Origin of the sequence: Embleya sp. NPDC050493 (assembly GCF_044458105.1) — a bacterium.
Lineage (GTDB): Bacteria > Actinomycetota > Actinomycetes > Streptomycetales > Streptomycetaceae > Embleya.
Window position 1 is genome coordinate 159,969 of record NZ_JBITHP010000014.1, and the last position, 54,987, is coordinate 214,955.

Consider the following 54,987-nt stretch of genomic DNA (forward strand, 5'->3'; position numbering starts at 1 on the left):
CGGCGCTGGAGGCCGAGTGCGCGCGGCTGGTGGCGCTGGGGGCGACGCGGGTGCATCGCGAGGAGCCCGCTCCGCCGTTGGGTACGGGCCACATCGTGATGGCCGACCCCGAGGGCAACGAGTTCTGCCTGGACTGACGGGACCGATCGGACTGACCGGACTCTTCGAGCCGAGCGGACTGGTCGGAATCCAACCGGACCCGACCGGGACTGCCGTGGGGACGGCCCCGACTCGGGACGCGGATCCCGGTGGCCCCGGCCCGGCGACGCTTGCCGGGCCGAGGGCTTCCGGGAACGACGGCCCCGGCAAGCTGTGCGGGGATGTCGAACTCGTCCGGTTGCCCGACGTGTTCGTGCCGCGCGGGGTGCCGGGCGACGATGCCCGGCCACCGTTGTCGGGGCCACGCTCGTCGGCCGGAGCTGTGCCTCGCGCCGTCGCGGGGATGGGCGTCTCCTACCGGGGGTTCGCCCCGGGGGCGTCGTCGGTGCGGGTGGGTGAGTTGCGGGCCAGTTCGGTGCGGTTGGCCACGCCGAGCTTGGCGTAGGCGTGTGCGAGGTGGGTCTTGACGGTGCCGCGTCCGATGAAGAGTTCCGCCGCGATCTGCGGGTTGCTGAGTCCGCGGATGGCGAGTTCGGCCACCGAGCGTTCGGCCGGGGTGAGGCCGGCCCAGCCCGTCGCCGGCCGGGTGCCGCGGCGGCGTTCCCGAAGTGCGCGCTCCGCCGCCTGGTCCAGGGTCAGGGCGCGGCCTCGGTCCAGTGCCGTGGCGAATGCGGGTCCGTCCGGCAGGGGCGGTCGGGCAGCGAGGTAGTCGGTCTCGCGGCGGGCTCGCTCCGCTGCGCCCAGGAGCAATCCGGTCTGCTCGGGTGTGCCGGCCAGGGTTGCCAGCGCCTCCAGGCTGTCGATGCAGCCGAGGACCAGGCCGTGCCGGAGGCGGATGCGCAGGGCGTCCCGATGCAAGGCGGTCGCCGCCGTCGGATCCTCGGGGGCGGTCAGCTGTGCCCGCTCCGCCAGTGCGACGGCCCCCAGTTGTGGCATCGCGGCGAGGGTGGGGGAGGACTCGGCCTGCTCCAACCGCCGCCGAGCGCCTGCCGGGTCGCCGGCGAGGCGCAACGCGGCCGCGTGGGTGAGCAGGAGATCGGGTGTGATCGCATGTCGTTCCCGCTCGCACCAGTGCAGCGCCTGCGTCGCGGCTCCCCGCCACAGCGCGACCTGGGCGCGGGTCGCGGACCAGCCGGGAACGTAGGGGGCCGTCGAAGCCTCGTCGATCACCCGCTGCAACTCGTCGAGGATCGCCTCGGCCTCGTCCGGTCGGCCGCGCAGGGCGACGATGCGCGCCAGACCCCAGGCCGCGGTGCCGATCCGGACGAAATCGTGCAGTGGGGCGGCGGCGTCCCTGGCGCGGATGGCGGTTCGCTCGGCTGCGACCAGGTCCCCGGTGTGGGTTCGGCCGACGGCGAGGGCGGCGAGCCCGGTGGTGGCGATGGCCCGGTCGCCGCGCCGGAGCAGTGCGGTTGCGGACCGTTCGAGTCGGTCGAAGGCGGCGGCGTGGTCTTCGCCGAGTTGGTCGATCAGGCCGACGAGTACGCCGGCAGCGTCGCGGCTGAAGTCGTCGCCGCCGGCCTCGGCTTCGTGATGCGTACGCAGGGCGAGTTCGCGTGCGGCGGCGAGGTCGGTGTGGAGCAGGCCGATGGCGACCAGTTGTTGCGCGAGGAGCGTGGTGCCGAGGTCGCCGGCGTCCCGGCCGAGTGCCGCGGCGCGTTCGGCGGCGGCGAACGTTTGCGGGTCGGGTTGTACGACCTCGCCGATCAGGGCGAGGGAGACCAGTACGCGGGCCTGGAGTGCGTCGTCGTTGCCCGGGTCGAGGTCGGCGGCGCGGCGGAGCAGGTGCAGCCCGGTGCGGTCGCCGGTGAGGTGCCACCACCATGCCGCCTCGACGCACAGGCGACGGCCGAGGTCGGGGTCGCCGCCGGCCAGGCACCACCGGGCCGCGGCCGGTAGATCGGACCGGAATTCCCGGACACGTTCGCGCCACCGGTCCTTGTCGGTGGCGGCCAGTGGTCGGAGGGCCCCGAGCAGGTCGAGGTGGGCCTGGGCGTGCCGTCGGCGGGCCCGGGTCTCCTCGCCGGCTTCGCGCAGTCGGGCCAGCGCGTACTCGGCGACGACCCCGAGCATGCGGTGTCGTGCGCGGGGGCCGGAGACGTCGCAGACGACCAGGGATTTGTCGATCAGGCCGCGCAGTGCGCGCAGCAGGGCGTCGACGGTGTGGTCCTCGTCGGACAGTGCCCGGACGGCGTCGATGCCGAAGTGTCGGAACGGGGCGAGTCGGCGCAGCAGGACACGTTCGTCGCCGGTGAGGAGCCGGTGACTCCAGTCCATCGAATCGGTCAGGGTGCGTTGCCGGAAGGGGGCCGAGGGTCGGCCGCCCTCCGGCAGCGGGTGGTCGGCGTCGTGGTCGAGCATGGCCGCGATCTCGTGGAGGGAGAGGGTGCCGGCCCACGAGGCCGTCAGTTCCAGGGCGAGCGGCAGTCGGTCGAGGCGATCGCAGATGCGGCGGGCCGCGGTGCGTGCGGCGGTGTCGGTGGGGTCGGCGTCGGCACGTTCCAGGAGCAGGTCGATCGCCTCGGTCAGGACCATCGGGGTCAGTCGCCGGACGCGTTCCCCGGTGATGCCGAGGGGTTCGCGGCTGGTGGCCAGAACGGTGAGGCGGGGGCATCGTCGCAGGGCGACCTCGACGAACGCGGCGGCGCCGGCGCGTACCTGTTCGCAGTTGTCGATCACGACCAGGGTCGGGCCGTCGGCCAGCGCGGCGGCCACGGCGGCCGGATCCGAACGCGGTTACGGGTACGGCGAGTGCCTCGGCCACGCGCTGGGTGACGTGGTCGTCGTGGGACGCCTCGGACAGGTCCACCCACACGGCGTCGTCACCGGCGGTCTCCCGTGCGGCTCGGATCGCCAGCCGGGTCTTGCCGCAGCCGCCCGGGCCGGCCAGCGTGAGCAGCCGGCTGCCGGTCAATGCCTGGCGGATCGACTCCAGTTCGTCGGCCCGGCCGACGAACGACGACAAGTCCGCGGGGAGGTGGATCACCATGGTCGAGGAGTCTGCCACCCGGCTTGCGCAAGGTCCGCGGGGCGGGGTGGGGAAGGTCCGCCACCGGGAGTGCGGAAGGTGGGTCGGCCGAGGTGCGAAAGGTCTGCCACCTCGGTGCGTAGGTCTGCCACCCGGGTGCCGAAGATCTGCCACCTGGCAGATGTTCCGGTTCGGCTCGGCGTCCACGATGGAACCACACCGAGCGGGAAAACCGGGATCGAGGAGAACGACCATGAGCGAGACGACGACGCGGCACACGGGTGGACGCACCGTGGTGGCGAACTTCACCATTTCGCTGGACGGATATGTGACCGGCCCGGGCGGCGAGGCCGACATGGGCTGGATCGGTCGGCATGCGGTGAGCGACCAGGCGCGGGAGATCCTGACCCGGATCGTCAACGGGGCAACCACGGCGCTGCTGGGCCGGAAGAACTACGAGGGGTTCGGTGGCTTCTGGCCGGCGGTCGGCCGGGACGAGAACGCCGATCCGCGTGACCGCGCGTACGGGCGGTGGCTGGACGAGGTGGAGAAGGTGGTGTTCTCCACGACCCTGACCGAGGTGAACTGGACCGGCGCCCGGATCGTCGACGGCGATCCGGCGGAGGTGGTGCGGCAGTTGCGCGGTCGGGACGGCGGGGACATCGTGGTCCAGAACAGCATGAGCCTGATCCGCGCGCTGCTGGCGGCGGACGAGGTGGACCGGATCTGCATGATGTTGTGCCCGGAACTCTCCGGCGGCGGCGCCGTGTTGTTCGACAAGGGCTTCCCGTCGACGTCGTGGAGCCTGACCAATGCGACCAGCACCGACACCGGGGCCGTGGTATTGACCTACGACCGGCTGCGGGCGGCGGCGCCTGCGGCGAACTCGGCCGGGGAGAACCGAGGGGCCGCGAAAGCAGCCCACATTGCCTGACACCGGCCGTCGGCACGGATGCGGATTGCGCATGCCGCCGGTAGGCCTGTTGCTACGGCCAGGTCAGACGGGTTCCGGTCAGCCACTCCAGATACCAGTCGCGGAAGTCCGGCCCGGGGATCAGGGAATGGCCACAGCCGATGTCGTCCGTCCATACTCGGCCGCGGCCCGGCCCGCTTACCACCAGACGGTGGAAGGAACCACAGCCGATCTCGGCGACGACGAGCGAGCCGGTGAACCAGCACGGTGAGAAGTCCTCCTCGCCGGGAGCGTGCTCGGCGCAGACCGACCGCTCGGGGGAGGGCCGGAACGGGCCCGTGTGCGGGAAGGGGACGCGGAGGAGGTCTGCCCAGTCGGCGCCCAGGTCGCCCTGCGCGTCCGCCCACGCTTTGCTGTCGAACTCGTACAGGCCGTAGGCCGGACCGGCGCCGCCACCGCTCACGGTGGTGAGGAACGAGCGGTAGGAGGCCGGGAATTCGACACCGTGGCGCTGCTCGAACCCGGCCACGACTGCCTCCTGGACCGGCGGAGCCAATGCCCAGCGGTGCCGGCGCGCACTGAGGTCCCGGCAGCCGGCGTCGGCCTCGGCCTTCACGCGAAGCCGCTCACGTACTTCGTCGGCGTCCCACACGTGCCGAATCGTACCCGGGCTGCCGCGAAGTCTGGGCTTTTGATCAGGAGTTCGGGGTTCCAGGCGAGGAAATCCATGCTGCGGCCGACGATGTAGGCCGGGTACGGGCGCATGGTCTCCAGGAGCGGCTTCGGATGCGGGCATACGGAACGGCTCGGTGCGGGCGGCGGGCCGGGGCGTACCGGGCGACGTGGGCGGCCAACTCGCCGGCGGCGGCGTGGGGGCCCTGTCATTACCCCGAGAGCCCCCGACGTGCGCCGGGCCTGCGCCGAGGCGTACGGTCCGCCGTCCGAGCCGACGGCGGTCTCGCTCACGGAGCTGCTGGGTGTGATCGGGGCGCATCAGTCTGGCCTGCGCACGCTGCGCCGTCGGGTCGGCTCACTTCCCGCAATCACGTCTTTCGGGTGTCGAGTCGTCGGTGAACACCCTTGCCAATAGCGAGCGTTCGGCGATTTCGAGGGATCCGGGTCACAGGTCGGCCGCGATCGGGGAGTGATTCGAATTCATCGCTGCCGGGCGGGCCGAGGGCGACCTAGGCTCGGTCCGGCTGAGGGGGATCCATGCGAGAAGCCGAGATCGCTTGTGGATGTGCCGACTTCGGGCGGATTCCCGAGGCGGTCGCCCACTGGTGGACGAACGTCCTGGCGGGGGTCGCGGTCGCGGCCGTGATTCTGCTGGTCCTGCTCGCTGCCGGGATCATGGCGATCCGGGCAGGCGGCGACACCGTGGCGGGGCTGCTCGACCGCCCGGGAGGTGTCGAGGACGAACCCCCGGACGACCGGGCCGCCGACGCCGAAGGCCGTCTGTCCTTCTTCGCCTGGTGCGACGGCCAACCCGACCCCGGAGATGACACGCCCAGAGGTGTGGCGACGCCCGACACCACGAACGACCGGCCGTAGGCGAAGCGTTCGACGCGGTCCAAGCGGTTGAAGAGTCGAAGGGGCGAAGTCATCGGCGGCTGCCGCGTCTACGTCCCCGTGACTCCGTCGATGCCTTCTCGAAGGAGATCGGCATGACCGTTGTGTCGCGCGTATTCCTCGATCATGTGCACCATGATCCAGCGCAGAGAAATCCCGGAGCCGCCCAGCGCTTCGGCGTCCTGTTGTGACAGCCGGCCGGAGTCGTCCAGCGATGCGGTGGTGATGAGTTCACGGCTTCGAGCGATTTCGCCCTGCCAGACGGCGATCACCTCGTCGAGTCGCCGGTCGGGCCGAAGGGTGAAGCCGTCGGCGCCGCTGTCGTCGAAGACCGGGGGCACATCCCGGCCCGCGAACACGCGTTGGAACCAGTTGCGTTCGACTTCCGCCATGTGTTGGACAAGGCCCAGAAGTGTCATCGACGAGGATGCCGTCGAGGCCAGACGTAATTGATCGTCCTCGAGGCCGGAGCATTTGAGAGCCAGGGTGCCTCGGTGAAAGTCGAGCCAGGCATCCAGCATGGCGCGCTCATCGGCGTATGCGGGTGGGATCACCCGTCCATCCGGTGTCGTGGTCATGGTCCAACCCTGGCATGGGCCCGGCGCGGCGGTCGCCAAGACCGTCGAGGGCGTCTCGTCGGTGCACCTCCGGGCGGTACGCGGTCACCGACGTGATCCTGGACTCGACCCCCGGAAGCAGCCGGTCCGACGCCACGCTCGTCCGACTGCGCCGGGAACCGGCCACCCAGGCGGCACGGTGTCCGTCCCGCCCGACCCCGGAGCGGCGTGCCGCGCCGTGCACGGGTTTCAACCGGCCGCCTTCCGCACGAGTTCGGCGATGCGCGCCTCGCCGGCGGCCGTGAGTTCGTTGAGGGCGTACGACGTCGCCCACATCGCGCCGTCGTCGAGGTTCGCCTGGTCGCTGAAGCCGAGGGTCGCGTACCTGGCGTTGAACTTCTCCGCGCTCTGGAAGAAGCAGACAACCTTGCCGTCCCGGGCGTACGCGGGCATGCCGTACCACAACTTCGGCGCCAGATCCGGTGCGTTCTCCTTGACGATGGCGTGCAGCCGCTCGGCCATGACCCGGTCGGAGTCCCGCATCCCCGCGATCTTCGCGACGACGGCGGCCTCCGCCTCCGCCGCCTTGGCCGCCTTCGATCCCGCGCGTGCGGACGCCTTCAGCTCCTGGGCGTGGTCCTTCATCGCGGCGCGTTCCTCGGCCGAGAACCCCTCGAACGACTTCTCGGTCGCGGTGGTGCGCGCGGCGGACTTCTTCGTGCTGCTCATGGCGGGTCCCTATCGGTAGTTCCGGATGCCGTGTGTTTGTGTCTGTATGTCGGTGTATCCGTGTGTTGCCGTATTCGGCTGTTCGTACGTCGCTGCGTCGGCCCATCGGCGGCCGGGCCCGCGTGCCGGAGCCCGGCGTGCCGCCCCCGTGACCCGCGCGCCTTCGCCCGAGCCGACCCTCACGGGCCGTTACCCGAAAAGTGTCGGCGTCGTGCCTGTCATCCCCACGCGCCGGCGACCTGGCGAGTCGTGGCGTTGAGCCGGTTGAACATGTTGGTGACGCCGATCATCAGGACGATCGCGGCCAACTGCTTCTCGTCGAAGTGGGTGGCGGCCACGTCCCAGACCTCGTCGCTCACCGCGTCGGGCCGGTCCGCCAGCCGTGTCGCGGCCTCGGCCAGTGCCAGCGCCGCGCGCTCGCCTGGGCTGAAGTACGGGGCCTCCCGCCACGCGGCGACCGCGGCCAGCCGCTCGCCGCTCACGCCGGCCTTGAGGGCCGTCTTGGCGCCGGCGTCGACACACGCGCTGCAGCCGTTGATCTGGCTGACCCGCAGGTGCACCAACTCCAGCGTCTGCCCGTCCACGCCACCTGCGTGTACGACCGCGAAGATCTCCTGAATAGGCTGCATCGCGTCGGACAGCACCATGGCGGGGTTCCGCATACGAGACCGCATCTCGGTGTGCTCCTCTTCCGGTTGTCCGGATCGGCGCCCGGTCTGCCCGGGTGATGTATCCATGACAGCCGAACCGGCGTGCCACGACGACCTCGATGGGACGCCGTGGGACAGCCGGAACGGCCGTGAACAGCGAAAACTCGACCCGGAAAGCTCTCACCGGGACGGGACAGGAAGGCAGGATCCGATGGATGTGCGCCCGCGGACCGACAAGGCCGAGCCGCAGGACGAACTGGCGGCCCGGCTGCGTCTGCTCCAGGAGCTCTCCGGCCTCGGTGTACGGGCCCTGGCGCGCGACACCGGCCTCAGCTCCTCGTCCCTCTCGCGCTACCTCAGCGGGCAAACCGTGCCGCCCTGGCCCACGGTGATCGCGCTCTGCCGGCTCGTCAAGCGCGACCCCCGCCCGCTGCGCCCCCTGTGGGAACGCTCCTCGAACCCCCTCCCCGCACCGCCCCGGACCAGCCGCCAGGCCCGGCCCACGCCCCGCAACGACCTGCCGCGCGACGTCCCGGACTTCACCGGACGCCACGACGCGCTCGCCGCGGTACTCGCCGCGGTCGACAGCCACCGGGTGGTCGCCGTGGACGGCATGGCAGGCGTCGGCAAGACCACCCTGGCGGTACACGCCGCCCACCGGCTTGCCGCCGACTACCCCGATGCCCAGCTCTACGTGGACCTGCACGGCTTCACCGAGGGCCGGGAGCCGCTCGACTCCGGCTCCGCGCTGCGCATGCTGCTCGCCGCGCTCGACGTCCCCTCCGAGCGGGTCCCCCAGGAGGGCGTCGAACAACTGGCCGCATGCTGGCGGTCGGAACTGGCCCACCGCCGCGCCGTCGTGCTCCTGGACAACGCCGTCGACGCCGACCAGGTCCGTCCGCTGCTGCCCGGCGCCGGCCCCTCCGTCGCCCTGATCACCAGCCGCAACCGACTCCTGGGCCTGGACGAGGTCCCCCCGGTGTCGCTGGACGTGCTCAGCCCGCAGGAAAGCGCCGAACTCCTGGCCCGTGCGAGCGGTGATCCCGGCGGCGCGGACGGTCGACTGGCCCGCGAACCGGAGTCCGCCGCCGAGGTGTTGCGCCTGTGCGGCCATCTGCCGCTGGCCCTGCGGCTGGCCGCGGCCCGGTTGCGCCACCGGCCGGGCTGGACCGTGGGCGTCCTGGTCGACCGGTTGTCCCAGGGGACCGGGGAGTTCGACGCCGCGTTCGCGATGTCGGTACGGCAGTTGCCCGGGTCCCAGGCCCGCCTGTTCCGCATGCTCGGCCTGCTGCCCGGATCGACCTTCGACGAGTACGTGGTCGCGGCCGTGGCGGACGTCCCGGTGAGCAGCGCCCGGGCCGTCCTCGAAGACCTGCTCGACGCGCACCTCGTCCAGCAGCCGACCGCGGACCGCTACCGGCTGCACGACCTGGTGCGCGAGCACGCGCGTCGGGCCGGTGCGCAGCAGGACTCGGCGGTCGCGCGCGAACGCGCGCTGGGTCGGATGCTCGACTACTACGTACACGCCACCGCCGCCGCCGACGAGGCGATGGCATTCCTGGCACCCGGCCGACCGGCCACCGCGGGCCGAGCCCCGGCGGAACTACCCCGATTCACCGACAAGAACGCGGCCTTCGCCTGGCTCGTCGCGGAATACGAGAACCTGATCGCCGTCTTCGAGATCGCCGACGCCATCGGGGCCGACGCGCACGTATGCGAACTGCCGCGTTTCATGCGCGCGTACTTCGCGCGGCGCTGCGGCACGACGCATCTCAACCACCTCTTCGAGCGTTCCTTGGCCGCCGCGCAGCGCCTGGACGATCCGCTGCACCTGGCCGAGGCGTACAGCGACCTGGGATTCGCGCGCTACAACGCGGGACGGATGGCCGAGGCCGACGCCGCGTACGAGGCCGCCGAACCGTCGTTGTCCCGGGCCGGGACCGTCGGGGCCCGGGCCGAACTGGCCATGCGCCGCGGCTATCTGAGGTGGGATCAGGGATACGTCCAGGAGCCGCTCGAACTCTTCCGGACGGCGGGAAAGGCGTACGAGACGGCCGGTTGCCGGGCCGGGGCTGCACATGCGGCCGCATCCGAGGCATGGGCGATGCTGCAACTGGGACACCGCGAGGAGGCGGCGCAACGCGCCCGCGACGTCCTGGACATGCCGCACACCGACCCCGCCTGGCCGCCCACCCTGACCGCCCGGATCACCCTCGGCGTGGCCATCGCCGGCGACGAACCCGACGAGGCGGCGGAACACCTGCGCCGGGCGCTGGAATCGGCCCGCGCCGACGGGCACCTGAACAACGAGGCGTGGTGCCTGAACTGCCTGGGCGTGGCGCTGCGTCGGATGGGCCGGCACGAGGAGGCACTGGCCAGTCACCGGGAGGCGTTCGCGCTGCTGGACGAACTGTTCGAGGAACACTGGAAGATCCGCTTCCTCAACGACTACGCCGAGACCTGCCGGCTCGCGGGCCTGCCCGAGGAGGCGTTGCGGCTGCACCGACAGGCGTTGGAGGTGGCGCCGGCCCTGGGCTACCGGCACGAGGAGGCCCGGGCGCACGAGGGAATCGCCGTCCTGCTCGAAGAGGCGGATCCGGCCACGGCCGCCGAACACCGCGGGGCGGGACAGGCCGTCCTGCGGGAGCCGGACGCCGTGACCCACTGATCGCTTCCGAACCGGGGCTCACGGGTCCCTCCCCGACCGGGCCACTGATTTCTTCCCGGCCGGGGCCCACCGGTCGCTCCCCGATCGGGGCTCACCGATCGCTTCCGGTCCGGGCCCACCGATTGCTTCCGGCCGGGCCCCTGATCGCATCCGAATCGGACGGGCGCAGGTCCCGCATGGACCTGCGCCCGGCTCGGCGGACTCCGCGAGTCGCCGGGCTGCCCGGGAGGGCGGCCGAGGGTGGATCAGGTGGTTGCCACCAGGAGTTCCTCCCCGCTCGACGTGCGAAGGCCGTCCGGGCGGTCGGCGAAGTATCGGTCGTTGAGGTCGGCTGCCGATACGTGCCGGGCGTTCGGGAAGCCGACCTCGCGGGCCAGTGCCAACATCTCCTCCGGGGCGAAGAAGCTGACGAACGGCGTTCCGGACTCCCTGGCACCCTTCACCGCCACCTCGAACCCGGCGCGCTTGTCCGCGTCGAGCAGTTCGGGCGGCAGCTGGAACGTCATGGCCAGCGTGGATCCCGGGGCGAGTGACGCGAGTCGGCGCAGCGTGGCGGCGTTCGCCTCCTTGGTCAGGTACAGCGCGACACCCGTGGAGACCACCACCGCCGGGCGGTCGGCGTCGAAACCGGCGGCCGTCAGCCGATCCCACCACGATCCGCCCGCCTCGAAGTCGACCGGAACCAACCGCAGCCAGTCCGGGACGCCGAAGCCGAGTTCGACCAGCCGCCGGCGCTTCCAGGCCTGTGGTTCGGCCTGGTCGACCTCGAACACCCGCAGGCGGGAGCCGATTTCCGGTCTGCGCTGCGCGAAGGTGTCCAGGCCGGCTCCGAGGATGACGTATTGGTCGACGCCCCGAGCGGCCTCTTCGACCACCAGGTCCTCGATGAAGCGGGCCCGGGCCACGATCGCCGCCCGAAACCACTCGGTCAGGGTCGGATCCATGTCCCCGCGACGGAGCCAGTCGTCGCCGGGGTCGGCCAGTTGCAGGCCGACCTCGTCCTCCAGGACGTACGGCGGCGTGTCGAGCCGGACGTGCAGGGCCCGCCACAGGGCGGTCCGTACCGCCGTACTGTCCGGGCGTGCCGCGGTGCCGTCCGGGCGTGCCGCGGTTCGTTCGTCAACCATCGCGAACTCCCTCTCCGATGTTCGGGATCACTGCTGCGCCGGAGCCTGGAGGTTCCACAGACGACCGTCGGGGTCGCGTACGACCATTTCCCTGGTTCCGTAGTGGGTGTCCTCGAACGGCGTGACCACCGCCGTGCCGTCGGCGGGGCTGAACGCATCCGCATCCGGCACCTTCAGGACGAGCCGCATTCCGGGTTCCTGGTCCTGCGGGACCTCGGCGATGAACACGTACGGGCCGTCGCCGTTGCGGAGTTGACCGGAGTTGTGATCGGTCGAGAACTCCAGCTCGTATCCCAGACCCTGGAAGAACTTGGCCGCCTTGCCCCAGTTGTGCGTCTCCAGGAACACGGCCTCGATGCCTTCGGTGGTCATGTCAACTCTCCTTCTCGGACGATGGCTCTCGTTCGGGTTGGGTGTCGTCGAGGTAGGCACGCAACGCGGCGGCGACCAGCGCCGACAGCGACAGCTCCGACTCGATGGCACGGTGCTTGACCTGCTTGATCAATCCGATCGGCAGGTAGACGTTGAATTGCTTCACATCTTCGTCGCCCACGGGTCGATGCTAGCAAACTAATAACCTAGATGCCGGCGCGTTTTCCGGAGCAGGGTCGGGTCGTGATCGCGCGCGGAAGGCGGGGCCGGTGCGGGGTCGTGTGCCGTGCAGCGCCGCCGGGTGCCGGGTCGGACGAACTGCCGACGGACATCGGGAGCATGCGCCTGTGGCCTCGACGGGCCGGACGCGATCGGCCGGCCGGCCGGCTCCCCGACCTCAGGGCCGGGAACCGGAACGTATCCGTGTCATCGCGGCCGGGGACACGCGCAGTCGGACGAGCCCCACCGAGTCCGGTCCTGCCCGTTGCCGGCCGGCTCCGGAGCCGACGCCTTGCACAGCCGTACGGTTACGAGGGCGGTGGCGGATATGCCACCCGGGATGTGGTCGTGGGTTTTTCCGGCGGGGCCGATGCTCCGGCCGGCGCAGCCGACGTCGGGATCGGCGTCGGCGCCCGCACGTTCAGGGGGACTTGCGATGCCTGCCCGGGCCCGGACCGAGCCGGGCCCGGCGCTCGGACGACTCGGATCGCCGCTCCGACGGATCGCCGTTGCCGAGTGCTCGTTCCTGCGCGCCCGGGTAGAGCAGGCGGGCGGCCTCGACGTAGTTCGCCACGACCGCGAGGGTGACCCACTGGTATCCGTCCCATTCCAGGACGACGCGCGGCGCCTCGCGGTCGACGTGCGGGGCGCGTGGTGGGCCGACGAGATGGACCGCCTTGCGCTCGCCGACCGGGCGGAGCCGCTGCGCGCGGCGCGCGGCCCACCGCTCCAGGGATTCGTCCTCGCTCACGCGCTCTCTCCATGGCTACCCGGGGCACTTTCGACCAGAACCGTATCCGGGCGGGCGGCCTCCCGAGCGCCGATCGCACGAATTGCGACCGAGAGTGGTACGCGGCGACCGGCGGCACCGCCACTGGCCCGGTCGCCCGGTCGCCCGGTCGCCCGGTCGCCCGGTCGGTCGAGAGTGCCCTGCCTAGGCGGCCGGGGGCATCAGTCGGCGGACTCGGCCTTGACGTAGTCCTCGTACTCGGGGGCCGTGAGCAGATCTGCCATCCCGTCGCCCTTGGCGAGGGTGATCTCGATCATCCATCCGTCGCCGTAGGGGTCGGTGTTGACGTCCTCCGGTGAATCGCCGAGGCCGGGGTTTACGGCGCAAATCGTGCCGGTGAGCGGCATGTAGACCTCGGTCACCGCCTTGACGGACTCCACCGAGCCGAACGGTTCACCTGCCTCGAACCGGTCGTTCACCGAAGGCAGTTCGACGAAGACGACATCGCCGAGCTGTTTCTGTGCGAATGCGGTGATGCCGACGGCCACCCGCCCGTTGCCGAGCGATCGCACCCACTCGTGGTCCTTGGTGTACTTCAGGTCTTCCGGGTTCATGAGGGCCTCCGGGAGGTCGCGGCCGAGGTGCCGTCACCGATCGGCACCATCGCCGAGCTTGCTACAAACGCCCCGAGTTCGGTGGGATGTTCACCCGATCGGGTGGGGCACGAGCCTCCGGGGCGCGCGGTGGGGGAGCGGGACGAAGTTCCCAGCGATCGTCTCCGAGCAGCATCGGCCCCCGGACGGGTGCGCCGACCCGGACCCCGAGGCAGCGGTCGGACTTCGTTGCGCCCGTCGTCAGCCGACTCCATCGTGCCCACCCCCGGACCAGGCGGGCCGGCGCGTCGGTGCCCCCGCGTACGGTCTGGAGGCATGATCGATCGGAAGCCGAGTTCCTCGCCCGCCATACACGACTTCGCGACCTGGGAGCCCGTGCTGCGGCTGCTGCGGGCCGGCCGGCCGACGAGGCACGTCGGTACATCCGCCCATGTGGCGGGACGCATCGGCCGACACGGTTGGAGTCCGTCCTTGCGCCGACGGTCGCCGCAGCCCGGTCGAGCCGCCCAAGTCGACGACATGCGGGACGAGATGGAGGCCGTGCAGCGGGTGCAGAGCGCACTCGTGGACGCGGGCATCGACGATATCTCGTTCACGGCGGAGATCTCGTCGACCGGGAGGACGGCCCTCCACCTGCTCGGGCCGAGTCCCGCGGTGGAGCCCGGCATCGGCACCCCGCATCCGGGAGCGCTCATCCTGGTCGAGGGCGCCCTTCCCGAGCCCTGGCGACGGCTCCCCGATCCGGTGCCCGGGGCGGCGCCGGCCGCATCGGTGGATCTGCCCCTGCTGGACCGGACGTTGCGCGAACGGTTGCCCGATGCCATCGGTGCGACGGAGGCGGAGATCGGCGCCGCGGAAGCGCGGCTCGGTGTCACGCTGCCCGATGAGCTCAAGGTCCTTTATCGGGTGGTGCGGGCACGTTGGCAGGACTGGGGCGACGACCACGAGGCGGCGCGACGCGTCTGTGCGGCGGTCGGCTGTGAACTCTTCTCCCTGGACGACCTGTACGTTGCCGACGCACCTTCCCGCCACTGCCGCTGGGAGTTCGCGGCCATGGAGGCGGTCGTCACCGCGCCGGACGCCGCGGTGCAGGGCCTGGTCGGCTCGCCCGGCTGGATCGTCTTCGGCGACAACGGCGGCGGGGACCGGCTCGCGGTCGACCTGACTCCGGGGCCGCGCGGCCACGTCGGACAGATCATCATGCTCAGCCACGAGAAGAGCATCGGCGCCGACCTGCTCGCCGACTCCCTCCTCGACCTGGTGTCGGAGCGGCCCGGTGCGCCTCGCGGCAACCGTCACGACGACGGGCCGCCGGCCGTGGCCCGGGTGAACACCGGCAACCTGAGAAGCATCGAAGCCGCCGCCCACGCCGACCTGGAAGTACTGTCCATCGGCGTGTGGGACGACGCACCGCTCAGCCTCGCGCCCGTCGTCGGGCTTCCGCGCCTGCGCACCCTCAGCGCCTACCCCGGTACGCTCGCCGACCCGCTCGAGATCGCGAGCCTGACCGGACTGGAGTTCCTGGAACTCGGGCCGCAGGAGTGGCGCGTCCTCCTCGACGCCGGAGCCGTCCCACGCAGCCTGTCCGCCGCCGCCATCGAAGTGCACGGCAACCGGGACGTCCTGCCCATCGTGGCCATCGCCAACGACCTCCTGGCCCTCTGGGACCGCCCCCGGATCACCCGAACCACAGTCGAAGGCGTCCTCGACCCCCTCCCGTAGCGTGCGGGCTGGGCGGCGGACGACGCGGACGGCGGTGCGGGCCACGCGCACGCTCGGAGCGACGCCCCTTCGCGGCCGGTCGGCATGCGCAACCAGGGCGCAGCCGAGCGGCACGAGATCGATCACCGCTGCCGCATCCCCGATCCCGCGCTTCGCGCTCCGAACGCGGGGGCTCGGCGGGTGGGCCGGGGAATCGGGTCGCCGGGGTGGGTGGGGCGCTGCTAGCTTGCGGCCGTGGATCTCTTCTCACGTTCGTGGACGGCGTTGCGTCAGGCGGTTGCCGAGCTTCGGGACGAGGAATTCGCGCGGCCGTCCGGCTGTACCGGCTGGCTTGTGCGGGACCTGGTGTGCCACCTGGTCATCGACGCGCAGGATGTCCTGATCACCCTCGTGACCCCGGCCGATACCGAGCCGACCCGGGATGCGGTGACCTACTGGCACGTCGCGCGAACACCGCCGACGGGCGAGGACCCGCTCGACGCGCTGATCGTGCGACTGGCCGCCGCCTACCAGGAGCCGGGGCTGCTCAAGTTCCACTTGGACGACGTCGGTTCCGCCGCCGGCCGGGCCGCCGAGCTGGCCGATCCGGGCCTGCGGGTGAGTACGCAGGACCAGGTTCTCACCGCCGCCGACTATCTCGACGCGTACGTCCTGGAGTGGACGCTGCACCACCTCGACCTGATCGCGCACCTGCCGAAGGCCGCCGGGCCGCCCGCGGAAGGTCTCGCCCGCACGCGCGAGCTGCTGGAGAGGATCGCGGGGGTGGCCTTCCCCGCGTCGTTCTCCGACAAGGACGCGCTGCTGATCGGCACCGGACGGCGCGCCCCGACCGACGTGGAACAGGCCGAACTGGGCGAGACGGCGGCGCAGTTCCCGCTCTATCTGGGCTGATCGCCGGCCCGACGGGCGTCTCGGGCCGGCGGGTGTCAGGGGAGCAGCGTGAACGGCGCCGTGGCGCGGACCTCGCCGTTGACGATCATCTCCAGGTCGCGCGGGCCGGGCGGTTCGGCGCGGGTGGTCACCGGGCGGAACGAATGTGCCCTGGCCAGCGTGAACGTGTCCCCGGCGCCCTGCGCGACCCGCTCGGCCAGGTGGAACACCCGGCGGGAACCGTCGCGGCAGACCGCGTACTTCAGCAGCAGCGGTCCGGGTTCCTCGGCGCGCACGGTGACGGTGAACGGGAGACGGTCGCCGGTCACGACGGTGTCCGCGACCACCAGCGATTCGACCGTGCCGCTGCCGTGCGCCGCACCCACCAGGCCGAGTGCCTCGGGATGGCCGGCCCGCAGCAGACCCCGGGCGGCGTGGCGCACGACGCGGTCGGTGTGCTCGCCGCCCTCGGCGTGCCAGCGGCGCAGCACGGCCAGCGCGGTGTCGGGATGGTCCTTGGCGATGTCGTTGACGTGGTTGGCGACCGAGCGGCGTACGTACTCGCTCGGGTCGTCGCGCAGCCGCTCCAGGATCGGCAGCGTCGGGCCGGGAGACATGAGCCAGCGCACGCGCGCACCCCAAGGCAGCCGCGGACGGGTGCCCTCGGACGCGAGGCGACGCAGGTGTTCGTCGGGGTCGTCGGCCCAGTCCCGGACGATCTTCAGCGCGATGTCCTGGTAGCGGTCGAGGTAGGGGCGTACCGCGAACTCGGCCGTGGCGAACGGGGTGATCACGGCGAGGGTGTTCATGGCCTCGTCGAGGTGCTCGACGCCGTGGGTGGCGACGTAGTCGGTGGCGGGCCAGCCGCTCCACATGTCCAGGCCGGTGTGCGTCGTGGCCTCGCGCAGGACCGGCGCGGCCTGCGGAAAGGGCAGGTCCAGGCTCGCGTGCAGGGCGCGGGCGACGTGGCCGACACGGGCCTTGAGCTCCAGCCCGTCCAGCCCGGCGAGGGCGCGGGCGACGAAGCGGTCGCGGGGGAAGACGCCGCGGGCGGCGGCGACTCCGTCGGCCAGAGCGGCGACGGAGGTCGCGTTGATCATGTCCTTGAGCGGTGAGGCCATGCGGACCACGGTGCCAGACCGGTCCGACATCGGCCCGATTCGTGGCCGCGTTCGCGGCCCGGCGGCCGCCGACGCGGAGGCGGAGGACGCTCCACCGCCACCCGACCGCGCATTCGGTGGGAGCCGGTCCGTTCTGCGGCCCGCGTGCCGCCGGCGGCGGCGAACGTGTCCGGCGGATCTCGGCCGGGAGCGCCGGGCCTCGCCGGCGCCGTCACTGCGTTATCGTGCATGGAGTTCGCCGGGTGCCGGCCGGCACCCGGCATGCCGGTCGCGCGTTGCAGGGAAGGTGGTGCCGGCGGATGCCGAGGTCGCAGGCTCGGGCGGTGCGGAGGCCGGTGTTCGCGCGGTTCTACGCGAATGTGGCGGGACCGGGGCTGGAGAAGGCGGGCATCGGGGAGCACCGCAGCCGACTGCTGCGCGGCCTGGCCGGTGAGGTGTTGGAGATCGGTGCGGGGCACGGCGCGAACCTCGGGCACTATCCCTCGTCGGTGGCGCGCGTGGTGGCGGTCGAACCGGAGCCGCGGCTGCGGGCGTTGGCCGTCGAGGCCGCCCGGGATGCGGCGGTGCCGGTGGACGTCCGGGACGGCCTGGCGGATGGGCTGCCGTTCGAGGACGGGGCGTTCGATGCCGTGGTGTTCTGTCTGACGCTGTGCTCGGTGCCCGACCCGCATGCGGCCCTCGGCGAGGCGTACCGGGTGTTGCGGCCGGGTGGTCGGCTGCGGTTCTTCGAGCACGTGCGGGCGCGCGGTACGCGGATGCGGCGGGTGCAGCGGGTGGTGGACGCGACGGTGTGGCCGCTGCTGTGCGGAGGCTGTCACACCGGACGGGACACCGAGGCCGCGATCCGCCGGGCCGGCTTCGCGATCACCGAGCTGGACCGCTTCGCGTTTCCGGACACCCGGGTCCCGACACCCGCGGCGAGCCACATCCTCGGCACTGCCGTACGCCCCGAGGCTCCGGCCGACGGCGCCCCGGACGCCGGCGTGGCGGGCGAGATGTGACGACCGAGGTGGCACACTTCGGCGGCAAGGACGGTCTGATCACCGCCGCGCTGCAACGCCGCCTGGATCGCTGGGACCGGATCTGGCAGGAGGCCGTGGACGCCGCGGACACCCCCGCCGGCAAGCTGCCGGCACTCTTCGACGCCGTCGCCACCTACCGCAACCGCCACATCCCCGCACGCGGCTGCGCCGTCCTCGCGACGGGCACCGAACTCCCGTCGCCGGAGCATCCCGCCCATGCGGTACTCGCCGCGGAGTCGGCCCTGCTCGGCACCAGGCTGACCCTGCTCACGGACGCGGTCGGCGGCCCGGACCCCGCCGCCCTGGCCGTGGACGTACTGCTCGTGTACGACGGCGCGATGGCCGGCCTGTTGCGCGGGTGGGAACCGGACCCACTCGCCCACGGCCGAGCCGTGGCGGCCCGACTGATCGCGAACGGCCGCTGATCCCCACTGTCACGACCGACGACCCGACGACGTTCCGTGGCCCCGGCCTACGATCATCCGCGTGACCACCGCACTGATCCTGATCGACCTGATGCCCCGCATCCTCGCCCTGCCCCTGGCACCGCACTCCGGTGCGGAAGTACTCGCCCGCTGCCGCCGGTTGGCCGACGCGTTCCGGGCGGACCGGCGCCCGGTGGTGCTCGTTCGCGTCGACAGACCCAACGTGAGCGAGCAGCCGCCGGGAAGCGGCTTCGCCGACGGCCTGGTTCACCCCGGGGACATCGTCGTCGTCAAGCACACGGTCGGCGCATTCCACGGCACCGACCTGCACGAGCGGTTGCGCGAGCGGGACGTGGACACGGTGGTGCTCGCCGGCCTGGTCACCACCATGGGAGTCGAATCCACCGCGCGGGCCGCGAGCGACCACGACTACGAGGTGGAGTTCGTCGCCGACGCCATGTCCGGATTCGCGGCCGACGAACACGACTTCACCGTGGACAGGATCTTTCCCCGCTTCGGCGCGGTGCACGACACGGCGCGTTACACCTGAACCCGACGCGCGCCCGGCGATCATCCCCATCGCCGGTCCCGAGTGGTCGTTCGAGGCCGGCACCCGGAGGGGTACCGGCCTCCGACGGCGGGAGCGGCCTGCGGTTGACGCTCTTTTTCCTGCTGCACATGCTGGAGCGATGACTGATATCGCACGGCTCTATCGCACTTGGCTCTTCGATCTGTGGGAAGGCGACTTCCGCCTCGCCGAGGAGATCCTCGCCCCCGACGCCGTCGGTCACTGGCCCGCCTTCGACGTGCACGGCCCCGAGGGCTTCGTCGAACAGGTGCGCCGATCGCACACCTACTTCGGCTCGATCAAGAACACGCTCGACCTCGGCCCGCTCGTCAGCGGCGACATGGTCTCCGCCCGGTGGACCTTCCACGGTGAATACCGCGGCGGAATCCCCGGTACCACGGTCCCGGCGGGTACGAAGACCTCCTTTGTCGGGCACGACATCTTCCGCGTCGCCGACGGCCGGTTCGCCGAGTACTGGGTGGTCTCGGACGGACTCGGGATGATGGCCGCCCTGGGCGCGCCGGCGAACTGAGCCCCTCGCCCGACCGTCCGCCGCACCGCCTCATTGCCTCTTCGTCGGCAACTGCCTGTCTTCACAGGGATGTTCCGGGCCGGGAGGACATCGCCGGAGAGACGATCCGCCGGCTCGACGACGCCCGCAAGGCGTGTCCGAGACTCGGCATCCCCTTCCCGTCGAACCCGCCGCGCCGGGCTCCGAGACGGTCGACGCCGGCCGCTGAAGCGCGACGCGACCGGCGGTCGGGTCTCCCGCCCGACCCGGATCCCGCCAATCCCCGTCGCCCGCACCGAACATGGGGTTACCGTGTCGATGCGGCTCGTGACCGGTCGGTTCGGATCACGGCGGCCCGGAGGGGGCGGATGGACGTCGACTGGGGTGCGGTTCCCGACTGGCTGTCCGCGGCCGGCTCGCTGTTCGCCTTGGCGTTCGGCGCGGTGGCCCTGGTGGTCACGCGCAGGACCTTTCGCATCGAGTCCGAGCGCGATCGCATCAACGCCGAGATCAGACACGGTCAATTGGCGTCGGTACGGGCTGCCCAGGCCACCCGGCTGTCGGCCTGGTGGGGGCAGGCCCCGGACGGACGGTGGGGCACGTTCGTACGCAACGCCTCCGAGGCGCCCGTCTACCAGGTGTATGTCACCGTGCTCGGCCCGGACGACCATTCGGACCAAGCCAAGGTGCACCACATGGTGATCCCACCGGCCGAACAGCCGCGCTTCTGCCCGGTCGACATCTCCGCCGCGCCACCGGACACCGCCCGGCGGGTCAAACTCACCTTCACGGACGGTGCGGGCGTACGTTGGTTGCGCAACCAGTACGGCGCCCTGGTCGCGGTACGGCCCGAATTGCGGATCAAGGCGGATCCGGCGCGGGTATCCGTGCTCTCCGAGTTCCGGGCCGACTTCCTGGCAGCCTACGGCGTGACGGTCACGTTCGACGCGGACGCCGATCGCCACCCGCAACGGCGCTTCATGGCCGACGTGGAGATGCCTTCCGTCGCCGACGTGATGGTCTGTCCACACGACTGGATCGGCGCCCTGATCGCTCGCGACGTCGTGGAGCCGACCGTCCTGGCCGGCGATCAACTGGACGTACTGCCCCGGTGGGCGTTGCATGCGTTGACGGTGGACGGTCGGCTGTACGGAGTTCCGTCCACCGTGGACACCGTGGCACTGATCCGCAACACCCGTCTCGCGCCGCAACCACCGGCCAGTTTCGAGGAGTTGGTTGCCACGGGCGAAGCGTTACGGCGTGCCGGTCGAGTCGACGACGTCTGCGGGGTGCGGGTCGGTGAGCACGGCGATCCGTTCCAGATCTGGCCCCTGTTCACGAGTGCCGGCGGGTGGTTGTTCGGCCGTACCCCGGACGGACGGTGGGATCCGACCGTACTCGGTCTGGCCACGCCGGAGTCGGTGGCGGCCTTCCGACGCCTGCACGCCCTGGGCGAGGCCGGTACCGGCCTGCTGCGCCGGTCGATGGACCGCGAGGCAGCCTTCCGGTCTTTCGTCTCCGAACGCACCCCGTACCTGCTCAGTACAACGGACGCCCTCCCCTTGGTATTGGCCACGACGATCCCCGTGGAGGTCGACCCGGTACCGCCGTTCGAGACCGGTCGACCTGCCTCCTCCTTCAGCCTGGTACACGGGCTGCTCATGGCCAAGCATGGTGCCAACAAGGTGATCGCACACGATCTGATCGCCGACTACGTGACGCACGAGCACGTCATGTCGACCCTTTCCGACAGATTGGGCGCACCGGTCGCGCTGCGCGGGGCCGTAGGCCGAGCACCCGCGATCCGGCGATACCTGAGCCTGTGCGAAGCGGCCACGCCGATGCCGTCGTTCCCGCAAATGGAACAGACCTGGCGCATCCTGGAATTCGCGATGACCGCGGTCATCGCGGGCGCCGACCCGGAGCCGACGGCGCGCGAGGCGGGTCGGCGACTGGCGGCGCTCTTCGGTTGACGCCGGCGAGGTGTCGGAGGAGGGCGAACCGTTCGAGGGGGAGCGGGGGTGCGCGCGTGAGCGGGTGCGGTGTGCCTGGTCAGGGGATGCCTGTTCTGACATCATGGATAAACGGATCAATGTTCCGGTAATGCCGATACGGAACAATGTTCTGATTGGCAACCGAACGACGGAGGCAACTGCACAATGCCCGACATCGGCAGCGAATCGGGATCGACGGCCCCCAGGAAACGGGCCGACGCCCGGCGCAACGAGGAGACGCTGCTGGAGGCGGCCGGCGCGGCCTTCGTCGCGTCCGGCGTCGATGCGCCCGTGCGCGACATCGCGGCCAGGGCCGGCGTGGGCGTCGCCACGATCTACCGCCACTTCCCGACGCGGGCCGACCTCGTCGTCGCCGTCTATCGACACCAGGTCGAGGCGTGTGCCGAGGCGGGCCCGACCCTGCTGGCGAGCGGCACGTCACCGCACACCGCTTTGACCCGGTGGATCGACCTCTTCGTCGACTTCCTGGTCACCAAGCACGGCCTGGCCGAGGCACTACAGTCCGACGACGCCGGCTTCGCGACCCTGCACGCCTACTTCATCGACCGCCTCGTGCCCGTCTGCGCAGATCTGCTCGACGCCGCAGCGGCGGCGGGCGAGATCCGCCCCGACATCCGGGCCTTCGAGCTGATGTTCGCCGTCGGCAACCTGTGCATCGGCGCGACCAAGGACTCCCGCTACGACGCCCGTCGCATGGTCGAACTCCTCCTCGCCGGCCTGCTCCTTCACTGACGTACGCCCACCGTCGGCCCATGTACGCACCCGGCGACCTCGCCACCGTCACGGCCGGACACTCCGTCCGGGCCGCGGAGATCGCCGACCCCGGCCCGCACGACCGCGTCCGCACCCCATCCGCCGTCGGCCCGCGCCATGTGAGCGCGGGCCGGACGCGGCCCCAACGCCCCCGCCCCAACGCCCCGCCCCAACGGGGCCGCGCCGGCGAGGCGGGGGAGCGCTCAGAGGTCGGCCAGCAGTGTCGCCGGGCGTTCGACGCAGTCGGCCACGTATCGCAGGAAGCCGCCCGCCACACCTCCGTCGCAGACCCGGTGGTCGAAGCTCAGCGACAGTTGGGTGACCTTGCGTACGGCGAGCGCGCCGTCGACGACCCAGGGCTTGTCGACGATGCGGCCGACCCCCAGCAGCGCGGCCTCGGGATGGTTGATGATCGGGGTCGAGCCGTCCACGCCGAACACGCCGTAGTTGTTGAGCGTGAACGTGCCTCCGGTCAGCGCTTCGGGCGGCAGGCTGCCGGTGCGGGCCAGCGCGGTCAACCGGGCCAGCTCGGCGGCGAGTTGCGCGGTCGTCAGGGTGTGGGCGTTGCGCACCACGGGCACGACCAGGCCGCGCTCGGTCTGCGCGGCGAAGCCCACGTTCACGTGCGCGAAGCGCACGATCTCCTCGCGGGCGGTGTCCACGCTGGAGTTCAGTGCCGGGAAGCGCCGCAGGCCCGCGACGCAGATTCGGGTCAGGATCGCCAACAGGCCGATCCGCTGCTCCGGATGCGCGGCCTGGAGCACGTCCTTGGCCGCCAGCAGCGCGGTGGCGTCCACGTCCACCCAGGTCGTCGCGTCCGGGATCTCGGCCCGGCTGCGCGCGAGCTTGTGCGCGACCGCACGACGGATGCCACGCAGCGGGATGCGCTCCACGCCCGAGGCGCCGAGCGGTTCGCTCGGGGCGGGCGAACTCGCCTGCTTGTCAAGGGCGATGGCCTGTTCCACGTCGACGCGGCGGACGATTCCGTCGGCGCCGTCGGGAGTCAGCCGGGTGAGGTCGATGCCGTGATCACGGGCCAGCCTGCGCACCAGCGGGGAGATGACCAGGCATGCCCGGCCCGATTCCGGCGCCGGCGCATGGCCGCCGGCGGGCCGTACATCCCGCCTCGGTGCGGACCGGTCGCCGACTCGCGGGCCCGGCAGGGCGGTGGGGCGGGAGGCCGAGCCTCGACGCCGCCGCCGGGATGCCGGGGCGTGGCCGGTGCCGTAGCCGATCAGGACGTTTCCGGAGCCCGCCTGCTCCTCCTCGCGATAGCGGTCCGCAGCGCCGGGATCCAAGGCGCCGGGATCCAAGGCACCGGGACTCGCAACACCGGGATCGGCGACACGCGGGTCCCCCGCGCGAGAACCCACGGCACCGGAGTCCACACCACCGGAGCCAACGCCCCCGGGATCCACGCCGGTCTCCCCGCCCGCCGGGCCGACCGTGATCAGCGGCCGGCCCACCGCGAGTGCCGTGCCGGCCTCGGCGTGCAGGCACAACACCGTGCCCGCGTACGGCACGGGCACCTCGACGGCGGCCTTGGCGGTCTCGACCTCGACCACGATGTGGTCGACGTCCACCGTGTCGCCGACGGCGACCTTCCACTCGACGATCTCGGCCTCGGTCAAGCCCTCGCCCAGATCGGGTAGCAGGAAGACCTGCGCCCGGAGCGTGTCGGTGTTCACGCCGCCCCCTTGACGAGGTGTCGCACGTCCGGGGTGTCGTCGAACTGGAGCCGGTCCACGGCGTCCAACACACGATCCACTCCCGGCAGATGCGCATGCTCCAGCTTCGGCGGCGGATAGGGGATGTCGAACCCGGCCACGCGCAACACCGGCGCGGCCAGCGAGTGGAAACAACGCTCCTGTACCCGGGCCGCGATCTCGGCTCCCATCCCCGCGAAGCCCTGGGCCTCCTGGATCACCACACAGCGCCCGGTTCGGCGCACCGACGCGGCCACCGTGTCGTCGTCGAAGGGCACGAGCGTGCGCAGGTCCACGACCTCCAGACTGCGACCCTCCAGCGCCGCCGCCTCCGCCGCTTCCAACGCCACCGGCACCGACGGCCCGTACGCCACCAGCGTCGCGTCCGAGCCTTCGCGGCGCACGACCGCGCGACCGAACTCGCGGGCGCCGCGCGCGGCGACGTCGACCTCCTCCTTCGCCCAGTACAACTTCTTCGGCTCCAGGAACACCACCGGATCCGGATCCTCGATCGCATCGCGCAGCAGCCAGTAGGCGTCCTCGGGCGTCGCCGGGGTGACCACCTTCAACCCGGGCGTGTGGGCGTAGTACGCCTCGCTCGAATCGCAGTGGTGTTCCACGCCGCCGATGCCGCCCGCGTACGGGATGCGGATCACCATCGGCAGGGTGAGCCTGCCGCGGGTGCGGTTGCGCAGCTTCGCGACGTGCGAGGCGATCTGTTCGAAGGCGGGGTAGGCGAAGGCGTCGAACTGCATTTCCACCACGGGCCTGAAGCCGCCCATCGCCATGCCCACGGCCAGGCCGACGATGCCGGCCTCGGCGAGCGGGGTGTCGAAGCAGCGCTCTTCGCCGAAGTCGCGGGTGAGGCCGTCGGTGATGCGGAAGACGCCGCCGAGCGGGCCGACGTCCTCACCGAAGATCAGCACCCGCTCGTCCGCCGTCAACGCGTCGCGCAGGGCGGTGTTCAGCGCCCGGGCCATCGTGAGGGTCGCCATCTCAGGCCTCCTGGGCAGCGGATTCGGCGGCGAGCAGGGCACGTTGCTCGCGCAGTTGCGGGGTCGGTTCGGCGAAGACGTGGTCGAACAGTTCGAGCGGGTCGGCCTCGCGGTCGATGTTCATCCGGGTGCGCAGGTCGGCCGCGAAGGCCTCGGCGGCGTCCCGGTCGGCCGCGACGTCCTCGTCCGTGAGCAGGCCCCGTCCGCGCAGGTGCGCCTCCAGGCGGGCCAGCGGGTCGGCCGCGCGCCAGGTCTCCACCTCGGCCGCGTCGCGGTAGCGCGTCGCGTCGTCGGCGTTGGTGTGCGCGTCCATGCGGTAGGTGTGCGCCTCCACCAGGAACGGGCCGTTCCCGGCGCGGGCGTGGGCGACCGCCGCGGTCAGCACCGCCAGCACCGCCACCAGGTCGTTGCCGTCGACCTGTTCGGAGCGCACGCCGTACCCGACGCCCTTGTAGGCCAGCGCGGGTGCCGCGCTCTGCCGGGCGAGCGGCACCGAGATGGCGTACTTGTTGTTCTGTACGAAGAACACCACCGGCGCGCGGAAGACCGCCGCGAAGTTGAGCGCCTCGTGGAAGTCCCCCTCGCTGGTGCCGCCGTCGCCGATGAACGCCATCGCCACCCGGTCCTCGCCCCTGCGTCGCATCGCCTCGGCCATGCCGGTGGCGTGCAGCACCTGGGTGGCCAGCGGCGTGCACTGCGGCGCCACCCGGGTGGCCACCGGGTCGTAGCCGCAGTGCCAGTCCCCGCGCAGCAGCGTCAGCACCTCGACCGGGTCCACGCCGCGCGAGACCAGGGCCACCGAGTCGCGGTAGGTCGGGAACAACCAGTCGTCCTCGCGCAGCGCGAGCACGCCGGCGATCTGGCAGGCCTCCTGGCCGCGGCTGGAGGGGTACACGGCGAGCCGGCCCTGCTTGGTGAGCGCGGTGGCCTGGGTGTCGAACCGGCGCCCGAGCACCATGCGCCGGTAGGCCTCGCGCAGGTGCGTGTCGTCCGGGGCTGGGTATCCGGCGGGCTCCGGCGCGGCCGTGCCGTCCTCGGCGACGAAGCGCACCGGGGCGAGCGAGGGAAGGAAGCTCTGCATCGCCCGGCGCAGGGCCGTCGCGGACATCGGAGACATCGAAGACGCTCCCTTTCGTTGGACGTTTGACAGGTGAATGCTCCATCCGGTCGAAGTTCTGTTCAAGGATTTCCGGAATCGTGCGATAAATTGTCGCGACCAGACACTCATGGGAGCCGAATGTCCGAGAATGAAGCTTCGACGGGTCCCGAGCCGGGACGTTTGGCCGGCGCCCCGGATGCCACCGATCGCGCGATCATCGCCGAACTCGTCGCGGACGGACGGATATCCGTGCGCGCTCTCGCCGAGCGCATCCACATCTCCCGCGCCAACGCCTACGCCCGCATCGGCCGCATGGTCGAGGACGGCACGATCTCCGGCTTCACCACACGCCTGAACCCGCAGCGGGTGGGCCTGGGCACGACCGCGTACGTCACCGTCACCATCCAGCAGAACGCCTGGCGCGCGGTCGGCGAACGGCTGCGCGAGATCCCCTACATCGAGCACCTGGCCCTGGTCGGCGGCGACTACGACGTGCTGGCCCTGGTGCGCACCCCCGACAACACCGTGTTGCGCGACGTGGTCCTGGAGCAGATCCAGAGCATCCCCAACGTGCGCTCCACCCGCACGTGGCTGGTCTTCGAGGAGGCGCCGGGCCGCGGCGCCGTCTGGGAGGCGTGAGCACGCCCGCGGGCTGGGCCGTGTCCGGTGGATCCTGGTGGGGTCGCGCCGCCTGCCACCGCGTCTCGCCGCACCGGAGAAACAGCCGAATGGAACCACTGTGCGGCTGCTTCTCCGGCACGCCGAGCCACGGCACCGGACGACGCGACCTCATCCACCAGGATCCGCCGGACACGGCCCGGACCCCGGATCGATGTCGCGCCGGCCGGGGCGGTGCCGGCGGCGGGTCGTGGCCCGCCGCGGAGCCGGTTAGGGCCGCCTCCCGGGCGCGGCGCGCAGGCCGTCGAACAGGACCGTGGTCAGGGCGCCGGCCAGGGCGGACACCGGCAGGTCGCCGTCCGGGCGGTACCACTCGACCAGGGAGTTGACGGTGCCGAACAGCAGCCGGCTGGTCAGGTGCGGGTCGACGTCGGCGCGCACGCCGCCCTCGGCCGCGGCGCGGCTGACCAGTTCGGCGACGCGACGGTCGAACTCGCGGCGCTTGTCCAGCGCCCGCCGCTCCACGGGGCTGTTGCCGCGCACACGCAACAGCAGGGTGACGTAGGGGAGTTCGGCGGCGAGGACCTCGACGCTGCGGTGCACCACGTGTTCCAGCCGGGCGGTGGCCGAGGTGTCGGGCTCGGGGATCTCGTCCAGAACCGCGAACAGGGCGTCCAGGGCGCGTCCCAGGGCCAGGCCGAGCAGCTCCTCCTTGCCGGAGACGTGGTGGTAGATGCTGGACTTGCTCAGGCCCAGGCGCTTGGCCAACTCCTCCATGCCGGTGCCGTCGTAGCCACGCTCGTTGAACGCGGCCACCGCCACCTCCAGCAGCGAGTCGCGATCGTAGCCGGGGCGGCCCACGCGGCCGGTGTTCCTGTGTACGGGTGTACTGCTCACCGGGTCATTGTGTCAGCAGCCGCAGGTCACGATCGCCGCAGTTCGCGCGCCCGGCGCGGCCTGCCGGCGAGTCTTTCGGGCACATCCACCGCCTTGTTAACCGACCGAACATTCGGTAACGTCCGCCGGACCGAACAGTCCCGCATCACCGCTGCATGTCAAGAGGTGGATCGCATGCCCGACGTGAACTCCGAGCGCCCCGACTTCTTCGCGCGCCATCGCACGCTGCTGGAGCAGGCGGTGCACGCCACCGCGCACCGCGACCACTGGACGCCCTACCCCGAGTCGCCGAGCACCTCCGTCTACGGCGAGCAGGCCCCCGCCCTCGGCGAGGCGGCGTTCCAGGAGCAGATCGGCCGCCCGTTCGCGCTGCCCGACCACCCCGGCGACGGCCGCGTGCTCGCCGGTGAGACCTCCCCGTACGGTCGTGCGCTGGGCATCTCCTATCCGCGCCTCGACCCGGAGCAGGCCGTCGCCACCGCGAAGGCCGCCGCCGGGCCCTGGCGCGCCGCCGACCCCGACACCCGCGCCGGCGTCGCCGCCGAGATCCTGGCCCGGCTGAACGCGGCGACCTTCGAGATCGCGCACGCCGTACAGCACACCACCGGGCAGCCGTTCGTGATGGCCTTCCAGGCCGGCGGCCCGCACGCCCAGGACCGCGGCCTGGAGGCGGTCGCCTACGCCTGGGCCGAACAAAAGCGCCACCCCGTCGCGGCCCGCTGGAGCAAGCCCCAACGCAAGGGCGGACCGCTGGAGTTGGACAAGACGTTCACCCCCGTCGGACGCGGCGTCGCCGTGCTGATCGCCTGCAACACCTTCCCGACCTGGAACGGCTACCCCGGCCTGTTCGCCAGCCTGGTCACCGGCAACCCGGTCGTGGTCAAGCCCCACCCGGGCGCCGTGTTGCCCCTGGCGATCACCGTGCGCATCGCCCGCGAGGTCCTGGCCGAGGCCGGTTTCTCCCCGGACGTGGTGCTGCTCGCCGCCGAGGCGCCCGACGGCCGCAGCGCCGCCACCCTGGCCCTGCACCCCGACGTGCGCATCGTCGACTTCACCGGCTCGACCGCCTTCGGCGACTGGCTCGAGGCCAACGCCCGCCAGGCCGCGGTGTACACCGAGAAGGCCGGGCTCAACACCGTCGTCCTGGACTCCACCGACGACTATCGCGGGCTGCTGGGCAATCTCGCCTTCTCGCTGTCCCTGTACAGCGGTCAGATGTGCACCACCCCGCAGAACCTGCTCATCCCGCGCGAAGGCTTCGCGACCGACCAGGGCCCCCGTACCGCCGACGAGTTCGCCGCCGACCTGGGCGCCGCACTGGACCGCCTGCTCGCCGACCCCGCGCGCGCCGTGCACACCCTCGGCGCGATCGTCAACGACGGCGTGCGGCACACCCTCGAAGCGGCCGCGGCCCTGGGTCACACCGTGCACGCCTCGACCGAGGTCGCGCACCCCGAGCACCCCAAGGCGATCGTGCGCACGCCCCTGGTGGCCCGCCTCGACGCGAACACCGACCGGGACACCTACACCCGGGAATGGTTCGGGCCGGTCTCCTTCGTCATCGGCACCGACTCCACCGAGCACGGCCTGGCGATCCTGCGCGAGTGCGTCGGCGCGCACGGCGCGTTGACCGCCGCCGTGCACTCCACCAACGAGACCGTGCTGGCCGCGGCCCGCGAGGCCGCCCTGGACGCGGGCGTGCACCTGTCGGAGAACCTCACCGGCGGCGTGTTCGTCAACCAGTCCGCCGCCTTCAGCGACTTCCACGGCAGCGCCGCCAACCCCGCCGCCAGCGCCACCCTGTCCGACCCCGCGTTCGTCACCGCCCGCTTCGCCACCCTGCAATCCCGCCGTCCCGTCGCGAAGGAGCCGGTCGGTGTCTGAGGCCGTCTACATCGTCGACGGCGCCCGCACCCCGCAGGGCCGCTACGGCGGCGCCCTGGCCACGGTCCGCCCCGACGACCTGGCCGCCCTCGTGGTCGGCGAGGCCGTACGCCGTGCCGGCATCCCCGCGGACGCCGTCGACGAGGTGATCCTCGGCGCCGCCAACCAGGCCGGCGAGGACAACCGCGACGTCGCCCGCATGGCCGTGCTCCTGGCCGGCCTTCCGCACACCGTGCCCGGCTACACCGTCAACCGGCTGTGCGCCTCGGGGCTGACCGCCCTCGCCTGCGCCGCCCAGAGCATCCGCGCCGGCGAGGCCGACCTCGTCGTCGCCGGCGGCGTCGAGTCGATGACCCGCGCGCCGTGGGTGATGGACAAGCCCGGGACCCCCTGGGCCAAGCCCGGCGCCGTGCACGACACCTCCCTGGGCTGGCGCTTCACCAACCCCCGCTTCACCGCCGCCGATCGCGCCGCGCCGCCCGACGCGGGCCGGATCACCCTGTCGATGGGCGAGACCGCCGAGGAGGTCGCCGCCCTGGACGGGATCACCCGCGCCCGCTCCGACGCGTTCGCCCTGCGCAGTCACCAACGCGCGGTCGCCGCCCGGGAACAGGGCCACTTCGACCGCGAGATCGTGCCCGTGCCCGTCGGAGCGGACGCGGTCACCCGGGACGAGGGCCCCCGCCCGACCACCACGCTCGACAAACTCGCCGGCCTGCGCACCCTCTTCCGCCCGGACGGCATCGTCACCGCGGGCTCCGCCTCACCCCTGTCCGACGGTGCCGCCGCCTTGGTCCTGGCCGGCGAGGCGGCCGTGCGACGGCACGGCCTCACCCCGCGGGCCCGGATCGTCGCCTCCGCCTCCGCGGGCGTAGAACCCCACCTGATGGGCCTGGGCCCGGTGCCCGCCACCGAAAAGGTGCTCGCCCGCGCCGGATGGGGGATCGCCGACCTGGCGGCGGTCGAACTCAACGAGGCGTTCGCCGCCCAGGCCCTGGCCGTCGTCGGGCGCCTGGGCCTGGACGAGGACGTCGTCAACGCCGACGGCGGCGCCATCGCGCTGGGCCACCCGCTCGGCTGCACCGGCGCCCGCATCGTGCTGACCCTGCTCGGACGCCTGGAACGCGAGCACGCCCGGCGCGGCCTGGCCACCCTGTGCGTCGGCGTCGGCCAGGGTGTCGCGATGCTCGTGGAGCGCACATGAGCGGCACCCGGGCCGCGCCCGAACCGGCCCACGAATACCACACGTTGCGGATCGAGGAGCGCGCGGACCGCGTCGTCGTCACCCTGCGCCGCCCCCGCGAGCACAACGCCATCGACGCCCGGATGATCGGCGAACTGCACGCCGTGTGCGACCTGTTGGAGCGCGACCCCAGGCTGCTCCTGCTCACCGGCCACGGCGGCGTCTTCGCCGCCGGCGCCGACATCGCCGAACTGCGCGAACGCGGTCGCGACCAGGCCCTACAGGGCATCAACAGCCGCCTGTTCGAACGGGTACGCCGGCTGCCCATGCCCACCGTCGCCGCCGTCGACGGCTGGGCCCTGGGCGGCGGCGCCGAACTGGCGTACGCCTGCGACCTGCGCATCGCCGGCCCCGACGCGGTCTTCGGCAACCCCGAACCCGGCCTGGGCATCCTCGCCGCCGCCGGCGCCTGCCGGCTCCTGCCCGCACTGGTCGGCGAATCCGTCGCCAAGCAGATCCTGCTCGCCGGCCACCGCCTCGACGCCCGCGCGGCGTTGGCCGCGGGACTGGTGATCGACGTCGTCCCCGCCGACGAACTCCTCGACCGCGCGCACGCCTTGCTGGACCGCATGGCGCGCTCCTCGGCCCTCGCCCTGCGGTTGACCAAACTCGTCGTCGACGCGCCCGGCGCCCATCCGATCGCCGACGACCTGGCCCAGGCCGTGCTCTTCGAGAGCCAGGACAAGAAGGACCGGATGACCCGCTTCCTGGACGCAAGGAGCCGCACATGAGCCCCACCCCACCGGCCCCGCCCGCCGTGGTCGGCGTGATCGGCGGCGGCCGCATGGGCGCCGGCATCGCGCAGACGTTCGCAGCCGCCGGCTCCTCGGTCACCATCGTCGAGAGCAGCCCCGACACCGCCGCCGCGGCCCGCGAACGCATCGCCGTCGGCCTGGAACGCGCCGCCGCACGCGGCACCCGCACCGAACCCCCCGCGCACGTGCTCGCCCGGGTGAGCACGGTCGACGCGGTCGAACACCTGCCCGCGCACGCCGACCTGATCGTGGAGGCCGTCCCCGAGGACGCCGCCCTCAAGGCCCGCCTGCTCGCCGCCGCCGAACGCGTCGTCGATGCGGGCACCGTGCTGGCCACCAACACCAGTTCGCTGTCCGTCACCGACCTCGCCGCGGCCCTGACCCGGCCCGGCCGCTTCCTGGGCATGCACTTCTTCAACCCGGTCCCCGCCTCCGCACTCGTCGAACTCGTCCGCGCCCCCGACACCACCGCCGACGTGCTCGCCCGCGCCCTGGACTGGACCCACGCGCTGGGCAAACAGGACGTCGTCGTCAACGACTCGCCCGGATTCGCCAGCAGCCGGCTGGGCCTGGCCCTGGGCTTGGAGGCGATCCGCATGGTCGAGGACGGCGTCGCCGCCCCCGAGGCCATCGACGACGCCATGCGACTGGGCTACCGGCACCCGATGGGCCCGCTGCGCCTGACCGACCTGGTCGGCCTCGACGTGCGGCTGGCCATCGCCGAACACCTGCACGCCACCCTCGGCGAGCGCTTCGCACCGCCCCGACTGCTGCGCGAGAAGGTCGCCCGCGGCGAGTTGGGCCGCAAGACCGGACAGGGGTTCTACGCATGGCCGTGACCGAGACCGCCCCGGACGACGCCCGTGTCGGATACACCCTCGACGGCGACGTCGCCGTGCTCGAACTGTGCCGCCCCGCCGCCGGGAACGCCCTCGACGCGCCGCTGCGCCGCGAACTGCTCGCCGCCGTGCGTCGGGTGCGCGACGAGGGGGCCAGGGTGCGCGCGGTCCTGCTCGCCGCCCGGGGCCGGCACTTCTGCGTCGGCCAGGACCTCAAGGAACACGCCCGCGCCCTGGAGCACGACCCCGCGTCCGCCTTCGCCATCGTGCGTGCGCAGTACAACCCGCTGGTGAGCGCGCTGCACGCGCTGCCCCAACCGGTGGTCGCCGCCGTCGAGGGCGCCTGCGTCGGCGCCGGACTGGGCCTGGCGCTGTGCGCGGACCTGCGGGTCGCGGCCGAGAGCGCCCGCTTCGCCACCGCCTTCACCGGGATCGGCCTGGCCGCCGACACCGGCGTCAGCGGCGCACTGGCCCGCGCGGTGGGGCCCGCACGGGCGGCGGCCCTGATGCTCCTCGACGAACGGATCGACGCCGAGGCCGCCCGGCGCTGCGGCCTCGTGCACCGCGTCGTGCCCGACGGTGCCGCGACCGACGAGGGGCTGGCCCTGGCCCGACGCTTGGCCGCCGGACCGACCGCCGCCTACGCCGAGGTCAAGGCGCTGCTGCGACTCGCGGACCCGGCGGACCCGGCCGACGTGCTCGAACGGGAGGCGGCGGCCCAGGAGCGACTGGGCCGCACCGAGGACCACCGCGCGGCGGTACGGGCCTTCCTGGCGGGCGACCGGCCCACCTTCCACGGACACTGACCCACCCCGAAGCCCCGCGCGGGCTCCGGTTTCGCCACATCATGGACCGAACGAACGGTCGGTAGGGAATCTTTCGATGGCCACACCACCCACACCCCCGTCACCCGCGCCCGACGTACCCCCGGACCTCGCCCGACACTTCGAGGCCACCCTCGCCAGGGACCAGCGCATCGAACCCCGCGACTGGATGCCCGACGGCTACCGCCGGACCCTGATCCGCCAGATCGCCCAACACGCGCACTCCGAGATCATCGGCATGCAGCCCGAAGGCGAATGGATCACCCGCGCCCCCTCCCTGCGCCGCAAGGCCATCCTGCTCGCCAAGGTCCAGGACGAAGCCGGCCACGGCCTCTACCTGTACTCCGCCGCGGAAACCCTCGGCGCAGACCGCGCCGACCTGACCGCACGCCTGATCGACGGCCGCCAGAAGTACTCCTCGATCTTCAACTACCCCACCCTGAGCTACGCCGACGTCGGCGTCATCGGCTGGTTCGTCGACGGCGCCGCCATCTGCAACCAGGTCCCGCTGTGCCGCAGTTCCTATGGGCCCTACGCACGTGCCATGGTCCGCGTGTGCAAGGAGGAGTCCTTCCACCAACGCCAGGGATACGAGCAGCTCGCCACGATGATGCGCGGCACCGAGGCCCAGCGCGCCATGGTCCAGGACGCGGTCGACCGCTGGTGGTGGCCCTCCCTGATGATGTTCGGCCCGCCCGACGACGACTCGCCCAACTCCGCACAGTCGATGGCCTGGAAGATCAAGCGCCACACCAACGACGAACTGCGCCAACGCTTCGTCGACATGACGGTGCCTCAGGCACGCGCCCTCGGCGTGACCCTGCCCGACCCGCAGCTGATCTGGAACCCCGACCGCGGACACCACGACTTCGGCACCCCCGACTGGGCCGAACTGCAACGCGTGATCCGCGGCGACGGGCCCTGCAACAGCGCGCGCATCCGACGACGCAAGGCCGCCCACGAGGACGGCGCCTGGGTCCGCGAGGCAGCGAGCGCCCACGCGGCCAAGCACACCACCGCGACACCCACCCCGACAGGAGCAGCGGCATGAACGACACCCCCACCCGGGCCGACTGGCCCCTCTACGAGGTGTTCGTGCGCGGCAAGCGCGGCCTCAACCACGTCCACGTCGGCTCCCTGCACGCCGCCGACGACCGCATGGCCCTGACCCACGCCCGGGACCTGTACACCCGCCGCAACGAGGGCGTGAGCATCTGGGTGGTGCGCTCGCGGCACATCACCGCCTCCAGTCGGGACGAGAAGGACCCCTTCTTCGCCCCCAGCGCCGACAAGGTCTACCGCCACCCCACCTTCTACGACATCCCCGACGACGTCCCCCACATCTGAGGAGCAGGTCATGCCCGACGACCACCTCCACCCGTCCCTGGCCGACGGGGACGGCGGCGACGCCCGCTGGGCCTTCGGCACCGGCTTCGAGGATCCCCTGCACGGCGTGGACACCACGCTGCCCGCACACGTGGACGCCGTCGAACTCGCCGCGTGCTGCCTGGCGCTGGCCGACGACGCCCTGATCGGCGCCCAGCGGCTGGCCGAATGGACCACCCGCGCCCCCGAGTTGGAAGAGGAGCTGGCCCTGGCCAACATCGCCCTCGACCTGCTCGGCCAGGCACGCCTGCTCTACGCACGCTGCGGCCGGGCCGACGGCAGCGGTCGCGACGAGGACGCCTACGCCTACCTCCGCGACCCGGCCGACTTCCGCAACGTACGCCTGGCCGAACTCCCCAACGGTGACTTCGCGTTCACCATCGCCCGGCTGCTGCTCCTGTCCACCTGGCGACTCGCGCACCTCACCCGGCTGGTGGCATCCCCCGACCCGGTGCTCGCGGCCATCGCCGCCAAGGGCGTCAAGGAGTTGACCTACCACCGCCAGTACGCCGCCGAGTGGACGGTGCGGCTGGGCGACGGCACCGAGGAGTCGCACCGCCGCATGCACACCGCACTCCACGAAGTCGCCCCCTGGCTGCCCGAGTTGTACGAGGCGCACGACGCACGCGAGGAGGTCGGGACGGTCCTGCGCCAGGTGCTGGACGTCGCCGGCCTGGCCGTCCCGCCCGCCGCCGCGCCGCCGCCCGGCCACGGCAGGAACGGCGAGCACACCGAGCATCTGGCCCCGCTCCTGGCCGAGTTGCAGGGCCTGGCCCGGGCCCACCCGGGAGCGACATGGTGACCGCGGGCGTCGCGTCGGACGTCCGCCGCGCCCGACACATCGCCGAACAGGTCCCCGACCCCGAACTGCCCGCCCTGACCCTGGCCGACCTCGGCGTGCTGCGCGACGTCGACATCACCGCGGACGGAACCGTCGTCGCCGGCCTCACCCCCACCTACTCCGGTTGCCCGGCCATGGCCGAGATGCGCGCCGAGGTCGCCGCCCGCCTGCACGCCGCCGGATTCGCCCGCGTCGAGATCCGCACCGTCCTGGACCCGCCGTGGAGCACCGACCGCATCACGGCCGCCGGGCGCCGCAAACTCGCCCGCTACGGCATCGCCCCGCCCGGCGGCGCACCGCGCCCCGTCGCGGGTCCCGTCCCACTGGACCTGCTGCCGACCCGCCGCCGCGTGCCCTGCCCGCACTGCGGTTCGACGGACACCGAGGAAACCTCCCGGTTCGCCGCCACCGCCTGCCGGGCACTGCGCCGCTGCCTCGCCTGCCGCGAGCCGTTCGAGCACATGAAGGAGATCTGATGCAGGAGCCGACGACCATGATCTCCGGCACCGCGCCGTCGCCCGCCCGCCGGCGCCCGCGTTTCCACCGCCTGCGCGTGGCAACGGTAGAGCGGCTGTGCGAGGACGCCGCCGCGGTCGCCTTCGACGTGCCCGAGGACCTGGCCGACACCTTCGCCTTCGTCCCCGGCCAGTCGCTCACGCTGCGCCGCGAGATCGACGGCGCGGACGAACGCCGCTCCTACTCCATCTGCTCCGCCGCCGGCACCCGACCGCGCATCGGCGTACGCGTCGTACCCGGCGGACTGTTCTCCTCCTGGCTCGTGCACGACGTGCGACCCGGCGACAGCGTCGAGGTGATGGCACCGACCGGCACCTTCACGGCCGACGTGTCCACTCCCGCGCACCACGTGCTGATCGCCGCGGGCTCCGGCATCACCCCGATGGTGTCGATCGCCGAATCGGTGCTCGCCGCCCACGACAGCTCGCGCGTCACCCTCCTGTACGGCAACCGCCGCACCGACACGGTGATGTTCGCCGACGACCTGGCCGACCTGAAGGACCTGCACCCGGCACGCTTCGAACTCGCCCACGTGCTGTCCCGGGAACCCCGCGAGGCGGACCTGTTCTCCGGCCGCCTCGACCACGACCGCCTCCTGGCCCTGATCGACGGCCTGGTCGACGTCGACCGTGCCGACCACTGGTGGTTGTGCGGCCCCCACGGCATGATCCGCGACGCCCGGCGCGCCCTGGCCACCCTCGGGGTGCCCGACGAACGCGTCCACCAGGAACTGTTCTTCGCCGACGACACACCGCCCCCGGCCGTCCACCGCGAGGACGCGAAGGCGGACGGACCGGTGAGCCGGGTGACCATCGTGCTGGACGGCCGCTCCACGGTCGCCGACCTGCCCCGCGACACCAGCATCCTGGACGGTGCCGGCCGGCTGCGCCCGGACATGCCGTTCGCGTGCAAGGGCGGCGTGTGCGGCACCTGCCGGGCCCTCGTCCGCGACGGCACGGCGGACATGCGTCGCAACTACGCCCTCGACCCGGTGGAGACCGAGGCCGGCTACGTCCTGACCTGCCAGACGTACCCCGGTTCCGACACGCTGACCGTCGACTTCGACACCTGAGGGCGGCAGCGCCGGCCGCCCGCGGCGGTCGCCGTGAAGACGTGCCGGCCGTGCGGCCGGCGCCGACCGGATCCTCGGCCGTTCCACGGCAGCCCTCCGGCACGGCCCGACCGCACGCCCCGAAACGCCGGGGACCTCGGACTCCGCGATTCGGCCGCGGAGTCCGAGGTCCCTGTTGCGCGCGGTCACCCGCCGCGCCACCGGCGTCGGCGACGGTCCGGCCGGGCGAGGTCGACCGGACCCGATCGACGCGGTGGGCGCTCCCGGGTGGCGCTGCGCGTCCGGCTACGTCCGGCTAACGGGGCACGGACGTGCCGTCGCCTGCGGTCGGATCAGCCGGTGTCAGCAGGGGATCGCGAGATCGATGGTCACCGGCCGCGCCGGCCACTGGTAGGAATCCACGCTGAAGCTGCCGTGCACCGTCGAACCGCACGGCACGGTGCCGCCCACGCCGGTGACCTTGATCGTCGTGTAGTGGAAGAGCGCGTCCTGATTCACCGCGCCGAGCGAGACGCCGGCCACGTTGCCGGACAGGCGCAGGGTCAGCGGCTGCGGCTGCTGCGGCGGACTGCCGGGGGACGGAGGGCCGGCAAGGCCGACCTGACCGAAGAGGCGGACGGTGTCACCGGTGATCTCGGCGCAGACCTTGGTCGACAGACCGGACTGGAGCCCGGAGGCGCCGCAGGTCACGGTGGTCGGGGCGGGGTCGGCTCCGGCGACCGGCGCGGTGGCGATGACGCTCAGGCCGGCTATGCCTATCGCTGCCGCGGTCGTCATGAACTTCATGGGAGTCCTCCGATGTCGTGGCACCCGAAGTCGGGTGCTCTTGATGAGGTGTGACATTTCACATCTCACATGGCACATCATTGCATGACGATGAGTCGTCTCGTGGCCTCGAAGGGTGAACATCGACGTGATCTGCGTTACATGCAGTCCGTGGTGTATGACTTTCGGTCACACCCGGCGCTCCCGTGGCCGAAAGGACGCCGGTACCCGTGGAAGCCGGGGTCGACGCACAATCCCTGACACACCTCGTCAGGGATTGTCGGCATGATCGTTCGCATGACCAACACACTGACCGGCAAGGTGGCACTGGTTGCGGGCGCGACGCGCGGTGCCGGGCGGGGGATCGCCACTCAGCTGGGCGCGGCGGGAGCCACCGTCTACGTGACCGGCCGCAGCACCCGATCCGAACGCTCGGAGATCGACCGCGACGAGACGATCGAGGAGACCGCCGAACGCGTCACCGCCGCGGGCGGACACGGAATCGCGGTACGGGTGGACCACCTGGAACCGCAGCAGGTCGCCGCACTGGTGGCCCGCATCGACCGCGAACAGGGCCGCCTGGACGTGCTGGTGAACAACATCTGGGGCGGCGAACTGCTCTTCGGCTGGAACGAGAAACTATGGGAGCACTCGCTCGACGACGGCCTGCACATCCTGCGCCTGGCGATCGACACCCACATCATCACCAGCCACCACGCCCTACCCCTGATGATCCGCGAACCGGGAGCCCTCGTCGTCGAGATCACCGACGGCACCGCCCGGTACAACGCCGAGAACTACCGCATCTCGCTTTTCTACGACCTCGCCAAGACGTCGGTGAACCGTCTCGCGTTCGCACAGTCGAAGGAACTCGCCGAATACGGCGCGACCGCACTGTCGCTGACGCCGGGCTGGATGCGCTCGGAGATCATGCTGGACGCCTTCGGCGTCACCGAGGAGACCTGGCGCGACGCACTCGGCAAGCACCCCCACTTCGCCATCTCCGAGACCCCGGCCTACATCGGACGCGCGGTCGCGGCCCTGGCCTCGGACCCCGAACGGGCCCGGTGGAACGGCCGATCCACCTCCAGCGGCGAACTCGCCCACGAATACGGCTTCACCGACCTCGACGGCAGTCGCCCGGACGCATGGCGCTACATGGTCGAAGTCCAGGACGCCGGCAAACCCGCCGACACCACCGGCTACCGCTGACCCGCACATCCCCACGCCCGTGCCCACCGGGAGCGTCGACGCGTCATCTCGGTGGGCCTTCGGGATCGCCGTGCTCAGGCGCGCAGGGCGGCGTCGAGATCGCGGGTGAACTCGCCCACGCGCCCGCCCCCGGAAGGGGCGGCGGGCAGTCGGGCGAGCACCGCGGTGACCGCCGCCGGCGCGTGCTGCCGCGCCCATTCCAGGGTCTCCGCGCTGACGTGCCCGCCCTCTTCGGAAGCCAGCTCCTCCGCGCGCGCCGCATGCGCTGCCGCACCGAGGATGTGCTTCACCTGATGGGCGCTCGCCCGGGGATGCAGGAACGCGGCGGCGGCCGCATGGCTTGCCGCTCGTGCCGCGTCGGCCGCGGCGGGTGAATCGGCTTCCTGCGCCGCCTTGTACGCCGCCCACGCGCTCTGCCGCAGGGCGCCCGTGCGCCGGCCACCCCCGGCGAAGGCGTCTGCGGCATCGATGGCGTCGCGAGGGCGAGGGTCGGCGGGAAGACTTCGTTCGAAGATCGACAGCACCCTGCGCGCACAATCGGCGGCGTAGCCCGCGATCCCACGGAGTTCGTCCGCACTCAGTTCGATCCTGTCCGATTCGGTGGTTGGCACGGCCCAATTCTGCCGCAGCATGCCGACTGCCGACGATCTCGCCGGACACGGCCCGGTTCGGGCCGCCCGATGCGACGGGACCGCACCGGCGCGGGGTGCCGCCCGGCACCCCGCGCCGGGCCCGGGCGGGTCATCCGTCCAGGAAGCGCAGCAACTCCTCGGTGACGAAACGGGGGTTCTCCTCGACGAGCCAGTGCCCCGCGTTCGGCACATCCACCGCGCGCACGATGTTGGTCATGCGTGAGGCCAGGGTGGCCCGGATCGGGTCGAGCTGCCCCTGGGCGGTCATGAGCAGGGTCGGGACACCTGTCGGTGCCACCGCCGTGGTGTCGCCGACATCCTTGTCCAGGGCGCGGTAGAGCTCGAAGCCGCTCGACAGCGCCTCGGGCCGGCGGTAGGTCCGTGCGTACTCGTCGATCTCGGCGTCGGTGAACGGGGATCGCTCCGAGGTGCCGCCGAACGCCGTTCCCCCGAACGAGACCTGGGGGTAGAACAGGGCCAGGTACGCGCGGACGTCGTCGCCGACCACCGCCTCGGGGACCCGGCGTTGGGAGTGGAAGGCGATGTGCCAGCTCAGGGAGCGGTAGGTGCGCGCATCGATCGCGGGCCCGGGCAGCGGCAGGTCGAGGTAGCCCAGCCGGGCCGTGTCGGCGGGGAATTGACCGGCGTACTGGAACGCCACCGCGGCGCCGAAGTCGTGCCCGACGACGCGGGCGTCGCGCAGCCCGAGTCGAACGGCGATCAGGTTGTGCACGTACCGCGCCAGGGTGGCCTTGTCGTAGCCGGTCGGCGTGCCCGTGCTGTCGCCCAGCCCGGGGAGGTCGACCGCGTAGACGGTGTGGTGCTCGGCGAGGGCCGGCATGATCGGCCACCAGCCGAACCAGGTCTGCGGCCAGCCGTGGATCAACACCACGGGCGGGCCGCTTCCGCCGGTCACGTAGTGCATCCGCACGCCGTCGACGTCGGCGAACTCGTGTCGGAAGGTGTTCTTGAACTTCGGATCGTCCCGGGTGGCCGTGGCGTAGGAGGGAACGTCGTCGGGCGACGTGCTGCAGGCGGCGGCGCCGCTCGTCAGCACGAGGGCGAGCGCGATCGTCGCCACCGTCCGCCCGAATCGCAGGCGGCGGCGCGACGACGGCCGTGGTGCGGGAATCATGGGGTCCTGTCCTGGCGAAGGTGGGGGAGTCGGCGCCCGGTCGTGCCGTCGATCGGTGTGCGCGGTGGGCGTCGTGGTCTTCGGGTGGGGGAGCGGCCGGGTCAGCCGGTGCGGCGGATGAGCAGGACGTGGTCGGTGACCTCCGCGGTACGCCCGTCCGGTCCGGTCGCGATCCGACGGGGTGAGTCGGCCCGTTCCACCGTCCACGCCGCCGGATCCAGGTCGATGTCCGCGGCGACCTCCTGCGGGGTCGGGTAGCGCGCGTCCGGATCCCGGTTCCACGACCACGGCGCGGTCGAGCCGTGGTCGACGACCAGCAGCCGCCCGCCCAGGCGCAGCGCGTACGCGGCCACCCGCAGGACCATGGCCCGGTCCAGGCCGAAGGGGGTGTGCAGGTAGTGGGCGCAGATCAGGTCGAACCGGCCCGATGGGAAGGACTCGTGCAGGTCGTGCCGTTCGGCGGCGATCCGGTCGCCGAGGCCGAGTGAGCGGGCGAGGTCGGCGAGCCGGTCGACCGCCACGGCCGAGATGTCGACGGCGGTGACGTGCCATCCCCGGCGGGCGAGCCACAGGGCGTCGCCGCCGTTGCCGCAGCCCAGGTCCAGCACGTCGCCGGGCGGCAGGTCCGCGACCGTCTCGGCGAGCCGGCCGTTCGGCCGCGGGTCGCGGTCGGTAGGTCGGTCCGCGTAGACGCCGTCCCAGAACGCGACCGCATCAGGGGTGTTCATCGGGTCTCCTTCCGTGGGAACACGCTCAGTCTTGCCAGGCGCACCGGATACGGCACGAGAACTTGCGGTTCTGGCAAGATGGATCCGTGGACCTCGAAACGGAAGACGTGCTCGACGCGGTGGGGCCGCGGCTGCGTGCGCTGCGCCGCGAACGCGGCATCACGCTCGCCGACCTCGCGGCGACGACCGGGGTGTCGGAGAGCACGCTGTCCCGGCTGGAGGGCGGACAGCGCCGGGCGACCCTGGAATTGTTGCTGCCGCTGGCCCGGACCTACGACGTGCCGTTGGACGAGCTCGTCGGCGCCCCGCGCACCGGCGATCCGCGGATCCACCTGAAGCCGATCCGGCGGTTCGGGATGGTCTTCGTCCCGCTGTCGCGCCGGCCGGGCGGGACGCAGGCGTTCAAGATGCTCATCCCGGCTCGGCCGAAACCGCTCGAACCGACCCTGCAGACGCACGAGGGTTTCGAGTGGTTGTACGTGCTCAACGGTCGCCTACGACTGGTGCTCGGCGAGCGCGACCTGACGCTCTCGGCGGGTGAGGCAGCGGAGTTCGACACGTCCTTGCCGCATTGGCTGGGCAGCGCCGACGGCGGCGCGGTCGAGCTGCTCATCCTGTTCGGCCTCCAGGGCATCCGGGCGCACGTACGCCCCGGCGGCCCGCATCCGCCGCCCGACGACGGGCCTCCGGGGTGAGCGCGGTGCGAGACTCCGTCGCACCCGCCGGTCACAGTGCGGGGCCGGGCGCCTTGCCGAGGTTGGGGAGTTCGACGACGAGGTCGCGGGCAGGTGCCTTGATGTCGACGGGACGGTCGTATTCCGACCAGGTCACCGTGACGGCCCCGTCGTCCGATCCGGAGTCGGGCGAGATCGCCTGATAGGGCAGTGCCGGGCCGTCGGCCGGGACGTACATCCGGGCGGCTTCGCCCGACTCGGTCACTGCGAGCACGACCATACGACGCCCGTCGACGAAGGTCTCCTCGCGCCGATCGGCCTTCGCCAACTTGTCCACGACGGTGCGGGGATCGACCGCCTTGGCCGTGGCCGCCATCTTCGACCGCACCGGGTCGTCGGCCGCGGCATGCCCGTACTTGCCCTCCAACGCGGCCACGAGGTCTGCCCGGTCGGGTCCGAGGCGCCGCTGCCAATAGGCGCGCGAAGCCTTGACGTAGAGGTCTCCGCCGACGCTGATCATCTCGATGGTGTGGCTCGCCGCCTTGCCGCTGGTGGTGAAGTCGCCGGTCCGCATGTCCAGATGCACGTCGGTGCGGGTGCTCGTGGTCGCCGCCCGAACGTCGGAGATGCGCACGTAGCGAACACCGTTCACCGCCTTGCGCATCCGCTCGTGCAGCGCCTTGTCGCCCAGTCCCGACAGGTTCCCGGAGGTCGCGTCGGCCAGGTCCACGGCTGCCGAACACCCCGTCAACAACGCCATTCCCACCGCTGCCGCCGTCACCCGCACAACCGAACCCACATGTGCCATCGACGTCCCCGATCCGCTCCCGCCCCGACCCCACCGACCGCGACTCGCATACATGATCCCGAGTTGCCTCCGACGCGTGCGCGCGGGGCTGCCCCCGGGGTCGGCCGGCGTCCGACGCCGCGGGGTTCCCGAGTGGCGACCGGCTCCCGGGCGATGCGGCACGATCGGTCCGAGAAGGAAACCCACCCGCCGCCGAGCGCTGCATTCGCGAGGGCCGGGCAGAAGCCGTCCATGGGCACAGCGATGAAGGTTCCGCAGACGCGGGACATGATGGGCGAGGAACTCTCCGGGGACGAGGCGTGGGCGACGCTGCGCCGCTACGGCGGGTGGAAGCTGGTCAGGAACGCGTTCATCCGCTTCCGGTACGCGGACGGGTTCACCCACTCGCGTGCGCTCGCCCTGCAGACGGTGCTGTCCGTGGTCCCGCTGGCGATCGCCGTCGTCGGACTCTCCCGGGTCCTGCACACCGACAAATTCGGCCGGTTCGTCTCCGCCGCGCTCGCTCGGCTGTCCACGGGCCCGAGTTCGGCCGTCGTGCAGGACACCCTGCGCGACGCGGGCGAAGGAAGCGCGGTCGCACTCTCCCTCGGACTGCTGTTCTCGCTGGTCAACGTCGCGACCGCGATGAGCCAGATCGAGCGGGGCGCGAACCGCATATACGGCGTCGAGCGTGATCGCCCGTTCGCGCGCAAGTACGGCCGCGCCGCGGTGATGACGCTGGTGGTGGGTGTGCCGATCGGGCTCGGCGTGGTGTTGACCGTGGCCGGCCGCGACATGGTCGGGGCGGCCGCCGACGTATACGGCTGGAGCGATACGCAGCGCACGGTGTCGGGCGTCCTGTGCTGGCCGGTGGGTGTCGCGCTCGCGCTGATCTCGGCGTCCGCGGTGTTTCGGTGGTCCCCGCGCCGCAGCCAACCCGGCTTCACCTGGCTGGCGTTCGGGGCGGCCGTCTACCTGGTGCTGTGGGTGCTGCTGACGTGGCTGCTCGGCCTCTACGTCCGGCTCAGCGGCTCCTTCGACTCGGTCTACGGACCCCTCAGCGCGTTCGTGTCGTTGATCCTGTGGGCCTACCTGACCTCGATCGCGCTGTTCCTGGGCCTGGCCTTCGCCGCCCAACTGGAGGCCGTCCGCGCCCACTTGACCGAACCCGTGCAACCGGACCCCGGGGCTTGAGGATCGATCCGGTGCCGGACACCGAAGGCCGACGGTCTCGGTGCGCGGATCCGGCAACCGCGTTGCCGCCCGGATCCGGGCGCCGAACGATCCTGCCGAGGTGGTGGGACGGGCTCAGGCCCGCGCCACCGACTGGGGAAACGTGAACACCTCGTCCGGGTCGTACCGTTGCGAGACCGCCTTCAGGCGGGTCAGGTTCTCGCCGTAGTAGGCGGTACCCCAGTCCGGCAGGTTCGCGTCGATGTAGTTGACGTAGGCGCCCGTCGCGCCCAGCGCTTCGAGCCCGTCCCGGACGGCATCCACCGCGGCCGTGGCCTCGGCCTGGCCGGCGGGTGTGGTGCTCGCGTAGATCTGCGCCGTGGCCAGCGCCGAGCGATGCGGAAAGGCCGTCGCGTCGGGGGCGAGCCGCGCGACCGCGCCGCCCATCGAGTCCAGCAGCAGGTCCATCCCGGTACGCCCGGCCATCAGCTGCACCATCCGCTGCGCGTCCAGCGGGGCGGGCAGCACCCGGGAGACGGCGACGAAGGACGAGCGCGGCAACCGCCCGCCCTCGAACGTCGGATGGCACTGCGCGATGGTGTCGTTCGCGCAGCCGGCCATGTACTTCATCGCGTCCAGATAGCTCTTGGCCTGCACGCTGCGCGAGGTCGGCTGCGTGGAGGCGGCGGCGATCAGCCGGTCCAGGAGCGGGTTCAGCCCGTCGGCGGTGCCGACATGGCACCCGCCCACCCGACAGGTCGGCGGCGTGCCGCCGGAGACCACGCAGTTCGACCACAGTTCCGGCGGCGCGTCCGCGATCCACTGCTGCCAGGCCCCGATCACCGAGGCGGTCGCAGCGGCCGGGAAGCGCAGTGAGAAGACGGTGAGCGCGGGCGCCGGCTCGGTGCTGAAGGTGAACCGGGTGACCACGCCGAAGTTGCCGCCGCCCCCGCCGCGCAGTGCCCAGTACAGGTCCGGCTCGGAGTACTCGGAGGCGGTGAGCACCCGCGCGTCGGCGGTGACCACCTCCGCCGAGACCAGCCGATCGCAGGTCAGTCCGTACTTGCGGGCCAACACCCCGATCCCGCCGCCCAGGGCCAGCCCGCTGACCCCCACCGACGGGCAGGAGCCGGCCGGCATCAGGCGCCCGGCCTGCGCCAGCGCGGCGTAGACCTCGATCAGCCGGGCCCCCGCGCCGACCCGCACCGTCCCGTCGGGCCGCACCCGGACCTGCGCCATCGGCCGCAGATCCATCACCAGCCCGCCGTCGGGCACGCTGTACCCGAGGTAGCTGTGCCCGCCGCTGCGCGCGGCGATCGGCACGCCGTGTCCACGGGCCGCGTCCAGGCAACTCTGCACATCCGCCGCGGAGGTGCACCGGGCCACCGCGGCCGGCAGTTGGTCGTCGTACAGCTCGTTGTATCCGAGCCGGGCCACGCCGTACCCCTGGTCCTGCGGCAGCAGCAGCCGCCCGTCGAGCCGCGCCTTCAACGCCGACCAGTCCGGCGGCTCGACCACCGCCACGGACACCCGCGGCCCGGCGCCGCCCGGCACCGGCCGCCCGCCGAACACCGGCGCCGCGCCCCGCGTCGTCCCCGCGGCTGCCGCACCCGTCACCGCCATGGCACCGCCGACACCCAAAGCGGTCAGAAACGCGCGTCGATCGATCGTCATGTGCTCACATCTCCCGGCGACCCGTGCGCACCGCGTGCCGGCAGCGCAGCTCTGCATCGTTGCCATCCTTACCCGGGAGCCTGCCGATGGCGCGCGCGGTTGCGCCCATCGGTGGACGACACGGGAAGCGATGACGCGCCGTCTCCGGCGCGGCGCCGGCCGAGCGGGAGAGGAGGGCGAGGCGCGGGTGACATGCGATCGCCTCTAGCAATTCACTGTGGCTATCTCCTAGGCTAGGTGTGTTGCTAACTGGCGAGGGGATGGGGAACTCAGGTGCGCACATATCGGATCGCGGCGATTCCCGGCGACGGCATCGGTCGGGAGACCGTGCCGGCCGCTCGGCGGGTCCTGGACGTACTGTCCGCGACCCACGGGTTCGAACTGTCGTGGACGGAGCACCCCTGGGGGTGCGCGTTCCACGCCGAGACCGGCGCGATGATGCCGGAGGACGGCATCGAACGACTGCGTGAAGCCGACGCGATCCTGCTCGGCGCGGTCGGCACGCCGGAGGTTCCCGATCACGTGTCCCTGTGGGGGCTGCTGATCCCCATCAGGCGCGAGTTCGACCAGTTCGTCTCGCTGCGCCCGGTGCGTACGCTGCCCGGGGTCCGCGGGCCGCTGCGCGACGAGCGACCGTTCGACCTGGTGGTGGTGCGGGAGAACACCGAGGGCGAGTACGGCGAGATCGGCGGCCGGTTGTACCGCGGCCGGCCGCACGAACTGGCGGTGCAGGAGGCCGTGTTCACGCGACTGGGCGTCGAGCGCATCGCCCGCTACGCCTTCGGGCTGGCCCGCACCCGCTCGGGCCGGGTGGCCTCGGCCACCAAGTCCAACGGCATCGTGCACACCATGCCGTTCTGGGACGAGGTGGTGGCCGAGGTCGCCGCCGACTTCCCCGACGTCGAACTCACGCACTACCACGTCGACGCCCTGGCCGCGCTGCTCGTCCTGGACCCCACGCGGTTCGACGTGATCGTGGCCTCCAACCTTTTCGGCGACATCCTCAGCGACCTGACCGCCGCCCTGGCCGGAAGCATCGGCGTCGCCCCGTGCGGCAACATCGACCCCACCGGGCGCGGGCCGTCGATGTTCGAGCCGATCCACGGCTCCGCGCCGGACATCGTCGGTACCGGATCGGCCGACCCGATCGGCCAGATCTGGTCCGCCGCCCTGATGTTGGAACACCTCGGCGAGCGGGAGGCGGCCGGAGAACTCGTCCGGGCGATGGACCGGGTGGTCGCCGCCGGCTCGGTCACCCCCGACCTGGGCGGCACGCTGTCGACGGACCAGGTGTGCGACGCCTTCATCGCGGAGCTGCGCCGAACCGGAACGGTCGGATGAACCCGCACGATCGAAACCCCCACCTGCCCGGCCTGCGCCTCCTGCGCCACCTACACGGCCTGCCCGGTCTGCGGCGCGTCGCGTCGTCCCGCGACGGCGTGCGGATCAACGCGCTCGTCGCGGGCGAGGGTCCTCCGGTCCTGCTGCTCCACGGCTACCCGCAGACCTCGGCCATGTGGCACCGGGTCGCCCCGGAACTGGTCGCGGCGGGCCACACCGTCGTCCTGGCGGACCTGCGCGGCTACGGCGACAGCGACAAGCCCGCCGACACCGCCTCCCACGAGCCCTACAGCAAGCGGGTCATGGCGGCCGACCAGGTCGCGCTGATGGAGTCGCTGGGCTTTTCCCGCTTCGCGGTCGTCGGACACGACCGGGGTGCGCGCGTCGCGCACCGGATGGCGCTGGACGCTCCCGAGCGGGTGCGGTCCGTGGCGGTCCTGGACATCGTGCCGACGCTGCACATGTTCGAGAACGTGGACCGGGCGATGGCCTCCACCTACTTCCACTGGTTCTTCCTCGCGCTGGAGTCCGACCTGCCCGAGCGGCTGATCCTGGCGGACACCCCGTCCTGGCTGCGCAGCCGCTTCGCCGGTCGCCACGCCGGCGGGATGCCCGTCGACGAGGCGGCGACGGCCGAGTACGAGCGCTGCTTCGACCCGGCCACGGTGCGCGCCTCGTGCGCCGACTACCGGGCCGCGGCCGGCATCGACCTGGTGCACGACCGACACGACCGCGAGCGGGGCCGGATGGTCGAGCCGCCGCTGCTCGCGCTGTGGGGCACGCACAGCTACGTGGGGCGCGGCTTCGACGTGCCGCGCATCTGGAAGTCCTATGCGCGCCAGGTCGAAGCGGCACCCGTCGGCGCCGACCACTACCTGTGCGAGGAGGCACCGCACGACGTGGCGCACGCCCTGATCTCGTTCTGTCGGAACACCGAACCGGGAGCATCCCGTTGAACACTTCCCCCCACGTCGACACCGCCCGCTCGCTGCGCCGGCTGCGGCAACTGGTCGAGTTGGAGACGCCGTCCGGCCACGTGCCGGGGTTGGACCCGCTGTACGAGTTGTTGGCCGCGTGGTCGAACGGCCTGCTGGGCAGGGCCGAACGTGTGGTCAGGGACGGGGTGCCGCACCTGTACGTGCACGAGCGGGTGAGCGACCCGGCCAGGGCTCCGGTGCTGTTGCTCGGCCATGCCGACACCGTCTGGCCGCTGGGCACGCTCGCCGAGCGGCCGTTCACCGCGGTGGACGGACGGGCGACCGGGCCGGGGGTGTTCGACATGAAGGCGGGCCTGGTGACGGCTCTGGACGCGCTGGAACTGGCGGGCGGCCCGGACGACGTGCGGATGCTGGTCACCGGCGACGAGGAGCAGGGCTCGCCCACCTCGCGCGCGTTGGTCGAGGAGGCGGCGGCCGGCTGCCGGGCGGTGCTGGTGCTGGAGCCCGGTCGGGACGGGGCCCTCAAGACCGCCCGCAAGGGCGTGGCGCTGTATCGGCTGGGTGTGCGCGGACGCGCGGCCCATGCCGGGCTGGAGCCGGAACTCGGCGTCAACGCCCTGGTGGAGCTGGCGCACCAGGTGCTGGCGATCGACGGGCTCGGCGACAGCGGCCGCGGCACCACGGTCACCCCCACCGTGGGTCGGGCCGGGACCACGACCAACACCGTGCCCGAGTGCGCCTATGTCGAGGTGGACGTACGGGCCTGGGAACGGCGGGAGTTGGAGCGGGTCGAGGAGGCGCTGGGCATCCTGTGCGCCAAGCTGCCGGGAGCCGGCGTCGAACTGGCCGGGGGCATCAACCGGCCCCCGCTGGAACGCGCCATGTCGGCGCAACTCCTGCTGGCCGCACAAAGGTTGGCCCGCGAGCTCGGGCTGGCCGCGATCGAGGAGGCCCGGGTCGGCGGTGCCTCCGACGGCAACTTCACCGCCGGGCTGGGCATTCCCACCCTGGACGGACTCGGCCCGGCGGGCGCCGGCGCGCACGCCCGGCACGAGTGGGTGGACCTGGGCTCGCTCCCGGAGCGCGCGATGCTGGTGGCCGGGCTGATCCGGGCACCGGCCGTCGCCGCGACCGTACGCTGACCGCAGTCGTACCGATCCTGCGCCTGCCGCATCCGCCTCGGCCGCACGCCGGCCGCCGGCGTACCAAGCGCATGCGGGCCGGGTCGGCTCACCCTCCCTCGGGCGCGGACTTCCCCTTCCGAGCCTGCTCGGCACGGGCCTCGATCGCATCGAGGAACAGGTCCACGGCGGTGTCGAAGACCTGCGGGTCGCCGATGTCCTTGAGCTGCCCGCTCATCGCGGCGATGCGCGGGTACTGTTCGGCCGGCAGCCTGCGGTACTCCAACTGCCAGGCCAGGGTGTCGCCGTCGCGGGTCTCCGGGTCCAGGACGAGCATGCCCGCCTCCATACTGGCCAGCGAGCGAACCACGTTCCCGAACACCCGCAGGTACATGGCCGCGTCCTCCTCGTCGAGGCCGGCGCGCAGCAGCGCGTCCAAGGCGAACTCGACGTTGGCGAACTCGGTGGGCCTGCGCGTGGTGCGCGCGGCCATCTGTACGGCGAACTGCGGGTAGCGCAGCAGGTGTTCGTGGATGTAGCGGGCCAGGGTTCGCAGGTCCTCGCGCCAGGAATCGGTCGCCTCCAGCCGGCCGCCGTAGGAGCGGGCCCGCAGGTCGTCGATCAACTCCAGGACCAGTTGGTCCTTGTCGCGGAAGTGCCGGTAGAGCGAGGTGGGGTGGGCGTTCACCTCCTTGGCGAGGGACTGGAACGTGAAGGCGTCCAGTCCGTCGCGGGCGGCGACCCGCTCGGCCGCGTCCAGGATGACCCGGCGGCTGAGGGTGTCCCGGGGGAGCCGGCGGCGTGTCGAACCCTCCGGTCGGGGGCCGGGCGTGTCCTCGGTCTTCGGGGCGCTCATGCGGGTCCTTCCCTGGGGTTCGGCGCCGATGGGCGCAGCTGGGTCGAGCCTGCCGAAAGCCTCGCCACATTTCAAGTCAATCTCATCGGCTAACTCCTAGCCTACTTGTATTGCTAAGCGGTTCACGTCTCCTTACTCTGATCATCGACTCCCGGGGACATCCCGTACAGGGAAGGTCGAAAACCATGATTCAGTCACGAAACGACCACAGGCCGTCCCGAGCCGGACGGCGCCGCACCCCGATCGGAAGTGCCCTCGCGGCACTGGCGGTTCTCGTGGCCACCGGATGCACGTCGGGCGCGCCGGCACTGGCGCCGGGCAACTCCACTCGCAACGTCCCGATCAAGCAGGGCGGGAGCCTGGTCATCGGCGCCGAGCAGGAGCCGGACTGCGCCGACTGGCTCTCCACCTGCGCCGGCTCCATCTGGGGCACCTACCTCATGCAGACCCAGACGATCCCGCAGGTCTTCACCGTCGTGCGGCAGGACGACGACTGGGTTCCCGTCGCGTCCGACCTGATGGCCTCCACACCCACCACCGAGGTCGTGGACGGACGGCAGACGATCACCTACCGGCTCAACCCCGCCGCGGTCTGGTCCGACGGACAACCGATCACCTCGGCGGACCTGAAATACACCGCGTTGCAGATCCGCGACGGCAAGGACATCTTCACCCGGACCGGCTACGACCTGATCGACTCGATCACCACCCCGGACGCGCGGACCGCGATCGTCACCCTCGAGTCCCCCTACGCCAACTGGCGACAACTGTTCGGCGCCGAGTACGGAGTGCTGCCGGCGCACCTGCTCGAAGGCAAGGACCGCAACGCGCTGATGAAGAACGGCTACACCTTCAGCGGCGGCCCCTGGAAGATCGCCTCCTGGATCCGGGGCACCTCCGTCACCCTGGTACCCAACGACCGCTACTGGGGCGCCAAACCGCACCTGGACAAGGTGACGTTCCAGTTCACCACCGACACCGCCGCCGAGTTCCAGGCGTTCGCCGGCGGTCAGCTCGACGCGCTCTACCCGACGCCGCAGCTCGACGTGCTCGCCCAGATCAACTCGCTCGGCGGCAGCGCGAACATGCAGGTGGAGACCCGGACCGGGAACCTCCAGGCGTTGTGGATGAACAACGCGGCCTTCCCGTTCGACTCCCAGGCGGTCCGCGAGGCGGTCGCCTACTCGATCGACCGCGGCGCCATCGTACGCAAGCTCTTCGGCTCGCTGGGCGTGACCGCGCCCGCGCAGAGCTTCCTGTCACCCCTGGTGTCCGCGTTCGCGACCGAGGATTTCGCGACCTACCGGCGCGACCCGGCCAAGGTCGAGCAGATCATGACCGCCGCCGGGTGGGCCAGGAACGGCGACGGGATCTGGGCCAAGGACGGCCGTGCCGCGCAGTTCACCATCGTCTCCCTCGCCGGCAACCAGAGCCGCGAACTCACCGAGCAGATCCTGCAGTCGCAACTACGCCAGGCCGGATTCAAGATGACGATCAAGAACACCAGCGCCGCGAACCTGTTCGGCAAGGTCGCTCCGGCCGGGGACTTCCAACTCGGCCTGTGGACGCTGACCGACTCCTTCCCCGACCCCACCCTGGACGCCAGCTTCGGCTCGGCGGCGATCCCCGGCGACGCCAACGGCAATTCGGGCATCAACTTCATCCGCGCGAACGTGCCCGGCCTGGACTCGCTGCTCGCCAGGGTCAGCACCGACGTCGACCAGACGTCCCGGCTGGAGGCCTCGCATCGGACCGAGAAGCTGCTCGCCGAGACCGTGCCCTCGCTGCCCCTGGGCGCGGTCCCCAACATCCTGCTGACCGGCAAGAGAGTCGGCGGCCCGATCGGCATCAACCCCGTCCGGGGCCCGTTCTGGAACCTCGCCGAATGGGGGCTGGCGAAATGACCGGCGCCCGACTCCTTGCCGAGGACACCCCATGTTGAGATACACCGTGCGCCGCCTGGCCTACTCGCTGCCCGTGCTGGTGATCGCCTCCTTCATCCTGTTCTGGGCGGTCCGGGCCACCTTCGACCCGCTCGCCAAGCTGCGCCAGTCGACCGACCCCGGCGCCGTGCGCCGGCAGACGGAGCTGCTCGGCCTGGATCGATCCGTGCCCGAGCAGTACCTGCTGTGGATGAAGGCATTCGTCACCGGGGACTGGGGCACCAGCACCAGGACCAGCGGGTCCGTGCTGCCGATGATCGGGTCCGCACTCGAAGTCACCCTGCAACTGATGTTCTGGGGAGTGCTGTTCGCCGCCGTGATCGCCCTGGGCATCGGGATCTACTCCGCGGCCCGCCAGTACTCGGTCGGGGACTACGTGCTCACCGGGCTCTCCTACATGGGTATCGCGATGCCCGCGTTCTGGCTCGGCCTGGTGCTGATCCAGGTCCTGGCGGTGTGGCCCAGGCAGCAGTTCGGCCTGAGCGAACCCCCGCTGTACTTCATCGGCCTGCACTCGGTGGGCCGAAGCGGGATCAACCTCGACTACTTCCGCCACCTGGCGCTTCCCGTCGTCACCCTGACCATCGGCCTGGTCGCCGGCTGGTCCCGGTTCAGCCGGACCTCGATGCTCGAAGCCCTCGGCAGCGATTACGTGCGCACCGCCCGGGCCAAGGGCGTGCCCCGCCGCCGCATCCTGTTCCGGCACGCCCTGCGCAACGCGCTCGCCCCGTTCGTCACCGTGGTGGCCCTCGATGCCGCCGCGCTGGTCGGCGGGCTGGTCGTGACCGAACAGATCTACGCGATCCCCGGCATGGGCCGGCTCTTCCTCAGCTCGATCCTGGCCGGCGACGTGTTCGTGCTGATCCCGTGGATGCTCGTGGTGGCCGTCGCCGTGATCGCCTTCAACCTGCTGGCCGACGTGGCGTACGCGCTTCTGGACCCGAGGGTGGCCCTGCGATGACCGACTCCGCCGCACTGCGGATCGCCGAATCCGCGCCGCCGACCACCCCGACGCCCGCAGCGACCAAACCCTCGGCGACCAAGGACAAGCCCCGACACCGGATCGTGCTGGAACGCCTCCTGCGTCACCGCCCGGCCGTGGTGGGCCTGCTGATCCTGACCGCCCTGGCGATCTCCTGCTTCGGTGCCGACTGGATCGCGCCCTACCCGCACAACCGGCAGGATCTCCTGCTGGGTGCCCAACAGCCCTCCTCGGCCCACTGGTTGGGCACCGACTCGCTCGGCCGCGACTACCTCAGCGAAGTCCTGTTCGCCGGGCAGGTCTCGCTGGCGATCGGCATCTGCGTCGCGCTGCTGTCCACCATCGTCGGCACCGCCGTCGGCGCCATAGCCGGATTCGCCGGAGGCTGGGCCGACGAACTGATCATGCGGGTGACCGACCTCTTCCTGATCGTGCCCGCCATCGCCGTCTTGGCCCTGGCCCTACAGGCGGTGGGCCCCTCACCGGTGACCATCGTCCTGGTGCTCTCCGCGCTCGGCTGGACCATGATCGCCCGGGTCGTGCGCTCGCAGGTACTCACCCTGCGCAACAAGGAGTTCATCCAGGCCGCCCGGGTCATCGGCGCCTCGAATCCGCGGATCGTCGTGCGCCACCTGCTGCCCAACCTGACCGGCGTGATCGCCGTCAACGTCTCCCTGGCGGTCGCCACCGCCATCATCCTCGAATCCACCACCAGCTTCCTCGGGTTCGGCATCCAACCGCCCCAGTCCAGTTGGGGCAACATGCTCAGCCAGGCCGCCGGACTGATCGGCACCTCGCAGGCCTACCTGCTGTACGTACCGGGCCTGGCGATCCTGATCACCGTGCTCGCGGTGAACTTCGTCGGCGACGGCCTGCGCGACGCCTTCGACCCCCAGGGAAGGCAGTGATGACCCCCGACACGTCCCCGGTGTTGTCCGTGCGCGACCTCACCGTCACCTACCGGACCGACTCCGGCCCGGTGACCGCGGTCGAACGCCTGTCCTTCGACGTCGCCCCCGGCGAGACCCTGGGCATCGTCGGCGAGTCCGGCTCGGGCAAGAGCGCCGCCACCATGGCGATCATGGGCCTGCTCCCGCGCAACGCGACCGCCCGGGGATCGGTGCTCTTTCGCGGACGGGAACTGCTCGACCTCTCCGACCGCGAACTGCGCCCGATCCGCGGCAACCGGATCGCGGTGGTCTTCCAGGACGCACTCGCCGCGCTCAACCCGATGATGACCATCGGCACGCAGGTGGCCGAGGCCGTCGCCGTGCACGACGCGAGCCGAAGCCGCCAGGCCCTGCGCGAGCGCACCGTCGACCTCCTGGACCTGGTCGGCATCGCCTCCCCACGCGACCGCGCCGACCAATACCCGCACGAACTCTCCGGCGGCATGCGCCAGCGCGTCATGATCGCCATGGCCATCGCCAACGACCCCGACCTGCTCATCGCCGACGAACCGACCACCGCCCTGGACGTGACCGTGCAGGCACAGGTCCTCGACGTGATCGAGCGCGTCCAGGACCGCACCCACACCTCGGTGCTGCTGATCACCCACGACCTGGGGGTGGTCGCCGGCATCGCCGACCGCGTCATGGTCATGTACTGCGGACGCAAGCTGGAGGAAAGCCCGGTCGACGCGCTGTTCCACCACCCCGCCCACCCGTACACGACCGGCCTGCTCGGATCGCTGCCGCGCATCGACCGCCGCGCCGTACGACTGGTACAAATCCCCGGCCGGCCCCCGCTGCCGAGCGAACGCCCCACCGGATGCCCGTTCCAGCCCCGCTGCCCGCACGCGGTCCCGGCGGTCTGCGGCGACGTCGACGCGCCACAGCAGGCCGTCGATCCGACCCACACGACGGCGTGCGTGCGCCACCACGAGATCGGGAGCGTGACACGATGACCACGACCGCGGTGGACGTCAGCGGGTTGGTCGCCGAATACCGGACCGGCCGCGGACGCGGCCGGAACGCCGGCGTCGTGCAGGCCGTCTCCGGGGTGGACTTCAGCATCGCCCGCGGCCGCACCCTGGGCCTGGTCGGCGAGACCGGCTGCGGCAAGAGCACCCTCGGCCGCTGCCTCGTGCGCCTGGTCACCCCCGCCGGCGGCCGGGTCCTGCTCGACGG

At 71.9% G+C, this 54,987-nt stretch carries 56 protein-coding genes and 1 pseudogene (2 of these 57 running past the window's edge); 34 read left to right on the forward strand and 23 right to left on the reverse strand.

Annotation, left to right across the window (positions count from 1 at the left end; all coding sequences use genetic code 11):
* Positions 1-137 carry the end of a VOC family protein gene (locus ACIBM5_RS25975; protein ID WP_396009027.1) on the forward strand. It extends 325 nt beyond the left edge of the window, so only the last 137 of its 462 coding nucleotides appear in the window; its start codon lies beyond the left edge, outside the window; it ends in the stop codon at positions 135-137.
* A 316-nt stretch (positions 138-453) separates the two neighbouring features.
* Here ACIBM5_RS25975 and ACIBM5_RS25980 read toward each other — a convergent pair whose 3' ends face one another.
* Positions 454-2,814 carry a LuxR C-terminal-related transcriptional regulator gene (locus ACIBM5_RS25980; RefSeq protein ID WP_396009028.1) on the reverse strand — a complete coding sequence of 787 codons (2,361 nt, stop codon included), beginning with the start codon at positions 2,812-2,814 and terminating at the stop codon, positions 454-456.
* A gap of 506 nt (positions 2,815-3,320) precedes the next feature.
* On the opposite strand from ACIBM5_RS25980, the gene ACIBM5_RS25985 reads away from it, so the two are divergent.
* Positions 3,321-4,001, forward strand: a complete 681-nt coding sequence (locus tag ACIBM5_RS25985) for a dihydrofolate reductase family protein (RefSeq protein WP_396009029.1) — start codon at positions 3,321-3,323, stop codon at positions 3,999-4,001.
* A gap of 52 nt (positions 4,002-4,053) precedes the next feature.
* Here ACIBM5_RS25985 and ACIBM5_RS25990 read toward each other — a convergent pair whose 3' ends face one another.
* Together ACIBM5_RS25990 and ACIBM5_RS25995 are read right to left on the reverse strand one after the other, a co-directional pair.
* Complete coding sequence (locus ACIBM5_RS25990) at positions 4,054-4,632, reverse strand: SMI1/KNR4 family protein (protein ID WP_396009030.1); 579 nt, start codon at positions 4,630-4,632, stop codon at positions 4,054-4,056.
* Between the two features lie 53 nt (positions 4,633-4,685).
* Positions 4,686-4,852: pseudogene (locus ACIBM5_RS25995) on the reverse strand (transcriptional regulator); the annotation flags it as partial.
* Between the two features lie 340 nt (positions 4,853-5,192).
* Here ACIBM5_RS25995 and ACIBM5_RS26000 point away from each other — a divergent pair.
* Positions 5,193-5,531: a hypothetical protein gene (locus ACIBM5_RS26000; protein ID WP_396009031.1), complete on the forward strand. Its 339-nt coding sequence runs from the start codon at positions 5,193-5,195 to the stop codon at positions 5,529-5,531.
* A gap of 68 nt (positions 5,532-5,599) precedes the next feature.
* Here the strand turns inward: ACIBM5_RS26000 and ACIBM5_RS26005 are convergent, their stop codons facing one another.
* From ACIBM5_RS26005 to ACIBM5_RS26015, 3 genes are all read right to left on the reverse strand, one after another.
* On the reverse strand, positions 5,600-6,127 hold the full coding sequence (locus tag ACIBM5_RS26005; RefSeq protein ID WP_396009032.1) for a DinB family protein: 528 nt from the start codon (positions 6,125-6,127) through the stop codon (positions 5,600-5,602).
* A 228-nt stretch (positions 6,128-6,355) separates the two neighbouring features.
* Positions 6,356-6,835, reverse strand: coding sequence for an iron chaperone (locus ACIBM5_RS26010; RefSeq protein ID WP_396009033.1), 480 nt, complete (start codon positions 6,833-6,835; stop codon positions 6,356-6,358).
* A gap of 218 nt (positions 6,836-7,053) precedes the next feature.
* Positions 7,054-7,509 carry a carboxymuconolactone decarboxylase family protein gene (locus tag ACIBM5_RS26015; RefSeq protein WP_391583421.1) on the reverse strand — a complete coding sequence of 152 codons (456 nt, stop codon included), beginning with the start codon at positions 7,507-7,509 and terminating at the stop codon, positions 7,054-7,056.
* A 187-nt stretch (positions 7,510-7,696) separates the two neighbouring features.
* On the opposite strand from ACIBM5_RS26015, the gene ACIBM5_RS26020 reads away from it, so the two are divergent.
* On the forward strand, positions 7,697-10,153 hold the full coding sequence (locus ACIBM5_RS26020) for a tetratricopeptide repeat protein (RefSeq protein ID WP_396009034.1): 2,457 nt from the start codon (positions 7,697-7,699) through the stop codon (positions 10,151-10,153).
* 245 nt (positions 10,154-10,398) lie between these two features.
* Here the strand turns inward: ACIBM5_RS26020 and ACIBM5_RS26025 are convergent, their stop codons facing one another.
* From ACIBM5_RS26025 to gcvH, 5 genes are all read right to left on the reverse strand, one after another.
* Complete coding sequence (locus ACIBM5_RS26025; RefSeq protein WP_396009035.1) at positions 10,399-11,280, reverse strand: class I SAM-dependent methyltransferase; 882 nt, start codon at positions 11,278-11,280, stop codon at positions 10,399-10,401.
* A gap of 27 nt (positions 11,281-11,307) precedes the next feature.
* Complete coding sequence (locus ACIBM5_RS26030) at positions 11,308-11,652, reverse strand: VOC family protein (protein WP_396009036.1); 345 nt, start codon at positions 11,650-11,652, stop codon at positions 11,308-11,310.
* A gap of 1 nt (position 11,653) precedes the next feature.
* Positions 11,654-11,833 (reverse strand): CopG family transcriptional regulator, encoded by a 180-nt coding sequence (locus ACIBM5_RS26035; RefSeq protein ID WP_396009037.1) that lies wholly within the window; start codon positions 11,831-11,833, stop codon positions 11,654-11,656.
* A 459-nt stretch (positions 11,834-12,292) separates the two neighbouring features.
* Positions 12,293-12,622: a DUF6087 family protein gene (locus ACIBM5_RS26040; RefSeq protein WP_396009038.1), complete on the reverse strand. Its 330-nt coding sequence runs from the start codon at positions 12,620-12,622 to the stop codon at positions 12,293-12,295.
* Between the two features lie 200 nt (positions 12,623-12,822).
* Entirely contained in the window at positions 12,823-13,215 is a 393-nt protein-coding gene (gene gcvH, locus ACIBM5_RS26045; RefSeq protein WP_396009039.1) for a glycine cleavage system protein GcvH, read from the reverse strand.
* Positions 13,216-13,530: 315 nt separating this feature from the next.
* On the opposite strand from gcvH, the gene ACIBM5_RS26050 reads away from it, so the two are divergent.
* Positions 13,531-14,937: an SMI1/KNR4 family protein gene (locus tag ACIBM5_RS26050; protein WP_396009040.1), complete on the forward strand. Its 1,407-nt coding sequence runs from the start codon at positions 13,531-13,533 to the stop codon at positions 14,935-14,937.
* Between the two features lie 234 nt (positions 14,938-15,171).
* Complete coding sequence (locus ACIBM5_RS26055; RefSeq protein ID WP_396009041.1) at positions 15,172-15,828, forward strand: maleylpyruvate isomerase N-terminal domain-containing protein; 657 nt, start codon at positions 15,172-15,174, stop codon at positions 15,826-15,828.
* 35 nt (positions 15,829-15,863) lie between these two features.
* On the opposite strand, the gene ACIBM5_RS26060 is transcribed toward ACIBM5_RS26055, so the two are convergent.
* The gene (locus ACIBM5_RS26060; RefSeq protein WP_396009042.1) at positions 15,864-16,928 is read right to left on the reverse strand and encodes a DNA alkylation repair protein; all 1,065 of its coding nucleotides are present in this window, start codon (positions 16,926-16,928) and stop codon (positions 15,864-15,866) included.
* Between the two features lie 299 nt (positions 16,929-17,227).
* On the opposite strand from ACIBM5_RS26060, the gene ACIBM5_RS26065 reads away from it, so the two are divergent.
* The 6 genes from ACIBM5_RS26065 to ACIBM5_RS26090 all read left to right on the forward strand — a co-directional run bounded on the left by ACIBM5_RS26065 (position 17,228) and on the right by ACIBM5_RS26090 (position 22,201).
* Positions 17,228-17,929: a class I SAM-dependent methyltransferase gene (locus ACIBM5_RS26065; RefSeq protein ID WP_396009043.1), complete on the forward strand. Its 702-nt coding sequence runs from the start codon at positions 17,228-17,230 to the stop codon at positions 17,927-17,929.
* A complete protein-coding gene (locus ACIBM5_RS26070) occupies positions 17,926-18,375 on the forward strand; it encodes a hypothetical protein (RefSeq protein WP_396009044.1) in 450 nt (149 codons plus the stop codon). Before ACIBM5_RS26065 ends, ACIBM5_RS26070 begins: the two co-directional genes overlap by 4 nt.
* 61 nt (positions 18,376-18,436) lie before the next feature.
* Positions 18,437-18,925: an isochorismatase family protein gene (locus tag ACIBM5_RS26075; protein WP_396009045.1), complete on the forward strand. Its 489-nt coding sequence runs from the start codon at positions 18,437-18,439 to the stop codon at positions 18,923-18,925.
* A 139-nt stretch (positions 18,926-19,064) separates the two neighbouring features.
* Positions 19,065-19,475: an ester cyclase gene (locus ACIBM5_RS26080; protein WP_396009046.1), complete on the forward strand. Its 411-nt coding sequence runs from the start codon at positions 19,065-19,067 to the stop codon at positions 19,473-19,475.
* A gap of 347 nt (positions 19,476-19,822) precedes the next feature.
* Entirely contained in the window at positions 19,823-21,427 is a 1,605-nt protein-coding gene (locus ACIBM5_RS26085; RefSeq protein ID WP_396009047.1) for an extracellular solute-binding protein, read from the forward strand.
* Between the two features lie 186 nt (positions 21,428-21,613).
* Positions 21,614-22,201 carry a TetR/AcrR family transcriptional regulator gene (locus tag ACIBM5_RS26090; RefSeq protein WP_396009048.1) on the forward strand — a complete coding sequence of 196 codons (588 nt, stop codon included), beginning with the start codon at positions 21,614-21,616 and terminating at the stop codon, positions 22,199-22,201.
* Positions 22,202-22,425: 224 nt separating this feature from the next.
* Here ACIBM5_RS26090 and ACIBM5_RS26095 read toward each other — a convergent pair whose 3' ends face one another.
* The 3 genes from ACIBM5_RS26095 to pdhA are packed head-to-tail and all read right to left on the reverse strand — an operon-like array spanning position 22,426 to position 26,031.
* Positions 22,426-23,910: a dihydrolipoamide acetyltransferase family protein gene (locus ACIBM5_RS26095; protein ID WP_396009049.1), complete on the reverse strand. Its 1,485-nt coding sequence runs from the start codon at positions 23,908-23,910 to the stop codon at positions 22,426-22,428.
* Positions 23,907-24,923 (reverse strand): alpha-ketoacid dehydrogenase subunit beta, encoded by a 1,017-nt coding sequence (locus ACIBM5_RS26100; protein WP_396009050.1) that lies wholly within the window; start codon positions 24,921-24,923, stop codon positions 23,907-23,909. Before ACIBM5_RS26100 ends, ACIBM5_RS26095 begins: the two co-directional genes overlap by 4 nt.
* Before the next feature lies 1 nt (position 24,924).
* Positions 24,925-26,031 carry a pyruvate dehydrogenase (acetyl-transferring) E1 component subunit alpha gene (gene pdhA / locus ACIBM5_RS26105; RefSeq protein ID WP_396009111.1) on the reverse strand — a complete coding sequence of 369 codons (1,107 nt, stop codon included), beginning with the start codon at positions 26,029-26,031 and terminating at the stop codon, positions 24,925-24,927.
* 129 nt (positions 26,032-26,160) lie between these two features.
* On the opposite strand from pdhA, the gene ACIBM5_RS26110 reads away from it, so the two are divergent.
* Positions 26,161-26,661 carry an Lrp/AsnC family transcriptional regulator gene (locus ACIBM5_RS26110; RefSeq protein ID WP_391583402.1) on the forward strand — a complete coding sequence of 167 codons (501 nt, stop codon included), beginning with the start codon at positions 26,161-26,163 and terminating at the stop codon, positions 26,659-26,661.
* A gap of 249 nt (positions 26,662-26,910) precedes the next feature.
* On the opposite strand, the gene ACIBM5_RS26115 is transcribed toward ACIBM5_RS26110, so the two are convergent.
* The gene (locus ACIBM5_RS26115) at positions 26,911-27,537 is read right to left on the reverse strand and encodes a TetR/AcrR family transcriptional regulator (protein WP_396009051.1); all 627 of its coding nucleotides are present in this window, start codon (positions 27,535-27,537) and stop codon (positions 26,911-26,913) included.
* Positions 27,538-27,711: 174 nt separating this feature from the next.
* Between ACIBM5_RS26115 and paaN the strand changes: the two genes are divergently transcribed.
* From paaN to paaE, 10 genes are all read left to right on the forward strand, one after another.
* Positions 27,712-29,421 carry a phenylacetic acid degradation protein PaaN gene (paaN, locus tag ACIBM5_RS26120; RefSeq protein ID WP_396009052.1) on the forward strand — a complete coding sequence of 570 codons (1,710 nt, stop codon included), beginning with the start codon at positions 27,712-27,714 and terminating at the stop codon, positions 29,419-29,421.
* On the forward strand, positions 29,414-30,625 hold the full coding sequence (locus ACIBM5_RS26125) for a thiolase family protein (protein WP_396009053.1): 1,212 nt from the start codon (positions 29,414-29,416) through the stop codon (positions 30,623-30,625). The genes paaN and ACIBM5_RS26125 overlap by 8 nt, the downstream gene beginning before the upstream one ends.
* Positions 30,622-31,395, forward strand: coding sequence for an enoyl-CoA hydratase/isomerase family protein (locus ACIBM5_RS26130; protein WP_396009054.1), 774 nt, complete (start codon positions 30,622-30,624; stop codon positions 31,393-31,395). Before ACIBM5_RS26125 ends, ACIBM5_RS26130 begins: the two co-directional genes overlap by 4 nt.
* Positions 31,392-32,258 carry a 3-hydroxyacyl-CoA dehydrogenase family protein gene (locus tag ACIBM5_RS26135; protein WP_396009055.1) on the forward strand — a complete coding sequence of 289 codons (867 nt, stop codon included), beginning with the start codon at positions 31,392-31,394 and terminating at the stop codon, positions 32,256-32,258. Before ACIBM5_RS26130 ends, ACIBM5_RS26135 begins: the two co-directional genes overlap by 4 nt.
* Positions 32,249-33,064, forward strand: coding sequence for an enoyl-CoA hydratase/isomerase family protein (locus ACIBM5_RS26140; protein WP_396009056.1), 816 nt, complete (start codon positions 32,249-32,251; stop codon positions 33,062-33,064). Before ACIBM5_RS26135 ends, ACIBM5_RS26140 begins: the two co-directional genes overlap by 10 nt.
* A 76-nt stretch (positions 33,065-33,140) precedes the next feature.
* Positions 33,141-34,133, forward strand: a complete 993-nt coding sequence (paaA, locus tag ACIBM5_RS26145) for a 1,2-phenylacetyl-CoA epoxidase subunit PaaA (RefSeq protein ID WP_396009057.1) — start codon at positions 33,141-33,143, stop codon at positions 34,131-34,133.
* Complete coding sequence (gene paaB / locus ACIBM5_RS26150) at positions 34,130-34,429, forward strand: 1,2-phenylacetyl-CoA epoxidase subunit PaaB (RefSeq protein WP_396009058.1); 300 nt, start codon at positions 34,130-34,132, stop codon at positions 34,427-34,429. Before paaA ends, paaB begins: the two co-directional genes overlap by 4 nt.
* A 10-nt stretch (positions 34,430-34,439) precedes the next feature.
* A complete protein-coding gene (gene paaC / locus ACIBM5_RS26155; protein ID WP_396009059.1) occupies positions 34,440-35,270 on the forward strand; it encodes a 1,2-phenylacetyl-CoA epoxidase subunit PaaC in 831 nt (276 codons plus the stop codon).
* Positions 35,264-35,785 (forward strand): 1,2-phenylacetyl-CoA epoxidase subunit PaaD, encoded by a 522-nt coding sequence (gene paaD, locus ACIBM5_RS26160; protein WP_396009060.1) that lies wholly within the window; start codon positions 35,264-35,266, stop codon positions 35,783-35,785. Before paaC ends, paaD begins: the two co-directional genes overlap by 7 nt.
* A complete protein-coding gene (gene paaE, locus ACIBM5_RS26165) occupies positions 35,785-36,897 on the forward strand; it encodes a 1,2-phenylacetyl-CoA epoxidase subunit PaaE (protein ID WP_396009061.1) in 1,113 nt (370 codons plus the stop codon). The genes paaD and paaE overlap by 1 nt, the downstream gene beginning before the upstream one ends.
* A gap of 342 nt (positions 36,898-37,239) precedes the next feature.
* Here the strand turns inward: paaE and ACIBM5_RS26170 are convergent, their stop codons facing one another.
* A complete protein-coding gene (locus ACIBM5_RS26170) occupies positions 37,240-37,683 on the reverse strand; it encodes a hypothetical protein (RefSeq protein WP_391583390.1) in 444 nt (147 codons plus the stop codon).
* 276 nt (positions 37,684-37,959) lie between these two features.
* Between ACIBM5_RS26170 and ACIBM5_RS26175 the strand changes: the two genes are divergently transcribed.
* The gene (locus tag ACIBM5_RS26175) at positions 37,960-38,874 is read left to right on the forward strand and encodes an SDR family oxidoreductase (protein ID WP_396009062.1); all 915 of its coding nucleotides are present in this window, start codon (positions 37,960-37,962) and stop codon (positions 38,872-38,874) included.
* A gap of 74 nt (positions 38,875-38,948) precedes the next feature.
* On the opposite strand, the gene ACIBM5_RS26180 is transcribed toward ACIBM5_RS26175, so the two are convergent.
* The 3 genes from ACIBM5_RS26180 to ACIBM5_RS26190 form a co-directional block, all read right to left on the reverse strand.
* Positions 38,949-39,485: a putative immunity protein gene (locus tag ACIBM5_RS26180; protein ID WP_396009063.1), complete on the reverse strand. Its 537-nt coding sequence runs from the start codon at positions 39,483-39,485 to the stop codon at positions 38,949-38,951.
* A 130-nt stretch (positions 39,486-39,615) separates the two neighbouring features.
* Positions 39,616-40,641 (reverse strand): alpha/beta fold hydrolase, encoded by a 1,026-nt coding sequence (locus ACIBM5_RS26185; RefSeq protein WP_396009064.1) that lies wholly within the window; start codon positions 40,639-40,641, stop codon positions 39,616-39,618.
* Between the two features lie 101 nt (positions 40,642-40,742).
* Positions 40,743-41,369 (reverse strand): class I SAM-dependent methyltransferase, encoded by a 627-nt coding sequence (locus ACIBM5_RS26190; protein ID WP_396009065.1) that lies wholly within the window; start codon positions 41,367-41,369, stop codon positions 40,743-40,745.
* A gap of 86 nt (positions 41,370-41,455) precedes the next feature.
* On the opposite strand from ACIBM5_RS26190, the gene ACIBM5_RS26195 reads away from it, so the two are divergent.
* Positions 41,456-42,064 (forward strand): helix-turn-helix domain-containing protein, encoded by a 609-nt coding sequence (locus ACIBM5_RS26195; protein ID WP_396009066.1) that lies wholly within the window; start codon positions 41,456-41,458, stop codon positions 42,062-42,064.
* Between the two features lie 31 nt (positions 42,065-42,095).
* On the opposite strand, the gene ACIBM5_RS26200 is transcribed toward ACIBM5_RS26195, so the two are convergent.
* Entirely contained in the window at positions 42,096-42,824 is a 729-nt protein-coding gene (locus ACIBM5_RS26200) for a hypothetical protein (RefSeq protein ID WP_396009067.1), read from the reverse strand.
* A gap of 258 nt (positions 42,825-43,082) precedes the next feature.
* Here ACIBM5_RS26200 and ACIBM5_RS26205 point away from each other — a divergent pair, with 258 nt between their 5' ends.
* Positions 43,083-44,024 (forward strand): YihY/virulence factor BrkB family protein, encoded by a 942-nt coding sequence (locus tag ACIBM5_RS26205; RefSeq protein WP_391583383.1) that lies wholly within the window; start codon positions 43,083-43,085, stop codon positions 44,022-44,024.
* A 114-nt stretch (positions 44,025-44,138) separates the two neighbouring features.
* Here the strand turns inward: ACIBM5_RS26205 and ACIBM5_RS26210 are convergent, their stop codons facing one another.
* Positions 44,139-45,677 carry an FAD-binding oxidoreductase gene (locus ACIBM5_RS26210; protein WP_396009068.1) on the reverse strand — a complete coding sequence of 513 codons (1,539 nt, stop codon included), beginning with the start codon at positions 45,675-45,677 and terminating at the stop codon, positions 44,139-44,141.
* A 273-nt stretch (positions 45,678-45,950) separates the two neighbouring features.
* On the opposite strand from ACIBM5_RS26210, the gene ACIBM5_RS26215 reads away from it, so the two are divergent.
* From ACIBM5_RS26215 to ACIBM5_RS26225, 3 genes are read left to right on the forward strand one after another with little or no spacing between them, the layout of a single operon-like run.
* Complete coding sequence (locus ACIBM5_RS26215; RefSeq protein ID WP_396009069.1) at positions 45,951-47,018, forward strand: tartrate dehydrogenase; 1,068 nt, start codon at positions 45,951-45,953, stop codon at positions 47,016-47,018.
* Complete coding sequence (locus tag ACIBM5_RS26220; protein ID WP_396009070.1) at positions 47,015-47,974, forward strand: alpha/beta fold hydrolase; 960 nt, start codon at positions 47,015-47,017, stop codon at positions 47,972-47,974. Before ACIBM5_RS26215 ends, ACIBM5_RS26220 begins: the two co-directional genes overlap by 4 nt.
* Positions 47,971-49,098 carry a M20 family metallopeptidase gene (locus ACIBM5_RS26225; protein WP_396009071.1) on the forward strand — a complete coding sequence of 376 codons (1,128 nt, stop codon included), beginning with the start codon at positions 47,971-47,973 and terminating at the stop codon, positions 49,096-49,098. The genes ACIBM5_RS26220 and ACIBM5_RS26225 overlap by 4 nt, the downstream gene beginning before the upstream one ends.
* Before the next feature lie 88 nt (positions 49,099-49,186).
* Here ACIBM5_RS26225 and ACIBM5_RS26230 read toward each other — a convergent pair whose 3' ends face one another.
* Complete coding sequence (locus tag ACIBM5_RS26230; protein WP_396009072.1) at positions 49,187-49,933, reverse strand: TetR/AcrR family transcriptional regulator; 747 nt, start codon at positions 49,931-49,933, stop codon at positions 49,187-49,189.
* Positions 49,934-50,118: 185 nt separating this feature from the next.
* Here ACIBM5_RS26230 and ACIBM5_RS26235 point away from each other — a divergent pair, with 185 nt between their 5' ends.
* The 5 genes in view from ACIBM5_RS26235 to ACIBM5_RS26255 are tightly spaced (at most 31 nt apart) and all read left to right on the forward strand, a layout consistent with a single transcriptional unit that may run on beyond the window.
* On the forward strand, positions 50,119-51,837 hold the full coding sequence (locus ACIBM5_RS26235) for a peptide ABC transporter substrate-binding protein (RefSeq protein ID WP_396009073.1): 1,719 nt from the start codon (positions 50,119-50,121) through the stop codon (positions 51,835-51,837).
* 31 nt (positions 51,838-51,868) lie between these two features.
* Positions 51,869-52,837: an ABC transporter permease gene (locus ACIBM5_RS26240; RefSeq protein ID WP_391583376.1), complete on the forward strand. Its 969-nt coding sequence runs from the start codon at positions 51,869-51,871 to the stop codon at positions 52,835-52,837.
* Positions 52,834-53,766, forward strand: coding sequence for an ABC transporter permease (locus ACIBM5_RS26245; RefSeq protein ID WP_396009074.1), 933 nt, complete (start codon positions 52,834-52,836; stop codon positions 53,764-53,766). Before ACIBM5_RS26240 ends, ACIBM5_RS26245 begins: the two co-directional genes overlap by 4 nt.
* Positions 53,766-54,764: an ABC transporter ATP-binding protein gene (locus ACIBM5_RS26250; RefSeq protein WP_396009075.1), complete on the forward strand. Its 999-nt coding sequence runs from the start codon at positions 53,766-53,768 to the stop codon at positions 54,762-54,764. The genes ACIBM5_RS26245 and ACIBM5_RS26250 overlap by 1 nt, the downstream gene beginning before the upstream one ends.
* Positions 54,761-54,987, forward strand: the start of a protein-coding gene (locus ACIBM5_RS26255) for an ABC transporter ATP-binding protein (RefSeq protein ID WP_396009076.1). It continues 850 nt past the right edge of the window; 227 of the gene's 1,077 nt are visible here — the first part of the coding sequence; it begins with the start codon at positions 54,761-54,763; its stop codon lies beyond the right edge, outside the window. The genes ACIBM5_RS26250 and ACIBM5_RS26255 overlap by 4 nt, the downstream gene beginning before the upstream one ends.

Bases quoted from the DNA above. Each gene is read 5' to 3' on its own strand.
- ACIBM5_RS26090 (WP_396009048.1), top strand. From the start codon at position 21,614: ATGCCCGACATCGGCAGCGAATCGGGATCGACGGCCCCCAGGAAACGG.
- ACIBM5_RS26130 (WP_396009054.1), top strand. From the start codon at position 30,622: ATGAGCGGCACCCGGGCCGCGCCCGAACCGGCCCACGAATACCACACG.
- paaE (WP_396009061.1), top strand. From the start codon at position 35,785: ATGCAGGAGCCGACGACCATGATCTCCGGCACCGCGCCGTCGCCCGCC.
- ACIBM5_RS26015 (WP_391583421.1), bottom strand. From the start codon at position 7,509: ATGCGGTCTCGTATGCGGAACCCCGCCATGGTGCTGTCCGACGCGATG.
- ACIBM5_RS26210 (WP_396009068.1), bottom strand. From the start codon at position 45,677: ATGACGATCGATCGACGCGCGTTTCTGACCGCTTTGGGTGTCGGCGGT.
- ACIBM5_RS26205 (WP_391583383.1), top strand. From the start codon at position 43,083: ATGGGCACAGCGATGAAGGTTCCGCAGACGCGGGACATGATGGGCGAG.
- ACIBM5_RS26235 (WP_396009073.1), top strand. From the start codon at position 50,119: ATGATTCAGTCACGAAACGACCACAGGCCGTCCCGAGCCGGACGGCGC.
- ACIBM5_RS26185 (WP_396009064.1), bottom strand. From the start codon at position 40,641: ATGATTCCCGCACCACGGCCGTCGTCGCGCCGCCGCCTGCGATTCGGG.
- ACIBM5_RS26170 (WP_391583390.1), bottom strand. From the start codon at position 37,683: ATGAAGTTCATGACGACCGCGGCAGCGATAGGCATAGCCGGCCTGAGC.
- ACIBM5_RS26065 (WP_396009043.1), top strand. From the start codon at position 17,228: ATGCCGAGGTCGCAGGCTCGGGCGGTGCGGAGGCCGGTGTTCGCGCGG.
- paaN (WP_396009052.1), top strand. From the start codon at position 27,712: ATGCCCGACGTGAACTCCGAGCGCCCCGACTTCTTCGCGCGCCATCGC.
- paaD (WP_396009060.1), top strand. From the start codon at position 35,264: ATGGTGACCGCGGGCGTCGCGTCGGACGTCCGCCGCGCCCGACACATC.
- ACIBM5_RS26010 (WP_396009033.1), bottom strand. From the start codon at position 6,835: ATGAGCAGCACGAAGAAGTCCGCCGCGCGCACCACCGCGACCGAGAAG.
- ACIBM5_RS26140 (WP_396009056.1), top strand. From the start codon at position 32,249: ATGGCCGTGACCGAGACCGCCCCGGACGACGCCCGTGTCGGATACACC.
- ACIBM5_RS26230 (WP_396009072.1), bottom strand. From the start codon at position 49,933: ATGAGCGCCCCGAAGACCGAGGACACGCCCGGCCCCCGACCGGAGGGT.
- ACIBM5_RS26110 (WP_391583402.1), top strand. From the start codon at position 26,161: ATGTCCGAGAATGAAGCTTCGACGGGTCCCGAGCCGGGACGTTTGGCC.
- ACIBM5_RS26135 (WP_396009055.1), top strand. From the start codon at position 31,392: ATGAGCCCCACCCCACCGGCCCCGCCCGCCGTGGTCGGCGTGATCGGC.
- ACIBM5_RS25985 (WP_396009029.1), top strand. From the start codon at position 3,321: ATGAGCGAGACGACGACGCGGCACACGGGTGGACGCACCGTGGTGGCG.
- paaA (WP_396009057.1), top strand. From the start codon at position 33,141: ATGGCCACACCACCCACACCCCCGTCACCCGCGCCCGACGTACCCCCG.
- ACIBM5_RS26250 (WP_396009075.1), top strand. From the start codon at position 53,766: ATGACCCCCGACACGTCCCCGGTGTTGTCCGTGCGCGACCTCACCGTC.
- ACIBM5_RS26000 (WP_396009031.1), top strand. From the start codon at position 5,193: ATGCGAGAAGCCGAGATCGCTTGTGGATGTGCCGACTTCGGGCGGATT.
- paaC (WP_396009059.1), top strand. From the start codon at position 34,440: ATGCCCGACGACCACCTCCACCCGTCCCTGGCCGACGGGGACGGCGGC.
- ACIBM5_RS26080 (WP_396009046.1), top strand. From the start codon at position 19,065: ATGACTGATATCGCACGGCTCTATCGCACTTGGCTCTTCGATCTGTGG.
- ACIBM5_RS26175 (WP_396009062.1), top strand. From the start codon at position 37,960: ATGACCAACACACTGACCGGCAAGGTGGCACTGGTTGCGGGCGCGACG.
- ACIBM5_RS26050 (WP_396009040.1), top strand. From the start codon at position 13,531: ATGATCGATCGGAAGCCGAGTTCCTCGCCCGCCATACACGACTTCGCG.
- ACIBM5_RS26085 (WP_396009047.1), top strand. From the start codon at position 19,823: ATGGACGTCGACTGGGGTGCGGTTCCCGACTGGCTGTCCGCGGCCGGC.
- ACIBM5_RS26190 (WP_396009065.1), bottom strand. From the start codon at position 41,369: ATGAACACCCCTGATGCGGTCGCGTTCTGGGACGGCGTCTACGCGGAC.
- ACIBM5_RS26030 (WP_396009036.1), bottom strand. From the start codon at position 11,652: ATGACCACCGAAGGCATCGAGGCCGTGTTCCTGGAGACGCACAACTGG.
- ACIBM5_RS26240 (WP_391583376.1), top strand. From the start codon at position 51,869: ATGTTGAGATACACCGTGCGCCGCCTGGCCTACTCGCTGCCCGTGCTG.
- pdhA (WP_396009111.1), bottom strand. From the start codon at position 26,031: ATGTCCGCGACGGCCCTGCGCCGGGCGATGCAGAGCTTCCTTCCCTCG.
- ACIBM5_RS26025 (WP_396009035.1), bottom strand. From the start codon at position 11,280: ATGGTTGACGAACGAACCGCGGCACGCCCGGACGGCACCGCGGCACGC.
- ACIBM5_RS26005 (WP_396009032.1), bottom strand. From the start codon at position 6,127: ATGACCACGACACCGGATGGACGGGTGATCCCACCCGCATACGCCGAT.
- ACIBM5_RS26060 (WP_396009042.1), bottom strand. From the start codon at position 16,928: ATGGCCTCACCGCTCAAGGACATGATCAACGCGACCTCCGTCGCCGCT.
- gcvH (WP_396009039.1), bottom strand. From the start codon at position 13,215: ATGAACCCGGAAGACCTGAAGTACACCAAGGACCACGAGTGGGTGCGA.
- ACIBM5_RS26100 (WP_396009050.1), bottom strand. From the start codon at position 24,923: ATGGCGACCCTCACGATGGCCCGGGCGCTGAACACCGCCCTGCGCGAC.
- ACIBM5_RS26220 (WP_396009070.1), top strand. From the start codon at position 47,015: ATGAACCCGCACGATCGAAACCCCCACCTGCCCGGCCTGCGCCTCCTG.
- ACIBM5_RS26020 (WP_396009034.1), top strand. From the start codon at position 7,697: ATGGATGTGCGCCCGCGGACCGACAAGGCCGAGCCGCAGGACGAACTG.
- paaB (WP_396009058.1), top strand. From the start codon at position 34,130: ATGAACGACACCCCCACCCGGGCCGACTGGCCCCTCTACGAGGTGTTC.
- ACIBM5_RS26245 (WP_396009074.1), top strand. From the start codon at position 52,834: ATGACCGACTCCGCCGCACTGCGGATCGCCGAATCCGCGCCGCCGACC.